This window comes from Amycolatopsis sp. FDAARGOS 1241, from assembly GCF_016889705.1.
GTDB lineage: Bacteria > Actinomycetota > Actinomycetes > Mycobacteriales > Pseudonocardiaceae > Amycolatopsis.
Genome location: NZ_CP069526.1, coordinates 3,053,350 through 3,110,562 on the forward strand (window position 1 = coordinate 3,053,350; position 57,213 = coordinate 3,110,562).

Consider the following 57,213-nt stretch of genomic DNA (forward strand, 5'->3'; position numbering starts at 1 on the left):
GGCAAGTCCACGCTGGTCAACCGCATCCTCGGCCGGCGCGAGGCCGTGGTGCAGGACGTGCCGGGGGTGACGCGCGACCGCGTCTCCTACGACGCGTACTGGGGTGGCCGGCGCTTCACGCTGGTCGACACCGGCGGCTGGGAGCCCGACGCGACGGGCCTGCAGGCCGCCGTTGCCGCGCAGGCCGAGATGGCGATGCAGACGGCCGACGCCGTGCTCCTCGTGATCGACGCGACCGTGGGTGCGACCGCGACCGACGAGGCCGTGGCCCGGGTGCTGCGCCGCTCGAAGAAGCCGGTGCTGCTCGCCGCCAACAAGGTGGACGACGACCGGCTGCTGGCCGACACCGCTTCGCTGTGGTCGCTCGGCCTGGGTGAACCGCGCCCGGTCAGCGCGCTGCACGGCCGCAGCTCGGGTGACCTGCTCGACGCGATCATCGAGGCCCTGCCCTCGGCGCCGCGGGAGAGCGGTACCGTGACCGCCGGCCCGCGGCGGGTGGCGCTCGTCGGCAAGCCCAACGTGGGCAAGTCGAGCCTGCTCAACAAGCTCTCGGGCGAGCAGCGTTCGGTGGTCGACGCGGTCGCCGGCACCACCGTCGACCCGGTCGACTCGCTGGTGGAACTCGACGGCGAGGTCTGGCGGTTCGTGGACACCGCGGGCCTGCGCAAGCGCGTGAACTCCGCCAACGGCGCGGAGTACTACGCCTCGCTGCGCACCAAGACGGCGATCGACGCGGCCGAGGTCGCGATCGTGATGCTCGACGCCGCCGAACCACTGTCCGAACAGGACCTGCGGGTGCTGACGATGGTCGTCGAGGCGGGCCGTGCCTGTGTGCTGGCCTTCAACAAATGGGACCTGGTGGACGAAGACCGCCGCCACGCGATGGTGCGCGAACTCGACCGTGGTCTGGTCCGCGTGCCGTGGGCGGAGAAGGTGAACATCTCCGCCCTCACCGGCCGTTCCGTGCGCAAGCTTGCGCCCGCGCTGCGCACCGCGCTCAAGTCGTGGGACCAGCGCGTGCCCACCGGTCAGCTCAACGGGTGGCTCTCCGACCTCATCGCGGCGACCCCGCCGCCGGTGCGCGGTGGCAAGCAGCCGAAGGTGCTCTTCGCCACGCAGGCCGGCATCCGCCCGCCGACGCTGGTGCTGTTCACGACCGGCTTCCTGGAGGCCGGTTACCGGCGGTTCATCGAGCGCAAGTTCCGCGAGCAGTTCGGCTTCGAAGGCAGCCCCGTGCGGGTGAACGTGCGGGTGCGGGAGAAGAAGGCGAAGCCGAAGGTCGGCGGCAAGGCGGCGCGGGGCCGCTGACTTCGGCTGGCACCGTATTCCGGCCAAGATCACTGGCGCACCAACGGTGCGGTTCGAACAACACCGCGGTTCGAACAACACCGCGGTTCGAACAACACCGCGGTTCGAACAACACCGCGGTTCGAACAACACCGCGGTTCGAACAACACCGCGGTTCGAACAACACCGCGGTTCGAACAACACCGCGGTTCGAACAACACCGCGGTTCGAACAACACCGCGCAGACGCGCCGGGAACGCCGTTTCCCGGCGCGTTTTTCACGTCGGGATCAGGCCGCTGCACACGGTGACGTCCGGCACTCGGCTGTGACCCTTGCGCTATCTGGTGTTCATCTTGGCGTATCGTCGAGGGCCGCAACGGGCGCCTCATTCGGAGAGCCGGCCCGAATGACGCTCGCGGAAGGTGAGTGATGGGCTTGCACGCCCGTGGTACATCCCTGCACGTCCGGTTCCGCAAGCCCACGGTCACGCACCGTGACGAGGTGGTCCGGTGACCCTCACCGCGGACCACGCCGGGAGCACCACCACCGACGACGCCGGCGCCCTAGTGGCGTGCGTCGCCGAGGTGAGCCACGCCCCGTCTCCGACCCCGGTCGCCGACCGCGCCCTCTTCTGGTCCGGCCTCGGCGCGAGCGAGCGCACGCTCCTGCAGGTGCTCGCCGAAACGGCCGAGCGCCACCCCAACGCCGCCGCCGTCGACGACGGCACCACCACCCTGACCTACCGCCGCCTGCTCGAAGAGATCGACGCCTACGCCCGCCGCCTGCGGGCCCACGGGGTCGGCCTCGGCGACCGCGTCGGTGTGCGCATCTCCTCCGGCACGGCCGAGCTGTACGTCGCGATCCTCGCCACCCTGTCCGTCGGCGCCGCCTACGTGCCGGTCGACGCGGACGATCCGAACGAGCGTGCCGAGCTGGTGTTCGGCGAAGCCGGCGTAGCCGCCGTCGCGACCGACGGCACCATCTCCGTCACCGGGGCCCCTGGCGGTCGGGAAGGCAGGCCCGGACCGGCCGACGACGCCTGGATCATCTTCACCTCCGGCTCCACCGGCAAGCCCAAGGGCGTCGCTGTCACGCACGCCTCGGCCGCGGCCTTCGTCGACGCCGAGGCGCAGCTGTTCCTCACCGACGAGCCCGTCGGCCCCGGCGACCGCGTGCTCGCGGGCCTGAGCGTCGCGTTCGACGCCTCCTGCGAGGAGATGTGGCTCGCGTGGCGGCACGGCGCCTGCCTGGTGCCCGCGCCGCGCGCGCTGGTGCGCACCGGCGTCGACCTGGGCCCGTGGCTGATCGCGCAGCGCATCACCGTCGTGTCCACTGTGCCGACGCTCGCCGCGCTGTGGCCGGCCGACGCGCTCGAGGACGTGCGCCTGCTGATCTTCGGCGGCGAGGCGTGCCCGCCGGAGCTGGCCGAGCGCGTGGCCGTCGAAGGTCGCGAGGTGTGGAACACCTACGGCCCCACCGAGGCCACCGTCGTCGCCTGCGCCGCCCAGCTGACGGGGGAGGGGCCGGTGCGCATCGGCCTGCCGCTCGCGGGCTGGCAGCTGGCTGTGGTCAACGAGGCGGGCGAGCCGGTCCCCATGGGCGAGACCGGTGAACTCGTGATCGGCGGCGTCGGCCTGGCGCGCTACCTCGACGCCGAGAAGGACGCGCAGAAGTTCGCACCGCTGCCCGCTCTGGGCTGGCAGCGCGCCTACCGCAGCGGCGACCTGGTCCGCGCCGAAGCCGAGGGCCTGCTGTTCCTCGGCCGGCTCGACGAGCAGGTCAAGCTCGGGGGCCGGCGCATCGAGCTCGGTGAGGTCGACGCCGCGCTGCGGGCGCTGCCCGGTGTACAGGGAGCGGCCGCCGCGATCCGCCGCACCAGGGCGGGCAACCAGGTCCTGGTCGGCTACGTCGTGCCGAGCGCCGGCAGCGAGTTCGCGGCCGACCGCGCCGCGACCCGGCTGCGCGAGCAGCTCCCGGCCGCGCTGGTGCCGTTGCTCGCGGTGATCGACGACCTGCCCACGCGCACGTCGGGCAAGGTCGACCGCGCCGCGCTGCCCTGGCCTCTGTCCACTGTGGACGCAAATGAGGCGGGCCTGTCCGCCACCGAGGCGTGGCTGGCCGAAGGCTGGTCGGAGATCCTCGGCGTGACCGCGGCGGACCCGAAGGCCGACTTCTTCACCCACGGCGGCGGCAGCCTCACGGCCGCGCAGCTCATCGCGCGCATCCGCACGCGCCACCCCGAGGTGTCGGTCACCGACATCTACACGCACCCGAAGCTCGGGGCGCTCGCGTCGATGCTCGACGCGCTCAGCGGCGCGGAGACCGAGCGCCGTGACGTCAAGCCCACGCCGCGGCGCGCGGGTGTGCTCCAGACCCTGCTGATGGTCCCGCTCATGGGCCTCGTCGGCCTGCGCTGGGCGACGCTCGCCGCGGCGCTGTCGAACGTGCTGGCGCTGCTCGGGTTCGCCTGGGCGCCGACGCTGAACTGGGGCTGGGTCGCGCTCGCGTGGCTGGTGCTGTTCAGCCCGGCCGGTCGCATCGCGATCGCGGCCGGCGGCGCGCGCGTGCTGCTCTCGGGGGTGCTGCCCGGCAGCTACCCGCGCGGTGGCAGCGTGCACCTTCGCTTGTGGACTGCGGAGAAGCTCGCCGAGTTCAGCGGCGCCGACAGCATCGCGGGCGCGTCGTGGATGACGACGTATGCGAAGGCGCTCGGCGCCCGCGTGGGCAAGGACGTGGACCTGCACTCGCCGCCGCCAGTCACCGGTTTCCTCAAGCTGGGCCGTGGCGCCGCCGTCGAGCCCGAGGTGGACCTGTCCGGCCACTGGGTCGACGGCGACCTCGTGCACATCGGCAAGATCCGCATCGGCGCGGAAGCCCGCGTCGGTTCGCGCAGCACGCTGTTCCCCGGTGCCCGCATCGGCAAGGGCGCGGAGATCGCCGCCGGGTCGGCCGTGCGTGGCGCCGTGCCGGCCGGGCAGCGCTGGGCGGGCTCGCCCGCCGTCCGCGCGGGCAAAGACGCGAAGGACGCGCTGAAGTGGCCGTCGAGCCGCCCGCCGCGTTCGCGGTTCTGGGCGACCGTCTACGGCGCGACGTCGCTCGTGCTCGGCTTCCTGCCCGGGCTGGCGGCGCTACCGGGCGTGGCGGTGCTGGGCTACGCGATCTGGGGCTCGCCGAACCTGGTCGATGCCGCCAAGAGCGCACTGGCCTTCACCCCGGTCGCGACCGTGGCCTACTTCCTCACCTACGCGCTGCTGGTGCTCGCCGGCGTGCGCTTGCTGGGCGTGCGCCTGGTCGAGGGATACCACCCGGTGCACGGCCGCGTCGCGTGGCAGGTGTGGGCGACCGAACGGCTCATGGGCATGGCCCGCGAAGGCTTGTTCCCCTTGTACGCCAGCCTGTTCACGCCGGTGTGGCTGCGGCTGCTCGGCGCGAAGGTGGGCCGGGGCGTCGAAGCTTCGACCGTGCTCGCACTGCCGAAGATGACCAAGGTCGACAGCGGCGCGTTCCTCGCCGACGACACGATGGTCGCGACCTACGAGCTCGGGCACGGCTGGCTGCACGTCGCACCCGCGCGGATCGGCAAGCAGGCGTTCCTCGGCAACTCCGGCATGACCGCGCCGGGCCGGTCGGTGCCGAAACGCGGTCTCGTGGGCGTGCTGTCCTCGACGCCGGCGAAGGCCAAGAAGGGCTCGTCCTACCTCGGCATGCCGCCGCTGCCCGTGCGCCGCGCGATCGGTGAGGCCGACACGAGCCGCACCTACACGCCGGCGCTGCACCTCAAAGCCGCGCGCGCGTTCGTGGAGCTGTGCCGGATCGTGCCGGTGATGTGCGGGGTCGCCCTCACGGCCGGCGTCGCGTTCGGCCTGCTGGCGATCGCGCGGCAGGCCGGTTTCCTGATCGCCGCGCTGCTGGCCGGGCCGGTGCTGCTGGCCGCCGGGACCGTCGCGGCGCTCACCGCGACCGTGGTGAAGTGGCTGCTGGTCGGGAAGTTCCGCGAGATCGACCACCCGTTGTGGAGCTCGTTCGTGTGGCGCAACGAGCTGGCCGACACGTTCGTCGAGGCGCTCGCCGTGCCGTGGCTGATCGGTTCGATCGGCGGCACGCCGCTGCTCACGAGCTGGCTGCGCACCATGGGCGTGAAGATCGGCCGCGGGGTGTGGCTCGAGACGTACTGGCTGCCCGAGGCGGACCTCGTGCGCCTCGGCGACGGTGCGACGATCAACCGTGGCTGCGTGGTCCAGACCCATCTCTTCCACGACCGGATCATGAGCATGTCCCGTGTGGAACTCGGCGAGGGCGCGACGCTGGGCCCGCACGGCATCGTGCTGCCGGGCGCGAGCATCGGCGCCCGCACGACCGTGGGCCCGGGTTCGCTGGTCACGCGCGGCGACGCGGTGCCCGCCGACACGCGCTGGCTCGGCAACCCGATCTCGGCCTGGCGTCGGTGAGCCCGTAACCGTTGCGGCGGCCGGAGATCCGCGCGATATTTCCGGGAGAAGACGACCACACCGAAAGCGGGGTTCTGCGCGCGTGACCTCCTCGAAGGCTGCCGTGCCGGCACCCGGCGCGGAAACCTCCGGAGACTCGTACCTGCCCGGCCACGGCAACGGTGGCTACCACGTCCGGCACTACGACCTCGACCTCGACTACCGCGTCGCCCCCAACCGGCTGTCCGGTACCGCGGTGCTCACCTGCGTCGCGACGCAGGCGCTGTCGCGGTTCACGCTCGACCTCGGCGAGTTCCGCGTCTCCCGGGTGCTCGTGGACGGCAAGCCGGCGAAGTTCGCGCGGCGGGCGCTGAAGCTGCAGGTGAAGCCGGCCAAGTCCGTGCCCGCGGGCACGGAGTTCCAGGTCGAGGTGCGCTATGTCGGCAACCCACGGCCGGTGCCCAGCCGGTGGGGCGACATCGGCTGGGACGAGCTCACCGACGGCGCACTCGTAGCGAGCCAGCCGATCGGCGCGCCGTCGTGGTTCCCGTGCAACGACCACCCGGCGGACAAGGCGAGCTACCGCGTGGCGGTGAGTACGTCGTCGACCTACCTGGTGGCGGTGACGGGGAATCTCGTGTCGCGCACCCAGTCGGCCAGCACGGCGCAGTGGGTGTTCGAGCGGCCGGAGCCGACGGCGACGTACTTGATGAGCGTGCAGATCGGGCGCTACGACGACGTCGAGCTCGTGGCCGGCGCCGGCGCGGGCTGGTTGTCGCACCCCGAGGCGCGTTCGTTCCGGCTGCGCCTGGGGTTCGGCCGCGGCAATGGTGTCGAGTCCGTGGCGACGACCGTGCCACAGCGGGCGGCGGTGCCGCCGCGGCTGCGCAAGGCGTTCGCGCGGGACTTCGGCCGCCAGGGCCGGATGATGGACGCGCTGCAGCGCTGGTACGGGCCGTACCCGTTCGGCGAGTACGTGGTGGTCGTGACCGACGACGAGCTCGACGACCCCATCGAAGCGCAGGGCATGGCGATCTTCGGTGCCAACCACGTGGACGGCAAGCGCACTTACGAGCGGCTCGTGGTGCACGAACTCGCGCACCAGTGGTTCGGCAACAGCCTCACGGTCGCCGACTGGCGCCACATCTGGCTCAACGAGGGCTTCGCGACCTACACCGAGTGGCTGTGGTCCGAGGAGGCCGGCGGTGAGCCGGCGGCCGCGTTCGCCCGCTGGTGGCACGCGCGGATCAAGACCAAGCCGGCCGATGTGCGGATCAGCGACCCGGGCGTGGGGCGGATGTTCGACGAGCGCGTGTACAAGCGCGGCGCGCTCACGCTGCACGCGTTGCGCGGCGAGATCGGCGACGCGGCCTTCTTCGCGCTGGTGAAGGCCTGGGCCGCGGAGCGCCGGCACGCGACGGTGAGCACGGAGCAGTTCGTGACGGCCGCGGAGGCGTTCGCGGGGCGTTCGCTGCGGGAGTTCTTCACGGGATGGCTGGAGACTCCGGCGCTGCCCCCGCTGTGACCGGTTCCGCCGGAGGCCCGCGGCGGGCACAATGGCGGCCTGACGAAGGGGGCGTCCATGACGTGGCCGGGTCCACCGCGACGAGGTGGGACAACGTGGGTCTGGGTCCTCGCGGCCGTGGTGGTGCTCGTCACGGCCTTCGGGATCACCGCGTTCGTGACGCCGGGGTTCCTCCGGCCCGCCGCCTCCGTGTCGGGTCTCGGACAGCTCGTGCGGGGCGCGCACGGGATCACTCCACCGGCCACGCCGCCGGCCACGAGCGAAGGCCCGCCGGTGTCCATCCCGTCGGCGCGCACACCCGAGCCGCACCGGACGCAGGCGCTGGCGGACCCGTCGGACTGCAGCTACCCGCCCGACCCGGCCGCTGCCGCGGGCAAGACCGCCACTCCGCCGGCCGCCGGGCCGGAGCCCGCGAGCGGCACCGTCGGCGTCGACCTGCGCACCACAGCCGGCGACATCGGGCTGACGCTCGACCGCGCGCTCGCGCCGTGCACGGTGGCGAGCTTCGTGGCGCTGGCGAAGCAGGGCTTCTACACCGGCACCAGCTGCCATCGGCTCGGCACGACCGACCTGCAGATGCTGCAGTGCGGCGACCCGCTGGGCGACGGCACGGGCGGGCCCGGCTACACCGTGCCGGACGAGTTCTTCCCGGAGCTGACCTACGGCCGCGGCCTTGTCGCGCTCGCCAACACCGGCCAGCCCGGCTCCGGCGGCAGCCAGTTCTTCATGATGTTCGGCGACACCCCGATCCCACCGTCGTACACCGTCTTCGGCACCATTTCCGACGCCGGCTTGGCGGTCCTGGACAAGATCGCGCGCGGCGGCGTGGACACCTCGGGCCCAGGCGCCTACGGCGACGGCACCGGCCCGCCGAACATCCCGGTCGACTTCACCGCGGTGTTCGTTCAGAGCTGACCACTCGGCGTCACCGGGTCCGTCACGCATCCGGCGGCTGCGGCGCCGGCGCGCGGCGCGGCAGGCTCGCCGGATGGCAAACCGGCTCCGGCAACGGCAGGTCAACCAGGCGCTCATGGGTATTCCGAGACGCGCGGAGTCCTCGGACCGGGTCACGCTGACGCGGACGTTCGTGGCCGCGGGCTCGTTCTCGGCGATGCTGCACTCCAGCGACCACCAGGTCCTCTACGGCCGCCGCGGCGCGGGCAAGACCCACGCGTTGCTGCACCTGAGCGACCTCGTCGACCGTGCCGGCGACGTCGCGGTGTACCTCGACCTGCGCACGCTCGGCAGCGCGGGCGGCCTGTACTCCGACAGCGGGCTCCCCGCGGCCGTGCAGGGTACCCAGCTGCTCGTCGACACGATCGAAGCGGTGCACGAAGAACTGCTCGCGGTGGCCGTCGAACGCGAGCTGGGCGACCCGGACACTCTGCTGCCTGCGCTCGACGCGCTCGCCGAGGCGGCCACGGCCGTGGAAGTGGTGGGGGAAGTGGAGCGCGAGACGAAGGCGAGCTCCGCCGAAGAGGTGACTCACGGGCTCGAGCTCGGCCTGCCGCCCACGGCGCGGGTGTCGGTGGGGCACAGGCGTTCTGCCACTGGGGAGAGCCGGCTGCGGCGTTCGGGAACGGAGCGTCACCGGGTGGTGTTCGGCCCGCTCGGGCGCGCGCTGCGCGCCGTGACGCGGGCGCTGACGGGCCGGCGGATGTGGCTGCTGCTGGACGAGTGGAGCTCGCTGCCGCGGCAGTTGCAGCCGTTGCTCGCCGACCTGCTGCGCCGTAGCTTCTTGCCCACACCGGGGATCACGGTGAAGATCGCGGCCATCGAACGCCGGTCGCGGTTCCGGGCCGGGCTCGCCGACGGTGATCACCTGGGTATCGAAGTCGGGGCGGACGCGGCGTCGGCCGTGAGCCTCGACGACCTCATGATCCTCGACGACGCCCGCACGCGCGCCCAGGAGTTCTTCGCGCAGCTGTTCTTCAACCACGCCGCCGCGCGGCTGGTGGCGATGCTGCCGTCGCCGCCGGGCGACGCGGCCGCGTTCGTCGCGGAAGCCTTTCGCGGCAGTGCGTTCGGCGAGCTCGTGCGCGCGGCCGAAGGCGTGCCGCGCGACGCGATCAACATCGCGGCGTTGTCGGCCCAGCACGCGCACGACCAGCCCATCGGCGTGCGCGACGTGCGCCTCGCCGCGCGGGACTGGTTCCTGCGTGACAAGCAGAGCGCCATCTCCGGCGACGAAGCCGCGACCGCCTTGCTGCGGAAGCTGGTCGACGAGGTCGTCGGACGGCGCCGCTCCCGCACGTTCCTGCTCGACCGCGCACCCGGTCCGCGCCACGAGCTCATCGCGGACCTCTACGACGCGCGGCTGCTCCACGTCCTGCGCCGCGGCTTGGCCGACCAGCACCGCCCCGGGACGTTGTACGACGGGTTCGCCATCGACTACGGCTGCTACGTGGCCTTGCTGCTGGGCGAGGACTCCCGCCGGCCGCGCGGGTCGTGGCTGACGCTGCCGAAGGGCGTGCCACCGGACGGATTCTGCCTGGCGCGCGAAGCGGTGGATCTGGACCGGCTGTGAAAGAAGTCCGCCCGTGGGGCCGGGAAAGGCCGGCTCCACGGGCGGACACACGGGGAGACCGCTCAGGCGCGGGCAAGCACCGCCTTCAGCGCGGCGAGCAGCTTCACCGTGGCCTCGGGCTCCGGCGCCGCCGTCTTGTGGCGCCAGGCGATGTAGCCGTCGGGGCGGACGAGCAGGGCGCCGGCTTCGTCGATCTCGCTGGTGCGGGTCCAGTCGCCGTAGGAGTCGCGCGCGCCGTCGGCGCCGACGGTCACCACGCGCAGGTCCAGGCCGAGCTCGGCGGCGGCCTTCTCGGCCGCCACGCGCCACGCGGCGCCCGAGAGCCCGGTGACCACGGTGAACTTGCCGTGGCCCACCAGGTCCAAAGTGGACTCCCGGCGGCCGTGGGCGCCGACGAGCCACACGTGCGGGATCTTCGCGCCCGGTGTGGTCGTCGCGTGGTGGAACAGCTCCGCGTCGCGGCCGTCGGGCGCCGGGGCGGCGCCGTCGGGGAGCACGGCGGTGGAGGTGTAGCGCTGGTCGAGCTCGACGCCGTGAGCGTTGAACTCGTAGTTCTTCAGCTCGATCGCCTTCTCCAGCTGCCGCCGCCGGCGCGCGCCGTCCTCGGTGGCGGCCTCGCAGGCGGCCAGACCGGCCGCGATGCCGTCGGAGTCGGTGTCGCCCGCGATCCCGAGGGTTTCGAAGATCGGGCCGAACTGGTCGCGCGAGAGGTTCGCGCGGTCCACGATCTGCTTGCCCACCGGGGCCCGCTCGGCGGAGTACGTCTCCAGCAGCCCCTCGCCGGCTTCGCCGCGCACGACCATCGCGAGCTTCCACGCGAGGTTGAACGAGTCCTGGATGGACGTGTTGGATCCCAGGCCGTTCGACGGCGGGTGCCGGTGTACCGCGTCGCCGGCGCAGAACACGCGGCCGCTCGAGTACTGCGTGGCGTAGGAGTGGTTGACCGTCCACAGTGACGTCGAGGTGATCTCCACCTCGAGCTCGGGATCGCCGATCAGGTCGCGCACGATCCGCGTGGCCTCGGCGACGTCGACCTCCGGCGGATCACCGGCGATGTCGTAGCCCCACACGAGCAGCCACTCGTTCCACGGCCGCACCATGCGCACCAGGCCCATGCCGATGCCGCCCATGTGCGCGCCCGGCCGCATGACCCAGTACAGGACGCTCGGGCGGTGCGCGACGTACTTCGCGAGGTCGGCCTTGAACGTGATGTTCATCGAGCCTGCCTTGCCGGTCTCGCCGGCGATCGGCAGCCCGGCCTGCTCCGCGACGCGGCTGCGGGCCCCGTCGGCACCGATCAGGTACCGCGCCCGCAGCGTGAACTCGTCGCCGCGCACGCGGTCGAAGAAGCGAGCGGTGACGCCGTCGGCGTCCTGGGCGTAGTCGAGGAACTCGGTGTCCAGCCGCAGCTTCGCGCCGCGCTGGGCGGCGTTGGAGACCAGGATCGGCTCGAGGTAGGTCTGCGGCAGGTCGATCATGTGGCAGGGGCTCGCAGCGCCGTACTCGGTCGCCGAGCGGTCCCCGGTGCCCCAGCTGGCGATGCGGCCGATCTCGTTGCCCGCCAGCGAGGTGCAGAGCACCGTGTCGCCCATCAGCTCGGGCGGCGTGCCCTGCGCCAGCGCCTGCTCCTCGACGCCGAGGTCACGCAGGACCTCCATGCCGCGCTGGTTGGTGATGTGGGCCCGCGGCGTGTTGGCCGTCCAGCCGTACTTGGTGGCCAGGACCGTGCGCACACCGTAGGTCGCCAGTGCCAGCGCGGCCGAACCGCCCGCCGGCCCGCTGCCGACCACGATCACGTCGGTATCGAACTCGCTCATGGTGGGATTCCTCGTCAGTGCTCGGGAGCGGGAGAGATGCGGAAGGTGAAGTCGAGCCGGCGCCAGTGGGCGGGCTCGCGGCCGTCGGGCGCGGCGCCGGACTGCTCGGCGAAGTCCACGATCAGGCCGTCCTTGACGCCGAACACCGTATCGGAGTCGAGGTAGTCCCCGCCCTTGACGAACAGCTGCGTCACCAGCGTCCGGTAGCCGGGCTTCGCGATCATGAAATGCACGTGGGGCGCGCGGTAGGGGTGCCGGCCGACCGAGTCGAGCATCTGCCCGACCGGTCCGTCGGCCGGGATCGGGTAGGCCGAGGGCACGATCGTCCAGAACCGCAGCCGGCCTTCGGCGTCGGTGCGGAAGCGGGCCCGCAGCACCGGCCCGTCGACGTCGGGCAGCTGCACGTCGTATAAACCGTCCTCATTGGACTGCCACACGTCGACGACCGCATCGGCCACCGGGGTGCCGTCCGGCTCGGTCACCCGCACGTCGGTCCACAGCGGAGTGCCGGGCAGCCCCTCGGCGAGGTCCGCGCCCTGCGCCGTCTCCGGCGGGCCCTGCACGTAGAACGGGCCGAGCACCGCGGATGGCGTGGTGTCGGGTGTGCGCGAGTTGGTGAGCACGTCGACCACACTAGACACCCCGAGGGTGTCGGACAGCAGGATGAACTCCTGGCGCTTGTCGTCGGTGATGTGCCCGGCGCGCGTCAGGAACTCGATCGCGAACTCCCACTCCTGCTGCGTGAGATCCGTGCGCACCACGTAGGAGTGCAGTGTGCGCACCAGGTCCTGCAGCAGCTCCCGCAGCCGCGGACTGGGTGTCGAGGAGAAGCTGTCCACGACTTCCTGGGTCAGGGCCCGCAGGTCCGGCTTGGTGCCTTCGGCCGGCGCCGGGCGGGTGCCGGCCCAGGCCTGGCGCAACAGGTCTTCAATGCCCTCGCGGGTGATCTCGCGCGGGTTCGGGTACGGCTTGGCCGAGGCGATCTCGGCGGCTTTCGCGATGTCGGCTTCGGCGAAGCCCAGCTCGCCCAGCGAGTGCGGCACCGGAAGGTTCGCGATGAGGTCGTACACACCGGTCGCGGCGTCGGGCGCGCCCAGCGCCTCCGCGATCCGTCGCATGGCCTCGGGGGCACCCGGGGCGTTGTAGGCCATGGCGTAGGGCAGCACGACGGTGTGGGTCTCCGAATGCGGCAGGCCGAAGCTGCCGCCGAGCGTGTGGCACAGCTTGTGGTGCAGCGCCATGCCGACCGAGCCGAGGCAGGTGCCGGCGAGCCACGCGGCACGCAGGGCCTCGCCGCGGGCGTCCACATCGGACGCGTCGGCGGCGATGCGCGGTAGCGCGGAGGCCAGCAGGCGGATCGCCTCGAGCGCGAACTGGTCGACGATCGGGTTGGCGTCGGGCGAGTACAGCGCCTCCACCGCGTGCGCCATCGCGTTGATCCCGCTCGTGAGCGACACCTCGACGGGCAGCTTCAGGGTCAGGTCGACGTCGTACACGACGACCTCGGGCAGCACCTTCGGCGTGGTCTGCGTGGTCTTGCGCCCCTCGGCCGTCTCGCCGATCACGGGCGTCATCTCCGACCCGGCGTAGGTGGTCGGCACGATGATCTGCGGCAGGTCCGTGCGCAGCGCGAGAGCCTTGGCGAGCCCGGTCGTCGAACCGCCGCCGATGGCGAGCACGCAGTCGACGTCGTTCTCGGTCACGACCTTGAGCGCGCGCTCGGTCACGTCCACGGGCGTGTGCATCGCGGCGTCGTCGAACCGGGCGGCCAGCAGCGGGCCGAGCGCGTCGGCGACGCGGCCCACGGGTCCGGCCAGGGGCGGGCTGCCGAGCAGCAGGACGCGGGCGGCGCCGAGCCGGCGCACCTCGTCCGGCAGGGTGGCGACGGTGCCGCTGCCGAACACGACCCGGGCCGGGTTGGCGGTGTAGCTGAACATCGTTGGTCCTTCCACGCGGGTGCCTCGAGTATCCGGACGACGCCGGCCGGTTTCCTGCACGTTCCTGCCGCACCGGCAGCACGAAACGCGCGCGCATGGGTGGCCGGGTCCGCTAACCGTCGCGGCGGATCGCGCCCGGGGTGGTGCCCAGCTGGGTGCGCAGCACGCGCGTGAGGTGCTCCTGGTGGGAGAAGCCGCAGCGGGCCGCGATGTCGGCGATCGGCTCGCTGCTGGTGCGCAGCAGCAGGCCGGCCTGCTCGACGCGCAGGCGCAGCAGGTACTGGTGCGGGGGCAGCCCGGTGCGGGCCTTGAACCGGCGCGCGAACCGGCTCACGCTCAGCCCGGTCGCGGCGGCGAGTTCCGGCAAGCCCAGAGGTTCCGACAGGCGCTCGGTCATCAGCTCGCGGACCTGGTCGAACTGCCGGTCCGACAGCGCCGACGCGGCGGGCGCGGGCTGACCGGCGGTCCGGCCGGCGCGGTGGCGGCGCGCCAGGTGCGTGGCGACCAGCGCGCACAGCTGGTCGGCGTAGGTGCGGGCGCTCGGCTCCCAGTCGCGCACCACCCCGTCCAGGGACAGCAGCAGCTGTTCGAGCAAGGGGTCGACGGTGCCGAGCTCCTCCGCGAGCCGCACCGGCGCGTCGGTCTCCGCGGCCTCCTGCACGGCGGAGTCGGCGACGTACACGTGCAGCGTGTCGAGCTCACCGCCGAGCTCCACGGCGAGGTCAGCGTGCGAGGGCTGCAGGAACAGGCCGCCGGCCGGGACGCGGCGCATTTGCTCGGCCGGGGTGCCGAACCGCCGGCGGACCGTCACGGGCCCGGCGAGGTGCAGGATCAGCTGGTGCGTCGGCGCCGGCGCGAACAGCCCCCGGTGGGGGCGTTCGTGCTGCTTGGACAGGTACACCGACTCCCAGCCGAGGCCGGCGCTGGTGCGCTCGGGCCGGATCCAGGGCAGCGCGAGGATGCCGTTGGTGTCGGCGGCCGAGAGCTCACCCACCACGTCCTCCTCGCCTCGACCGACCGGATGATCCGAGTGTAGGCGTCCCGAACCCCGGCCCGGGACGGGTGACGGCCCGCCGGGCAGGCCGGCGGGCCGTCAGGGCAAGCGGGCGGGCTCGGTCAGAGCGGGTTGAACACGCCCAGGGGAGCCGTGCAGAACGGCCCGCCGACGAACTCGGCCGCGGCCCCGGTGGGAGCCGGCTGGTCGGCCAACCGGTCGGCGTAGACCTCGGCGTTGTCGAAGGACTTGTAACCGAGCGCTTCGGCCTCGGCAAGCGAGTACACACGCCGCGTGTTGTCCGAGACGCCCCAGATCAGGCGGTAGCCCGGCGACGGGGCGCTCAGGCAGGCCTCGAAGAGGCGCGCGCCGTCGTCGGGGGAGAGCCACGTGGTCAGCCCGCGCGGGCCCAGCGGCAGCGGCGTCTCGAAGCACGAGCCGATGCGGACCACGATCACGTCCATGGCGAAGCGCGACGCGTAGAGGCTGCCGAGCGCTTCGATGGCCGCCTTGCTCACGCCGTAGTAGGTGTCCGGGCGCGGGCTCGAGTCGGCGGGCAGGCCGGAGTCGCCGGCGTCGGCGTTGCGGCGGAAGCCGACGGCGTGGTTGCTCGACGCGAGGACCACCCGCTTGATCCCGGCCTCGCGGGCGGCCTCCAGCACCGTGTGGGTGCCGTTGACATTGACCTCCAGCGTGGCCTCCCACGAGTTCTCGCGGCTGTGCCCGCCGAGGTGGATCAGGGCGTCGGCCCCCGCGCAGGCCTCGGCCATGGCGCGGGGGTCGGTGACGGAGCCGGTCACGAGCTCGACGGCTTCGCCCGGTTCCGGTGGGGCCTGCTCGGCCAGGTCGAGCAGCCGCAGCACCCGGCCGGGTTTGCGCAGCCGCGGACGCATCAGGGTGCCGACGATGCCTGCCGATCCGGTGATCAGCACGCGCTGGTCTGCCATGGGGGTCCTCTCGAAACTCAGAAACAGGGGGAAGGGCGGCGATCAGCGGATGCCGGCGCGGCGCAGCTGCTGCCCGAGCTCGGCGGTCGTCTCGGCCAGCAGTTCGCCGACGCGCCGGACGTCGGCGTCGGTCACCTGCGCGACCGGCATCGAGCAGCTCATGGCGTCGGTACCGGGGATGCGGTAGGGGATCACGGCGGCGACGCAGCGCACCCCGAGGGTGCCTTCCTCGATCTCGGCGGCGTAACCGACCTCGCGGGTGCGCGCGAGGTCGGCGTGCAGCGCTTCACGTGTGGTGATCGTGTTCGGCGTCAGGGGCGCGAGCTTCGCCGGCACCAGGTCTTCGATCTCGTCGTGCGTCAGCTCGGCCAGCAGCGCCTTGCCCAGCGCCGTGGCGTGGGCCGGCAGCGTGCGGCCGACGCGCGAGACGAGGTGCGTCGAGTGCTGCGACTCGCGGGTTTCGAGGTACACGACCTCGGTGCCGTTGCGGCGAGCGAAGTGGGCCGTGAAGCCGGTCTTCTCGCGGATGCGCTCCAGCGCCTCGGTGGCGAACGGGACGATCGCGTCGCGGTCGAGGTAGGCGGTACCGCAGATCAGCGCACGCACGCCGAGGCGGTAGCGCGCGGTGTTGGCGTCGGCCTCGAGCCAGCCGGCTTCGAGGAGGGTGCGCAGGAGGCCGTGGAGGCTGGAGCGCGGGAACCCGGTGCGCGCGTGCAGGTCCGAGAGCGAGAGCCACACGTCGTTGGCCGCGAAGGTCTCGATGAGGTCGATGGCGCGCCGCGCCGACTTGACGCCCGCGCTCTCCGCACCGGGCGTGGCGCCGCGCGCCGCGTCCGCGGTGTCCAGCTTCTGCGCCATGTGCGTCCTCCCACCGGGCCGTTGACTTGTGACTCCGGCCATATTAGCGTCCCGAACAGCGTTCTTATGGATGAACATAGTCAGCATAACAGACTCCATTCAAGAATATGAACACCGGGAGTACCTCGAGCGCGGAGGGTGTGCCGGTGGGATCGTCGAACCCGTGGCCGGGCACGCCACCCGGACGCCCCGACGAGGACGGAAAGAGCAGAAACTGATGGCACAGCCCAAGATCGAGCTGGACGGCCTGCTGGCGTTCCCGCTGACGCCGTTCACCGAGGACCTCGAGGTGAACCTCGACGGGTTCGCGGAGAACGTGGAGAGCCACGTGGCCGCCGGTGCGGGGGCGTTGTTCGTGGCTTGCGGCACGGGGGAGTTCAGCTCGCTGTCGCCGGACGAGGTCTCGGCGTTGCTCGCGCGGGCCAAGGAGGTCGTGGGCGGGCGGGTGCCGGTGTGGGTCGGAGCCGGCGGTGGCGCCGCCGCGGCTCGCGCGGGCGTCGCGGCCGCGCAGGCGGGCGGGGCCGACGGAGTGCTGCTGCTGCCGCCGTACCTGGTCACGGGTCCACAGGCGGGGCTGGTCGACTTCGTCCGGCACTCGGTGGGCGACACGTGCGTGCCGGTGATCGTGTACCACCGCAGCACCGGGGTGTTCACGGCGCCGGCCGCGGCGCAGCTGCTCGACATCCCGTCGGTGGTGGGGCTCAAGGACGGGTACGGGGACCCGGAGGTGATGACGCGGATCGTGACCACGATCCGGTCGCTGGGCACCGAGCGGGCGCGGGAGTTCTTGTTCTTCAACGGGTTGCCCACGGCGGAGGTTTCGGCGAAGGCCTACGCGGCGATCGGCGTGGCGCGCTATTCCTCGGCGGTGCACTGCTTCGCACCGGAGATCGCGCACCGCTTCCACCGGGCGCTGGCCGCGGGGGACCACGAGGTGATGGACGCGCTGCTGGCCGGGTTCTACCTGCCGCTGGTGGCGTTGCGGGACGAGACCCCGGGCTTCGCGGTGTCACTGGTCAAGGCCGCAGCCCGGCTGCGCGGCGACAAGGTCGGCACGGTGCGCCCGCCGCTGGTGGAGCCGACCGCCGGGCAGATCGACCGGCTCGGTGGGATCGTGGAGCGCGGGTTGGAGGTCCTGAAGGGGATCGAGGGCCGATGAAGATCCGGGACGTGGTGCTCACGCCGGTCGCGTTCGCGGATCCGCCGCTGCTGAACGTGATGGGCGTGCACGAGCCCTTCGCCCTGCGCAGCGTCGTGCAGCTGATCTGCGACGACGGGGTGGTCGGGCTCGGCGAATCCTACGGCGACGCGGCGTTCCTGGGCGAGGTGCGCAAGGTCGTGCCGGAACTGGCCGGGCACGACGTGTTCGACCTGCCCGGCCTCAAGCGCCTGATCGCCCGCTCGCTGGCCGGCACGGTGCTGACCGACGAACACGGCTTGATCGGCGGGTTTTCCATCCGCAAGACCATCGCCAGCGTGTATTCACTGTTCGAGGTCGCCTGCCTCGACGCCCAAGGTCACTACCTCAACCGTCCGGTCGTCGACCTGCTCGGCGGGCGGGCCCGCGACGCCGTGGACTTCTCCGCGTACCTGTTCTACAAGTACGGCCGCCACGTCGATGCGTCCACTGAGGACAGCTGGGGCGAGGTCGCCACTCCGGACGCGTTGGTGGGCGAGGCCAAGCGGATGATCGAGCGGTACGGGTTCGGTTCGATCAAGCTCAAGGGCGGGGTGTTCACCCCCGACGAGGAGATCGAGGGCATCCGGGCGTTGGCCGAGGCGTTCCCGGGCCATCCGTTGCGGATCGACCCGAACGCCGCCTGGACGCCTGACACGGGCATCCGCGTCGCGCGTGAACTCGACGGCGTCCTGGAATACCTGGAAGACCCCACGCCCGGGATCGACGGAATGGCGAAGGTCGCGGCCGAGGCGAGCATGCCGTTGGCGACCAACATGTGCGTGGTCAACTTCGGTGACGTCGAACCCGCCTTCCGGGCCCGCGCGATCGGCGTGCTGTTGTCGGACCACCACTTCTGGGGCGGGATGCGCGACACCCAAGCCCTCTCGGTCACGTGTGAGACCTTCGGCGTCGGGTTGTCGATGCACTCCAACAGCCACCTCGGCATCAGCCTTGCCGCCATGGTCCACGTCGCCGCCGCCACCCCGCACCTCACCTACGCCTGCGACACCCATTGGCCGTGGAAGACCACCGACGTCATCGCGCCAGCGGCGCTCGAGTTCGTCGACGGCGCCGTCGCCGTCCCGGACGAACCGGGTCTGGGTATCGAACTCGACCCGGACGCGCTCGCCCGCGCGCACGAAGACTTCCTCCGCTGCGGACTCACGAAACGGGACGACGTGACCTACATGCGCCGCTACACCCCCGGCTTCGAACCCAACACGGCGAGGTGGTGACGCCGTGAAGGTCACCGGATACGCCTACCCCTGGGACGTCCTCGGCGATCCGGGCTTCCTCTCTCGGGTGCGGGATCTCGAGGCCGACGAGGTCGCCGTCGCGCTGGCTTACCACAGCACGCGCGCGGCAACGCCGTACTCGGCCCAGCGCACGTCCGTGATCGCGCGCACCGCGGCGAGCTACCGCCCCTTGCGCGAGGAAGCGTGGCGCGGCCGCGAACTTCGGCCGGCGGCGCCGGATTGGGTCGCGCAGCCCGACAGCGGCGGCGACGCCGTGCGCCTGCTCAACGCCACCGGCGTGCCCGCCGCCGCCTGGCTCGTGCTCACGCACAACTCACAGCTGGGCACCGAGTTCCCGCAGTACAGCGTGCGCAACTGCTTCGGCGAGTCCTACCCGTGGGCGCTGTGCCCGGCGCAGCCGGCCGTGCGCGAATACGCGGCGACGTTGACCGCCGAGGCCGTCGCGGGGCTGGAGCTCTCCTCGGTGATCCTCGAAGCGTGCGGCCCGCTCGGCGCCGTGCACCAGCACCAGCACGAGAAGACCGACGGCGTCTGGGCGCCCGCGGTCGCGCGGCTGCTGTCGATCTGCTGCTGCGAAGCCTGCGCCGAAGACTGGGCCGGCTTCGAGCCGGCTGAGGTGCGCGAGACGCTGCGCACCGAGGTGCGGCGGTTGCTCGACACGGCCGACCTCGGCGTGACCGGCGACCGGCTGCCCGCGAAGCTCAAGGACGTCGTCCTGGCCACGCGGCAGCGCGCCACCGACGAGCTGCGCGCCGCGGTGCTCGCCGAGCTCGAACCGGGCACCCGGATCGTGCTGCACGGCGCGCTCGACCCGTGGGTGACCGGCGCGCTGCCGGGCCTCACGCCGACCGCGGCCCACGACGCGGCTTCGGTCGTGCTGCAGAACTGGGCCCCGGGCCAGGGCAGCGTCGACGCCGTGGCCGCGGCCCGCCGGGTGCTGCCCGGCGACGTCGCGATCGGCAGCTACGTCACCGCGGTCGCCGCGAGCCCCGTGCCAGACATCGAGGCCTACGTGACCGAGCTCGGCAAGGCCGGGGCCGCCGAGCTGCACCTTTACCATCTGGGCCTGGCAGGCCCCGGCCGGTGGCCGGACCTGCACGCCGCCACGGCGGCGGCGCACTCCGTGCGGTGACGCACGGACCCGCTGGGCCCTGAACCCGATCCACCCGAGGAGACACGTCCCACCATGAGCCGAGAAACCTCCGCCGAAGAGCTCGAGCGCACCCTCGCCGCCGCGGCCGCGGCCGCCCGCCCGTTCGCGGCGGCCACGCCAGCCGAACGCGCCGGCTGGCTGGAAGCCGTCGCCGACGCCCTCGACGCCGACGCCGAGGAGCTCGTCGCCCTCGCCCACACCGAAACCCACCTGCCCGCCGCGCCGCGGCTCAAGGGCGAGCTCGCCCGCACCACGTTCCAGCTGCGCCTGTTCGGCCAGGTCTTGCGCGACGGCGCGTTCCTCGGCGCCACCGTCGACCACGCCGACGCCGAGTGGCCCATGGGCCCGCGCCCCGACATCCGCCGCGTGCTCGTGCCGATCGGGCCGGCGCTGGTGTTCGCGGCCAGCAACTTCCCGTTCGCGTTCAGCGTCGCGGGCGGCGACACCGCGTCGGCGCTGGCCGCCGGATGCCCGGTGATCCTCAAGGCGCACCCGGGCCACGAAGAGCTCTCGACGCGCACCGGCGACCTCGTCGTGCGCGCGCTGGCCGCCGCGGGCGCGCCCGACGGTGCGTTCGCCGTGATCCACGGGTTCGAGCAGGGCGTGACCGCGCTCAAGAACCCGCGCATCCAGGCCGCCTCGTTCACCGGTTCCGTGCCGGGCGGGCGCGCGCTGTTCGACATCGCCGTCTCCCGGCCCACGCCGATCCCGTTCTACGGCGAGCTCGGCAGCGTGAACCCCGTCGTCGTCACGCCGGGTGCGGTCGCCAAGCGCGGCGAGGAGGTCGCGAAGGCGTACGCGGGTTCGTTCTCGCTGGGCGCGGGCCAGTTCTGCACCAAGCCGGGCTTGCTGTTCCTGCCGGAGGGCCACGGCCTCGACGACGCGCTGCGCGAGGCCGTCTCGGGTGTCGCCAAGCAGCCGATGCTCAACGAGCGCATCGCTCAGGGCTTCGCGCACAAGCTCTCGGAGCTGCGCCAGGCGCCGGGGGTGACCACGGTCGTCGACGGCACGCACCAGGGTGAGGCGTTCGCGCCGAGCCTGCTCGCCACCACGGCCAAGGAGTTCCTGGCCGGCGGCGAAGCGGTGCGCGAAGAGCACTTCGGGCCCGCGTCGCTGATCGTCACCTACACCGACGCCGACGAACTGGCCGGCGTGCTCGACACGCTGGAGCCGGGTCTCACCGCGACCGTGCAGGGCGAAGAGGACGAAGCCGACTACGTGCGCCCGCTGCTGCCGTCGCTGACGCGCATCGCGGGCCGGCTGCTGTGGAACGACTGGCCCACCGGCGTCACCGTCAGCTGGGCGCAGCAGCACGGCGGCCCGTACCCGGCCACCACCGCCCCCACGACCACGTCGGTCGGCACCGCGGCCATCGAGCGGTTCCTGCGCCCGGTGGCGTGGCAAGGCTTCCCCGACGCCCTGCTGCCCGAGCCGCTGCAGGAAGCCAACCCGTGGCAGCTGCCCCGGCGCACAGACGGGGAGCGCTGAGTTTTCCCTCAACCCAACCGATAACTGAATTCCTGGTCCCCGAAAATCCCGCAAGCCAAGGATGTCTTGATTCCTGGGAGGGTTCGTCATGCCCGTAAACCGGAGAACTGCCCTGCGCGGCGGCGCCGTCGCGGCCGCCTCGGTCGCCCTGACCGCCGCCGCGCGCCCGGCCTTCGCGGCGGGCGCGGCGCCCACCGCACCCACCGCAAGCGCCGATCCGCTCAAAGCGATCGTCACGGGCTACCGTGAGCTGCAGACCGGGATCAACCGGCCCTCCCCCGAGCGCGCGGCCGCGCTGAAGAACCTCGGCCGCGTCGCGAAGGCGTACAACGACACGATGACCGTCACCGGCGGTCCACTGTGGAGTGACCTGCCGCTGGGCCCGGGCAGCGACTACACGACGTCGATGTACGCGCGGTTGCGCGCCATCGCCGTCGACTGGGGCACACCGGGCGGCACGCTGTCGGGCGACCCGCAGGTGCTCGACCGGATCAAGCAGGCCCTCGAGCTGATCTACGCGAGGCAGTACAACCCGCAGGTCGGCGAGATCGGCAACTGGTACACCTATGAGATCGGTGTGCCGTACTACGTCCTGCACACGCTCGTCACGGTTGCCGACGAGCTGACGCCCGACGAGCTCGCGCGTTATGTCAGCCCGATCAAGCGCTTCGTGGGCAACCCCAACGTGCGGGCCAGCAGCCCGAGCACCGTCGAGACCGGCGCCAACCGCGCTGACAAGGCGTTGATCTCCATCGTCTCCGGCGCGCTCGTCGGCGACACCGAATGGATCCGGACGGGTATCGACGCGCTCACCGACGTCGCGGGCGGCGGCGCGGCGAGCCTCGTGGCCAAGCTGGACAAGTCGGGCAGCGACGGCTTTCATGTCGACGGCTCGTTCATCCAGCACGACACCATCCCGTACCCCGGGCACTACGGCATCGTGCTGCTGACCGCGCTGTCCGGCGCGATCCACGTGACCGAGGGCACCGAGTACGCGCTGCCCGAGGACCTCAAGCAGAAGATCTACGCGCTCGTGCCCGACACGTTCGCGCCGTGGGTCTACGCCGGCGCGCTGATGGAGCCGGTGCGCGGGCGCATGCTGTCGCGCCAGGGGGAGACGGGGCACGACATCGGCCACCAGCTCACCGTCGCGACCCTGGTGCTCGCGCGCTCGGCCACGGGCGCGGCCAAGGACCAGCTGTCGGGGCTCGCGGCGAAGTGGATCTCCGAAGGCACCTACGCGCCGTTCCTGGAGATCCCGGACCCCGAACGGTTCGCGCCCGGACCGGATCTCGTCGCGACGCCGGGCATCGAGTTCGCGCAGGAGATGCTCGCGACGCACGTGCGACCGACGCCGATCACGGCCACGCACCGGATCTTCGCGCAGCAGGACCGGATGCTGCACGTGACCGAGGGCTGGTCGAGCGCGCTCGCCGTGGGGTCGACGCGGATCTCGCGCTACGAGTCGATCAACGGCATGAACCAGCACGGCTGGTACGTCGGCGACGGCGTGTTGTACGTGTTCCTGCCGAACGCCAAGGGGCACTACTCGGACGCATACTGGCCGACGGTCGACCCGCTGCTGCTGCCCGGCGCGACCACGAAGACCGGCCCGACGGGCGCGCTGCAGTCCACGCCGATGTCGACCAAGGCCCACGTCGGCGGCGTCCGCTGGGACGCGCGCCACGGCGCGTGGGCGATGGACTTCGTCTCCCTCGACGGCACGCTCACCGCCAAGAAGTCGTGGTTCTTCACCCCGGCGGGCATCGTCTGCCTCGGCGCCGGGATCACCGACGCGTCGGGCCGGCAGGTGCGTACCACGATCGAGAACCGCAACCTGGGGGAAAACGGCGGCGGTGTCCTGCTCGCCGACGCGCGGGTCATCTCCTCGCAGCCGGGCAAGACCACGGCGCTGCGCAACCCGCGGTGGCTGCACCTCGACGACGTCGGTGGCTACGTGCTGCTCGACAACGCGAACGTCACCGCTCTGCGTGAGGACCGCACCGGCGTGTGGCGCGACATCGACACGGGCGCGAACACCAAGGGCACGACCGACCCGTACACGCGGCGTTATCAGAAGCTTGTGATCGAGCACGGGGTGAAGCCGACGGACGCGAAGTACGCGTACGCGGTGTTGCCCGCGGCGTCGATGGTCGGGACCGTCGCTTCGGTGCTCGCTTGGCGCGTCCGGGCGAACACATCCACCGTTCAGGCGATTCGGCTGTGGGACAACACACTCCTCGCAAACTTCTACAAGGCGGATACTGTCGATGAGGTGACTGTCTCAGGACCGGCTTCCGTGGCTCTGGGGCGCAGCGGCTCGGGCTGGCAGCTCGCCGTCTCGGATCCGACACAGCTGCAGGACAGCGTGCGGGTGACGGTGCGGCGCCAGACCGTGGAGGTGCCGCTGAAGGGCACCTTCGGCGCGACGCAGGTGGTGCACCTGCCGCGCTGAGTCCCGGCTCCCCCGCCGGACCGGTGATTCCCGACCCGGCCCGGCGGGGCCCCACTTGCCGGTACGATCGAGGGCACGCTCGAGCCGGGGAGAGTGATCACCATCGCCACGCACGTCGACGTTCTCGTGGTAGGTGCGGGGTTGTCCGGGATCGGGGCGGCGTGCCGCCTGCAGGTGCGGACCCCCGGCAAGACATACGCGATCCTCGAGGCCCGCGACAGCATCGGCGGCACGTGGGACCTCTTCCGATACCCGGGCGTGCGCTCCGACTCGGACATGTTCACGCTCGGTTACCCGTTCCGGCCGTGGAGGGACCCGAAGGCCATCGCCGATGGACCGTCGATCCTCACCTACATCCGCTCCACGGCGACGGCCTACGACGTCGAGAAACACATCCGGCTCGGCCACCGCGTGGTGCGTGCCGCGTGGTCCTCGGCCGACGCGCGCTGGACGGTGGAGGCCGAGCACGACGGTTCGGTCGTCAGGTACACGTGCTCGTTCCTGTACCTGTGCAGCGGCTACTACAGCTACGAGAGTGGCCACGTCGTCGACTTCCCGGGCCGCAACGAGTTCGCCGGCACGATCGTGCACCCGCAGCAGTGGCCTGATTCGCTGGACTACGCGGGCAAACGTGTGGTCGTGATCGGCAGCGGCGCCACGGCCGTGACGCTCGTGCCCGCCATGGCGGAGACCGCGGCGTCCGTGACGATGCTGCAGCGCTCACCGACGTACGTGGTCGCCCGCCCGGGCGCCGACGCGCTGGCCGACCGGCTGCGGGCCGTGCTGCCCGAGCACTTGGCGCACCGCCTGGTGCGCGGCAAGAACGTGGTCATGGGCACCGTGTTCTTCCAGCTCATGCGGCGGTTGCCCGAACGTGCGGCCGCGGTGCTGCGCGAGGGCGTTGCGAAGCAGCTGCCCCCGTCCATCCCGGTCGACCCGCACTTCGTGCCCGAGTACAAGCCGTGGGACCAGCGCCTCTGCCTGGTCCCCGACGCCGACCTGTTCCGCGCCCTGCGCGGCGGCAAGGCCGACGTGGTGACCGACCGCATCGCCCGCTTCACCCCGACGGGCATCCGGCTCGAATCGGGGCGCGACCTGCCCGCCGACGTCGTCGTCACGGCCACCGGCCTGCGCATGGTCGCGTTCGGCCAGATCGCCCTGACCGTCGACGGCCGCGCCATCGACCCGGGCGCCCAGCTCGTCTACAAGGGCATGATGTTCGGCGGTATCCCCAACCTGGCCTGGTGCGTCGGCTACACCAACAACTCCTGGACCCTGCGCGCTGACCTGGCCTCGCAGTACGTGTGCCGCCTGCTGGCGCACCTGGACCGCCACGGCTACACCACCTGCACCCCCGACCCCACCCGCGCCCCGGCCGGCCCCCTGCGCCCCGTCGTCGACCTCATGTCCGGCTACATCAAACGCGCCACGCCGAACCTGCCGAAACAAGCGGCTCGCCGCCCGTGGCTCATGCGCCAGAACTACCTGCTCGACCTGGCCGACATGCGCTTCAACCGCCTCGACGACGGCGTGATGGCCTTCCGCAAGGCCGACGAACACATCCCCGTGCCGGCCTGACACCACCACCGCAAGGCGGCCCCCGCCCGCCACCTCCAACAGCGACAGCCCCGCAGGCACGTTATCTGTCACTTACGCACGATTTCTGTCCCCGGCTTCCCTGTCGCGCGGCCGCCTGCGCAAGCTGCAGCGGCTCGGACCTGCGCATGCGCGAGGTCAACCTCACCGAAGCAGACCTCACCCCGAGATCGGGACCGCCCCGAAGATCCGGCAGGATTCGGGGCATGCTCTTGCCCAGAAGACTCATCGCCGTCGCCTTCGTGGCGGCGGCTGCCGCGGGGTGTTCGGCCCCCGCGGCGAAGGAACCTGTTGCCACGCCGAGCACGGTGAGTGCGGCGGCCACGACGAAGGCGACAACGAAGACCAGCGCACCGCCGTCGACGGTGTCGACGTTCGTGCCGGCGGTGTCGCCGGCGAAGCTGAGTGCGGCGTGTCCGTTCATGGACATCGCGGAGTACAAGCGGGCGTTCCTCGTGAACTCGGAGTTGAGCACGAGCGAAGAACCGCCGGACAACAGCAACGGCATCACCTGGTACACGTGCGACTACCTCTTCGCCAGCAGCCACCAGACGAAGTCCGGCAATCTGCTCGTCTTCGCTTCGCCGGGGGAGAAGTCTGTGAAGGCTTCGCTCAAGATCTCCGCCGAGTCCTGCTTGGACAAGCCGACGTACCTCAGTGAAAACGCGTTCTACTGCACCGAAAACGACGACCAGTTCAAGAACACCCGCCTGGTGGTCACCAGGATCAGCCGCGGTCAGATGCGGACCGCGATGGTGACCGCCGGGCCGCCGCCCGATTTCGCGCACCCGGACGCCTACGCCGCCCTCGAGAAAACCCTCTTGGACCGGCTGTGAGGGATCAGGACCTGCGGTGGTCCGGCGCGGTCGCCTTTGTGGTGGCGGGTGCCACGCCCCCACCCCGCTGCCCGTAGCCCCCGCCGAACACCTCGCGCGGGCGGGGCCGGGTGACAACTGACGTGCCTCATCACGGCGGGCACCAGCCCGCGCTCATGCGGCATCCGAACAGCAAGCTTCCACCCGGCCGCCGACCCCGCGTCAACGCACGCTTTCCCGCCTTGACACGGGGTCAGCGGCCGTCGTCACACTCGAGCTTCGGGGTCAATACACCCCGCAACACGGCCTCGCGCAGAACCGCATCACAGCCGCTCGCACCCACAACACGGACCCGCTTCAGCACCAAAGACCAACCCCACACACCAGAAGCGCCGCCCATCTCCCAGAGACGGACGGCGCCACAAGCCTCTACTCAGATCAACCCTGCCGAGCCTTGATCCGCGGGTTGTTCCGGTTGATCACGAAAATCTTCCCGTGCCTGCGAACCACCTGCGCACCAGGCTGACGGGCCAGGGACCGAACCGAAGCGCGTACCTTCATCGCTCACCCCATCCTCTCCGAAGCCCTCGCCGGAGCTTCTGTCCTCTTCAACAGCATGACCGGTCGGTTTAATCCCCGAGGGCGGTCGAGGCCCAGCGGCCCAGGTCGTCGCGGCGCAGCGCCGCGGCCATGAGGTCCGGGAAGAGGTCGGGGGTGCAGGCGAAGGCCGGCACGCCGAGCTCGGCCAGGGCGGCCGCGTTGTCGTGGTCGTAGAAGGGTGCGCCCGAGTCGGACAGGGCGAGCAGGGTGACGACCTGCACACCCGAGCCGACCAGTTCGCCGACGCGGCGCAGCAGCTCCTCGCGCACGCCGCCCTCGTACAGGTCGCTGATGAGCACCAGCAGCGTCTGCTCGGGGCGCTCGACGAGCTGCTGGCAGTAGGTCAGCGCGCGGTTGATGTCCGTGCCGCCGCCGAGCTGGGTGCCGAAGAGGAGGTCGACGGGGTCGTCGAGGTGCTCGGTGAGGTCGACGACGGCCGTGTCGAACGCGACGAACTTCGTGCTCAGCGCCCGCATCGACGCCAGCACGGCGCCGAACAGACCGGAGTACACCACCGACTCGGCCATCGACCCGGACTGGTCGACGGCGAGGATCACCTCGCGCTGCACGCTGTGCTGCCGCCGCCCGAAGCCGACGAGCTTCTCGGGCACGATGGTCTTCAGCTCGGGGGAGTAGTGCTTCAGGTTCGCGTGCACGGTGCGGCCCCAGTCGATGTCCGCGGCGCGCGGGCGTTGCGCGCGTGCCGCGCGGTCGAGCGCCCCGCGCACCGCCGCACGCGTCGGCTCGGCCAGCCGCGCCTCGAGCTCGGCGACGACCGTGCGCACCACCGAACGTGCGGTTTCCTTCGTCTCCTCGGGCAGCACACCGTTCAGCGACAGCAGAGTGCCGACGAGGTGCACGTCCGGTTCGACGGCGCTCAGCAGCTCCGGTTCCATCAGCATGCGTGTGAGTCCCAGCCGGTCGACGGCGTCGCGCTGCATCACCTGGACCACGGACCCGGGGAAGTACCGGCGGATGTCGCCCAGCCACCGGGCCACCCGCGGCGCCGACGCGCCCAGGCCGCCGCCGCGCCGGTCGCCGCTGCGGGGCTCTTCGCGCTGGTCGTACAGCGCCGCCAGCACGCCGTCCACGGAACCGTCCTCTTCGGACAGTGGGAACCCGGTGCCCTCCGCGCCGCTGCCACCGCCGAGCACGAGCCGCCAGCGGCGGAGCCGGTCGGGGTCGTTCGCCTGCGTCATGACGGGGCTCCGATCAGGGTCGCGAGGACGGGCAGCGCGCTCTCCGCGCGGGTTTCGTCCACCTCGGCGGCGGGCCGGCGGTCCACCGGCGCCTTGCCGGACAACGTGGCCGCGCGTTCCCCGATGGCGCGCTTCTCCGGGCCGGCGAAGGCGCCGAAGGTGCGCCGCAGCAGGGGCAGCACTTCGGTGAACACGTCGGGCGGGATCGTGCCGAGCCAGGTGTCGACCACGCGCAGCATGCGTTCGTCGTGCACGAGCAGGAGCGCCCCGCCCGCGAAGAAGCCTTCCACGTAGGCCGCGCCGCTCACCGGCGGAATACCCGGGGTGAGTGCGCGGCCGAGGCGCAGCTCGACCTCCGCGCTGTCGAACCGGTCGGCGTCGTGCAGCAGCCGCGCGACGCGCCCGGCCAGCAGCGGCGGCAGCGAATCGAGCCCGGACAGCCTCTCCAGCGCGACCAGCCAGCGCTCCCGCGCCGCGTCGCCGAGCAGCGTGGTGGCTTCGTGGACGTCGCCGACCAGCTCGCAGAACTTCGCGGCTGCTTCTTCGTCGATGCCGTGGGTCGCCGGCGGCAGGCCGGCGCACACCCGCATGAGCATGCGGTCCGCGACCTCGCGCAGCCGGTCGGTGTCCGTGCCGCGGACGTCGCCGTAGCGCGTCGCGCGCGCCAGCGGCGGCAACGCGGCCATCAGTTCGGCGACGTCGGTCACGGCCGCCCTCGCGTCGAGCGCCCCGAGCACGTCGGGCAAGGCGTCGCCGAGGTCACCCAGCAGGCACCCTTCGACCGCCGTGGTGATGTCGGCCATCGGGGGATCGCTCGCCATCACTTCCCGCACCCGCGCGGCCGCGGCCGACGGCACGGTGGTGCCGTGCACACCGGCGGCGATCAGGTCGACTTCGTACTCCGGCTCCCAGCTCAGCGTCCACGTCTCGCGGAACGTGCCCTTGCTGCGCACGGCCGAGTCCTCCGGCAGCCCCCAGGGGATGTCGAGCATCAGGAGCCGGTGCAGCAGCCGCGACCGCTCGAGCCCGCCGGCGGTGCGCAGGTCGAGATCGAGCTCGCGCGTGGCCGGCTCGCGTTTGAGCCGCAGCCGCCGCGCGGTCGCGACCAGGTCGGCCGCCAGTGGCGCCTGCGGGACGCTCTCGGGCACCTCACCGAGAAGCTCGCCCACGACGAGCCGGCGCGTGACGAGGTCCGCCTGCACGTCGTCGCCCGCGCACAGCACCGCGCGCGTCGTCGCGTCGACCTCCGCCAGCCCGGCCGAGGACCGCCCGCGCAGCGCCGCCAGCGTTTCGGCGAGCCGCACGGCTTCGATCACGTGCGCGGTCGAAACCGGCAGGTCCTCCTCGCGCAGCACGCCCGCGACGGCGGTGAGCCAGCGCGTGGTGACGTCGTCGGCCGTGGTGAACAGGTGGTGGTACCAGCCGGGGGAGCGCACGCCCGCGCCGTAGCCGCTGGCCGTGGCGAGCCGGCCGTGGGTCCACGGCACCCACGTGCACACCACCTTGCGCTTCGGGAGTCCTTTGAGGACGGTCTGGTCGCGGCTCGCCGGCGGCAGCGGGTCGGCCAGCGCGGGCACGTGCCACGCCCCGCACACGACGGCGATGCGTTCGAAGCCGTCCTTGCGGGTCTTGCGCAGCACGCCGCGCATGTAGGCCTCGCGGCGCTGCTCGTGCGGATCCGTCGGCTGTTCGCCCTCGCGCAACGCGGTCATCGCGTCGGCGATCACTTCGAACGGCGATTCGGCGCCGCGCCGCGATTCGATGACGTCGTCCCACCAGCGTTCCGGGTCGTCGTACCCGCCGGCGGCGGCGAGCTCCGCGAGCGGATCGGCGCGCGGCACGCGAGCCTCGCCGCCGGCCGCGAACTGGTGTGCGGCCGGCAGGTCGCAAAAGCGCACCGGCACGCCCTCCTCCGTGGCCCACCGCAGTGCTTGCCACTCGGGGCTGAACACCGCGAAGGGCCAGAACGCCGCGCGGGACACGTCGTCGGCCGCGTACGCGAGCAGCGCGACCGGTGGCCGCAGATCCTTGTCGGCGGCGAAGTCCACAAGGTTGTCGGCTTCCGGCGGGCCCTCGATGAGCACCACATCGGGCTGCAGCTCGGCGAGCCGCCTGACCACCGCCCGCGCCGAACCCGGCCCGTGGTGCCGGATCCCGAGCAGGTGGGTGGTGGTCATCCGCTGATCTCCTGCCCCGCGCGGTAGAAGTCGGCCCAGCCGTCGCGTTCGCGCACCACGGTCTCGAGGTACTCGATCCAGATCGCGCGGTCGGCGACCGGGTCCTTCACGACAGCCCCGTGGATGCCCGCCGCGACGTCCTGCGCGCGCAGCACCCCGTCGCCGAAGTGCGCGGCCAGCGCGAGCCCACCGGTGAGCACGCTGATCGCCTCGGCCGTCGAGAGCGTGCCCGACGGCGTCTTCACGGCCGTGCGCCCGTCCTCGGTCCGGCCCGCGCGCAGCTCGCGGAACACCGTGACCACGCGGCGGATCTCGTTGAGCTCCACGGCTTCCGCGGGCAGCGCCAGCGACGCACCCAGCTGGGCGACGCGGCGGCTGACGATCTCCACCTCGGCGTCGGCGGTGTCCGGCAGCGGCAGCACGACGGTGTTGAACCGGCGGCGCAACGCGCTCGACAGCTCGTTCACCCCCTTGTCGCGGTTGTTCGCCGTGGCGACGAGCGTGAACCCGGGCCGCGCCTGCACCTCCGTGCCGAGCTCGGGGATCGGCAGGGTCTTCTCCGACAGGATCGTGATCAGCGAGTCCTGCACGTCGGCCGGGATGCGCGTGAGCTCCTCGAGCCGGGCGACCTTGCCGTCGCGCATCGCGCGCAGGATCGGGCTCTCCACGAGCGCGCGGTCGCTCGGACCTTCGGCGATCAGGCGCGCGTAGTTCCAGCCGTAGCGGATCTGTTCCTCGGCCGTGCCCGCCGTGCCCTGCACGAGCAGGGTCGAGTCGCCGCTGACGGCCGCCGAGAGGTGCTCGGAGACCCACGTCTTCGCAGTGCCCGGCACGCCGAGCAGCAGCAGCGCGCGGTCGGTGGCGAGCGTGGCGACGGCGACCTCGATGAGCCGGCGCGGGCCCACGTACTTCGGGGTGATCTCGGTGCCGTCGGGCAGCGTGCCGCCCAGCAGGTACGTGACCACCGCCCACGGCGACAGGTGCCACGAAGGCGGCTTCGCCCGGTCGTCGGCCGCGGCGAGCGCGGCGAGTTCGGCGGCGTACTCCTGCTCGGCGTGGGGCCGGAGGACTGCGGGCGTCATGAGAGCTCCTCGTGCATTTCGCGGCGGAAGGTCAGGGTTTCGGCGACACCCCGCCGCCACGGGGCGGCCTCGCCGGGGTGCGGGATCGCGGTCAGGCGGTGGCGCAGGCACGCGGGTGGCACGGCTTTGGCGATGAGCGCGGCGGCGTGGGCCACCAGCCGGTGGTCCTGCTGCGCGGCGACCCAGTCGAGCAGCACGCGGCCCAGCTCTTCGGGCCACGGCTGCGGCAGGTCGAGGATCAGGCGCGTGAGCGCCTCGATCTTGAGGCCCCGCGCCAGTTTCGCGACGGTGGCGGCCTGCTTCGCCGGTGGCAGCACCCCGATCAGAGCGGCCGTGCCCCGGCTGCCGGGTTCGGCTTCGACGAGCGCCTGCGCCCACGCTTCGTCGCGCTGCCGGATCGCCGCCGTGGCCCAGCTCTCCCGGATGACCGCCAGCGGCGCGCCCTCCACGAGCAGGCCCACGAGATCGGCCGGTGTGCCGAACTCCGCCCAGAACGCCAGGGGAGTCGCGGCGACGATCGCCCGCAGCCGCGCCGTGTCCTGGCCCGGCCCGTGGGGCACGCGGACGCCGTCGCGCACCAGCGTTTCGTCGGCTCCGGGCGGGGTGAAGACCAGGACGCCCGCTCGCCGCGACCGCTGCCGCACGGTGACGCACTGGCGCAGGCGCGCCGCCATCCGCTCGCCGAACCCGGTGCCCGGCAACGCGCCCAGCAGCCGCACGGCCGTGTCCCGCACGGCGGCCGCGCGATCGCCGAGCGCCGCGTCGAGGAACCGCTCGTCGTCCGGGGTCAGGTGCCCGCCCAACAGCGTGAGGAACGTCGCCCGCAGGTCCGCCGGCTCGCTGCGCCACGTGGCCGTCAGCGCCTCCCGCGCGGCCGCCGGCTCCTTCGCCAGCGCGCGCTCGAGCCATGCCTGCCGCTGCGCCGGCGTGCCGTACTGCCACGCGTCGTCCCCGGCGTCGTCCGCCACCGCGACGAGGAACGCCCAGTCGGAGTTGCGCTCGCCCAGCCACGCACCGACCGGCCCCGCCAGCTCCGCCAGCGGTGCGCGCAGCGCCACCCGCGCCCGCGCGGCGTCGGCCAGCACCGGGATCTGCTCGGGCGCCACGCGGAAACCTCTGCGCGCCGCAGTCTGCAGCCACTCCTCCAGCAGTTCCGGGCGGTTGGTGTGCACCAGCCGCGCCAGCCGTTCCCGCGCCAGTGGCGGCACGAACGGTCGTGCGTCCGGTTTCGCCGGCTCTTCCCGGCGGATGCCGGTCAGCGGTTGCCGACCCGCGCGCCGGTAGTTGGTGAGCAGCGCCGCCGTGGTGAGCACGGCGTCGGCCTGGTCTCCGGGTCCACGCGCCACGGCGCGCACCGCGTCCGGGAGCCCGGACGGATCGAGGGCGCGGCGCCGGGTGCCGAGCAGCGCGGTGCCGACGAGGTCTTCCCATGCCTTCATCGGACGACCGCCGTCCGGAGTTCTTCGCGCGATGGCCGGGGGAGCACAGTCACAGGCGCACCACACCGTTCTGGTGCCAGCACGTGAGTGGACGCAAGCCGGCGGACGTGAGCTCCGCGGCGAGTGTCACGGGGTGGTCGGCGGCGAGGGCGAGCAGCGGCCAGGGATCGGCCGAGGGCAGCAGGGGCAGCGCGGCACCGTCCACATCGGACAGGGCCCAGCCGTCGGGGTGACGGGCCGGGGTGAGGTCGGACAGGAGCACCGGCCAGCGGTCCAGCCACGGGTCCGCGGCGAGCGCGGCGGCGTGCGCGGCCAAGGCGCCCGCGACGGTGTCGCCGCGCGGAGCCGGGGTGGGCACGGCTTCGGTGCGGTCGGCTACGAGCGCCCGCAACGGCAGCGCCCCCGGGTAGAAGGCGAGTTCACCCGGCACGACGTAACCGGGCGGCAGTGAGCTGTCGAGCGGCCGCCCGGGCGGGGCGAACGACAGGACGAGCGCCACGCGGCCGGAGTTGCGCCCGCGCAGCCACGTGCGGCGGCTGCGCAACGCGTCCTGCTCCTCGTCGACGGCACCGGCCACGAGCCACTGGTCGGCCACGCGCTCGCCCGACTCCAGCACCTGCGCCGTGCCCGCCGGGAAGCCCACGCGCGAGCGCACCGTGTCGGCCAGCCCAGCCGGCAGCTCGTCCAGCCGCGCCGCCGCCCCGGCGAGCACGTAGAGCAGCGCCAGTTCGGCCAGCAGCTCACCCGGCCAGTCGCGGCCACGGCCGATCAGCCCGGACGCGCGCCGCAGGCCGCTCGCCAGCCCCGGTGCCTGCGCGTCGACCATTCGCGCGGCGACCGCGCGCAGTTCGTCTCCACCGCCGCGTTCGAAGCCGGCGAACCCGGCGCCGACGCGGTCGGTGAGCCAGCCGCGCAGCTCGGCCGCTCCTGCCGTGACGCGCGCGAGCCGTTCCTGCGCGCGCTTCGCCGCGGCTTCGAGGTCCTTCGGCCCGTCGGTCTTCCGCTCGGTGCGCGCCACCCGCGCGGAGCGCTCGTCGAGCCAGGCCCGCACGTGGTCGGGTTCGTCCGCGGCGTCGGGTACCTGCCCCGCCGACCACAGCAGCAACAGGCCCAGTGCGTGCTTGCACGGGAACTTCCTGCTGGGACACGAGCACCGGAAAGCGGGCCCGGCCAGCTCCACCGCCGTCTGGTACGGCTTCGCGCCACTGCCCTGGCACGCACCCCACACCGCGCGCGCCGACGCGCCGGTGCGCGACCACTTCGCCGGCGTCGCGAGCCCGCGCCCAGCCTTGGCCGACGCCGGGTCCGGCGCCAGTCCGGCGACCCGCCCGGGGTCCCAGCGCGCTGCCACCTGTTCGGCCACGTTTTCCTTGCCGCTTCCGGTTTTCCGACCCCTGGCGGGGCTGACCGGAAAAGCATCTCATCCGCCACCGACAGTTTCCGCCCGCACCGGCGCCCCGCTGAAAAACGCACAAAAACGCCGGGCCGCAGGGGAGCGGCCCGGCGTTTTCAGCGTGCGGGAGCAAGCGCGTCAGGACTTGATCGCACCGCGCCAGCGAACGGTCGGGCGCAGGCGCTCGTCGTTCACGCGGTGCTTGTTCGAGCCGACGATGTCGAACAGCGACTCGATGAGCGTGTCCGACAGCAGGTGCGGCTGCAGACCCAGCTCCACGAGGCCGGTGTGCTTCACGTTGTAGTAGTGCTCGGCCTGCTCCACCCGCGGGTTGTCCAGGTTCTCGATCTGGACCGGGCCGGGGAAGGTGTTCGCCACGATCTCGGCGATCTTCGCCACCGAGTAGCTCTCGGTCATCTGGTTGAACACGCGGAACTCGCCGCGGTCGGCCGGGTTCTCCACGGCGAGCCGGATGCACTCCACGGTGTCGCGGATGTCGAGCAGGCCGCGCGTCTGCCCGCCCTTGCCGTACACGGTCAGCGGCTGGCCCAGCACCGCCTGGATGACGAAGCGGTTGAGCACGGTGCCGAACACCGCGTCGTAGTCGAACCGGGTCGCCAGGCGCGGGTCGAGCGCGGTCTGCGGGGTCTGCTGGCCGTACACGACACCCTGGTTGAGGTCGGTGGCCCGCAGGTCCCAGATCCGGCACGCGAACTCGATGTTGTGGGAGTCGTGCACCTTCGAGAGGTGGTAGAAGGAGCCCGGCTTCTTCGGGTAGAGCACGCGGTCCTTGCGGCCGTTGTGCTCGACCTCGAGCCAGCCCTCTTCGATGTCGATGTTGGGCGTGCCGTACTCGCCCATGGTGCCGAGCTTCACCAGGTGGATGTCCGGGTTGATCTCGGCGATCGCGTAGAGCACGTTCAGGTTGCCGACGACGTTGTTCTGCTGGGTGTAGACAGCGTGCTCGCGGTCGATCATCGAGTAGGGAGCGGACCGCTGCTCGGCGAAGTGCACGATCGTGTCGGGCGCGAAGTCGCGCACGGCCGAGTAGGTGAACTCGGCGTCGCACAGGTCACCCTCGAACACGGTGAGCTTCTTGCCCGAAACCTCCTCCCACGCCGCGACCCGGGTGGGCAGGTCTTCGATGGGGACGAGACTTTCGGCTTGGAGTTCTTCGTCGTACTTCCGACGGGCGTAGTTGTCCAGAACAGCCACTTCGTGGCCTTTGTCCGACAAGTGCAACGCCGTGGGCCAGCCGAGGTAGCCGTCACCGCCGAGAACCAGCACTCGCATTGAGGAGCCTTTCCGTATCGTTTACGCGACAAGCACGCTGATTCCTCTTTGTACATGACGCCTTGAACACGTCCGAACCTATCGACCAGGTGCTGATGATCACCTGGCAGACAGCTGTGAATCTTCTGTGCGTCGGGGGGCCGGACGGCAGGCCGATCGGCCCGGGGGGAAACTGGGGGTCATGACGACGGTAACCAACCCGGTGAAACCTCGCACGACAGAGGAATCACCCCGGCCCCGGCGTCGCCTCCTCGGCAGGTTCTTCCGCGCGGCCACCAGTTCGGTCGCGGCGACCCTGCTCAGCCAGGCGGCGTTGCTGACGGTGCTCGCGCTCGGCGGCGCGCCGTGGCTGGCCAGTGCGTTCGCGTTCGCCGCGGGCGCGGTGCTGAACTTCTTCCTCACCCGCCGCTGGGTCTGGGGCCGGCGCGGCCGCCCCGAGGTGGGCCGGGAACTGCTGCCCTACGTCGTCGTCATCTCGCTCGGTGGGCTCGCGTCCGTGGGCCTGACCACGCTGACCGGCCACCTGCTCGCGCCGCTGGCCCTGCCGCACGTCTGGTGGGTCGTGCTGATCGACGGAGCGTACGTGTTCAGTTACGCGCTGGTGTTCCTGGTGAAGTTCACGATGCTCGACCGCTTCGTGTTCGCCCGCGGCGCAGCACGTATCCCCGCCACCACGTCCCGGTCATGACCCGGGCGTAGTTCGCGCCGTAGACGACGCTGCCGCCCTTCTTGCTCTTGCCGGCCTTGCGCAACCGCATGCTCATCGGCCGCTCGAGCACCCGGGCGCCGCGCGCCGTGACCCCCAGCAGCAGTTCCGATGACTGGTACTGCGGTTCGTTGAGCGGGACCGCGCAGGCGAGTTCCGAGCGCATCGACCGGAAACCGAACGACGTGTCGGTGATCTTGCGCCACGTGAGCACCGAAGCCAGGCACGCGAACACGCGCACGCCGAGCCAGCGCACGCGGCTGTCGGCCTCTTCGTGGCCCAGCCGGCGCGAACCCGTGACGAAGTCGGCGGTGCCGTCGAGCAGAGGTGCGACCAGTTCGGCCATTTCGCTGTTGTCGTACTGGCCGTCGCCGTCGGTGGTGACGACGTAGCGCGCGCCGTGCCGGGCCGCGAGGTGGTAACCGAGGCGCAAAGCCGCGCCCTGGCCCCGGTTCGTCGGCGCGACGCACACGTACGCGCCGTGCTTCTCGGCGATCGCCGCCGTGTCGTCGGTGCCGCCGTCGACGACCACGAGCACGTCGACCGGCAGGCCGAGGCATTCGTCGGGCATCTTCTCGAGCACCTGGCCGATCCCGCCCGCTTCGTTGTAAGCCGCGATCACCACGGTCAGCTCGGACAGCTCGGCGCCCGGGTGCCGGTCGTCGAAGTCCTTGACGGCGCCGTGGTCCGTCGCGTCCGGGTACGCGGCGAGGCGCCGCCGGCTGGCCGCGGTGAGCGTGGTGAAGCCGAGCGCACCGGCGACCGGCAGCAGCACGAGCGCGGGGAGCTGGTAGCGCCACGAGAATTCGAACACCGCCGATGCGAAGAGTAGGAACAGCCCGGTGCCGGCGGCGAAAAGCGCACCGCTGCGCGCCTTGTCGCGCGGTTTCTTGCGTCGCAGCGCGGTGAGCAGCCCCAGCAGCGCGAAGAAGCCCAGTACGGCGCCCGGCACGAACCCGCCGCGGATCTGGTAGTCGCGCAGGAACGTGGCGATCGGCTCGGTCACGCTCGGGTTCACGCCGTCGTACTGCTGCGTGATCATCGCGATGTCGGGCGGTTCGTTCCACTCCGGGTACGTCTGCTGGAACTGCCAGCGGTCGATCGGCACGTCGTTGATCGCCGTGGCGCGGGTGAACTGGAAGCTCTTGGAGAAGTCGCCCAGGATGGCCTTCGCGACATCCCACCACTGCACCTTCAGCACGGCCATCGAAAACTCGCGCGCGAGCGCGGTCCGGTCGGCGCCGGGCGGCAGCGGGCCCGGCCACGCCGGGTCGAGGTCGGCGTGCGTGTAGTTGTCCACGAGCCGAAGCGGCTGCGGTTCGGCGGGGCAGAACACCTGCAGTTCGGGCGAGAGGTGCAGGTTCGCACAGTCCGCGACGGCCGCGGTGCGCCCGTAGAGCATGCTGCCCGACGGGCCCGTCAGCCCCCACTTCCCGGTCTGCGCCTTGACTTCCGCCGCGTAGGGCACGATGACCACGAGCATCGCGAGCACGCCGATGCCGGCGTTGCGCCAGCCCCGCCACGTGCGCCACGCGCTGTCCGCGCTGAGCACGTACAGCAGGAACGGCACCGCGAGCGCGACCCCGATCAGCCGCACCAGCACGGCGAAGCCGACCACGAACCCCGCGAGCGCGATCCGCCGCCAGTTCGGCGCGCCCTTCGCCAGCAGGATCCACAGCAGCCCGAGCAGCAGCGCCTCGAACAGCACCTCGGACATGATGTTCTGCTCGATCTGCAGCTGGTACGCGTCGAGCAGGATCGGCGCCGTCGCCAGCGCCGAGACCCACCGGCGCGCGCCGAGGCGCCGGGCGAGAGCGTAGATCCCCACCGCGATGGCCAGCCCGCCGACGTGCTGCACGGCCGCCACCCACGAAAGCCCGCCCACGGCCAGCAGCGGCCGCAGGATCAGGTCGTAGCCGATGGGGTTGAGCTGGTCGGCGCGCAGCGCGTGCAGGTTGTCGAGGTAGCGGTACGAGTCGATGTACAGCAGGGCCGGCCGGTAGGCCACCCAGGTGAGGACCCGCAGCACGGTGCCCGCGACGAGCAGCACGAGCAGGAAGGCGTGGCGGCGGAGGAACGAGCTCACGGGGTCGCTTTCAGGTCCAGATCCGAGAAGTACTTCCAGGCCGTGGCGAGGCCGTCGGCGAGTGAGATCGCCGGGGTGAAGCCGATCGTCGCGGCACTAGCCGACACGTCGACGACGACCGCGGGCATCTCGCCCTGCGGAGCGGGCACGTGCTCCACCGGCAGTTCGGCGCCCGTCACCTCGCGCACGGTCTGGACCATCTCCAGCACGGACACCGAGTGGCCCGCACCGACGATCGCCCGCCCGCTGTAACCGCTTTCGAGCGCCAGCGCGATCGCGCGCACCACGTCGTCCACGTGCACGAGGTCGCGGCGCTGCTCTCCCGTGCCGTACACGCGCACGCCTTCGCCCGCCATCGCGGCGCGCATCATGCGCGGCACGAAGCTGTCCTTGTGCGACATGCCCGGGCCGTAGACGTTGGTGAACCGCAGGGCGCACGTGGTCATGCCGTAGGCGCCGGAGTAACCCGACAGCAGCATCTCGCACGCGGCTTTCGTGGCGCCGTAGGGCGTGAGCGGCCGGGTGGGCAGGTCCAGGGTGATGGTGGCCGTGCCGACGTCGCCGATCACGGCGTTGGTCGAGGCCAGCACGAAGGTCTGCACCTCGCGCTGCCGCGCGAGCTCCAGCAACCCGTGCGTCACCGCGACGTTCTCCTGGTAGGTGTCTTCCGGCAGTTCGACCGACTTCAGCACCGAGGTGAGCGCTGCGAGGTGGACGATGGCGCCCGTACCCGGAGTGACGGCGGCTTCGCGCACCGCGGCGTCGCGCAGGTCGCCCGTGACCACGCGCACGCCCTGGTCTTCGGTCGCATACGGCACCTGGTCCACGACGGTGACGGGGTAGCCGCGCTCACGCAGCTCGCGGACGGCCGCGCGGCCGATGAAGCCGCTTCCACCGGTGACGACGACAGGTGTCCTTTCAGGACCGTTCTCCAGCACCATGGCGCACAACCTACCTCCGCAGCCTGTGAGCACGGACAGCGGACGAGGGCCGCTGCTGCGGCGCGCGGGTGATCGGTCCCGGGATGTCCGGTAGGTCCGCCCGCTCGCAGCGCCCGCGTATGACCACTCCCAGTGACCACACACGGGCGCCCGTCCCGTTTTCGCGACGTCCCTCGGCGCGGAGTGTATCGTTCACGGGACGGAAGGTGTCAAGTTTTCGTGACAGATATGCTCGGGGCTGTCACGAGTGGAGAACGGTTGGGGGCCCTGATGACCGGGACGCCGGACACACCGGAGACGGCGCACACGACTGACGCGGCGGACGGGGCCGGGGAGACCGGCTTCGCCGAGCGGCTGGTGCACCTGATCGCCACCGTGCACCCGCCGGACCGCAAGCCCTACTCCTACCGCGAGATCGCGCAGGGCGTGGCAGACCTGACCGGCGTGAGCATGTCGGCCACCCACGTGCAGCAGCTCGCCGTCGGCGCCCGGCGCGACCCGAAGCGTTCGCACATCCAGGCGCTGGCGCGCTTCTTCGGCGTGCCTGTCACCTACTTCTTCGACGACGACGTGGCCGAGCGCGTCGACGGGCAGATCGCGGACGTCGTCGCGTGGCGCGACACCGAAGCCCGCAACCTCGCCGAACGCGCGATGCGGCTCTCGGAGCGCGACCGGGAAACCGTTTCGGCGCTGGTGGACCAGCTGGAAAGCTACGACGCCGGGCGCGAGCGCTCCCGCCGCGGGCGCAAACCCGAATAGCTATGCTGATCTTCGCCGGGGCACCGCGGTGCACCCGGCTGGTCCAGCCGCCGAGCGCACCGGGAGGGGTCATCGACCCGAGCCTGCGAGCGGGGGCCCGCATCCGAATGCGCGACGTGCTGCGCGACGTGCCGCCGCGGTGCCCGTGGTCGATGAACGCGTGGATCGACCGGCTGGAGCGCCGCCGCCGCCGGGACATCGACCTGATGGCCGTGGACTACGCACCGGGCCGGCCCTCGGGCGCCTGGCAGCGGCGCGAGGACTACGAGCTCATCGCGTACACGGCGGGCACCTCGCCGATGCACCAGGGCCACATCATCGCGCACGAGCTCGGGCACCTGCTGTGCGAGCACCGCGGGGTGTGCCTGGTGTCGGATGCGGGGCGGCGGCGCTGGCGCCCGACCTCAGCGCGCACACGCTGTCGCACCTGCTCACGCGTGTGACGACGGACGCGGACGAATACAAGGCCGAGCTCATGGCCGTGCTGCTGATGAGCGCCGCGACGGCCGGGGCCGAACCGATGAAACCCGGTGCGTCCGGCCGCTCGGCCGAGCGCGCGCGGCGGCTCGCGACGCCGCTCGGGTAGCCGCCGGATGATCGACGCGCTGTTCTTCGGGGTCGGGCTCGTCGCCGTGGCCGCCGGGGCCTGGCGGGCCGTGCGGGCCCGGCGCACCGGCGCGGGCGCGGGGCTCGCGACGAGCCTGCTCGCACTCGGCGTCGCGCTGTTCCTGCTGGCCGACTGCGCGCAGGCGGTGGAAAGCCGGCTCTACCCCAGCCTCGGGCGGCTGCTGTCGAACCTCGCGACGATGGTGGCCGCGTACGGCATCGAGGCGACGGTCGCGGAGATCGCCGGCCGTCGGCGGCGCAGCCGGCTCGCCGCCCTGGCGGTGGCGCTCGTCGTGCTCGTGGTGGCGTTCTTCTCGACGCGCGGGCTGCCGACGGGCATCGGCCTGTTCGACGAGCTGTACCGGACCAATCCGGCGCTCGTCGCATACATCGTCGTGTACACGCTGTACCTGGGCTTCGCGGTGGTGGACATCGCGATCGTGTCGGCGGGGGCGTTGCGCGCGGGGACCGGTGCGCTGCGAGCCGGGCTCGGAATCGTGCTCGTGGCCTGCGTGTTCGCGATCGCTTACCTGGCGGGGAAAGTCGCGGACCTCGTCGCCGACGTCACCGCCGAGCGCCCGGTGGCCCGGGTCTGCCATGGCGCGTTCTCGACGGTGGACTGCGCGCTGAGCGTCGGGTTCCCGGTGATGTCGGTGCTGCTCACCGTCGTCGGGCTGACCCTGCCCGCGCTGCCGGCGGCCGGCCGCGCGGGCAGGGTCAGCCCGGACCCGCCGCGAGCTGCGGCCGTTGCGCGAGCACCTCGTCGTGCGGTTCCCCGACGTCGTCCGCCTCGGGCGCGCCGGCGAAACCGGGCGGGAACGGCTGCTGACGGTGATGAGCGAGATCAACGACGGCTTGCTGCTCGCCGGCATCCCGCCCTCGGCGTCCCCGGCCGCGGCGGCGGAGGTGCTCGCGGGGGCCGTGCCGGCGGAGGACGTCGCGGACGCCCCGGCCGGCACCGCGTTCGCCGCCGACGTGGTGCGGCTGCGGGCTATCGCGCGGGCGGTGCGAGGGGCGCGGTCAGGCGGAGCTGCCAGCCCCGCTCGGTGAGCACGATCAGGTGCAGCGCCTCGGCGCGGCCGATCAGGGGGAGCAGGGTCCGGCCGCGCTCTGCCACCTCGGCGTTCTCCGCCTCCGACCCACCCAGCGCGAGGGAGACGTGGGCGGGCGGGTGCGGCCCGAACCGCCCGCCGTAGGGCCGGACGTCCGGCCAGCGATCGCACGCCGCGTCGGCCAGGGGTTGCAGCGCGGGCGCCGAGACGGCGACGAACCCGCCGGTGACGACCAGGTCCGTGAGCGGCACGTCGGTGACCTCGTGCCGCGTGGCCAGTTCGGCCACCGCCGCGTCGACGTCCTCGTCGAGCAGCTCGTCCGGCAGGAACGGGTACAACGCCGTCACGTGCGGCGGCAAGCCCGGCCGCACCAGGCCCGGGTTCACCGCCGCGGCCACCTCCAGCAACCCCGCCGCGGCGGGGAGTTCGACCACGAGCGCACTGGTTCCGATCACGGGCACGAACGTGATCTTCCCGCATCCGTCGATCCCCGCGCTCCCGGCCCGGTTGCTTCACCCGCCGGAATCGAGGCTGATCTCTGTTTCGGGCTCACTCGAATGGGAACCCTAAGTCTTCCCCAAGTTTTCCGCCGTATTCCCGGCCCGGATCTACACTCGGTGGATGAAGATCGTCCTATGGACCGCATTGTGCGGATTGTGTGCCGTCGCCGGCCACGTGCTCCTGGGCGTCGTGGCGGCTTTCCTGCTCCTGGCCTGTGTTCCGGTGCGCCGGGAGGCCGGCCGGGGTGCGGCGGAAAGGGAATTGATCACCACCCGCGGCTGATATTCGCCGTGGTGTCGCCGAAATGAAATTCAGCGGTAATAACCGTCGACGGGGAGCCTTGCTTCGCCGAACAGAGCCGGACCCTGCAGGGTGAAACCGGCGGCCGCGGCGGGGGGTTTGAGGCCGTTCAGCTGTTCGGTCGACAAGGCGTAGACCACCGTCCCCAGTCCTGAACGTTCGATTGCGCCCGTGCACATCCCGCACGGCTGGCAGCTCGTGTACATCGTCGTCACCGCGGCCTGCTCGGGGGTCAGCTCGCGCGCCGCCCAGCGCGCGAGCTTGAGCTCCGGGTGCGCGGTGATGTCGCGGTCGGTGATCGTCGTGTTCCACTCCTCCAGCAGCACCCGCCCGTCGGCGGCGGCCAGCAGCGAGCCGAACGGCGGGTTGCCGCTCGCGCGCCCCGTGGCGGCCAGTTCGATGGCACGGCGGAGCAGAGCCTCGATCATCGTGGTCCCCTTTCGCGGGAATGCTGTGTCCAGGCGTCCGCGACGGCCGCGAGCGCCCTCCAGGCCGCCGACGGCCGCCGGGTCTCCTCAGGGTCTCCCGAGAACGGATCGAGCACCACGTCTTCGGCGCCCAGCGAGCGCAACTCCGCCAGATCGCCCGCGACCTGCTCGACGGTGCCCTCGCCCATGCGGCGGTCGGCGGGTGGTTCGCCGGTGATCCGCAGCAGGATCCGCGGCGCGAACGCGGGCGCCGGTTTGCCCGCGGCCCCGGCGTGCTCCCGCAGCTTCGGCAGCGTCTCGCGCAGCCACGCCGGCCGGAACCGCAGCGGGTGCCACGCGTCGCCGAAGTTCACGGCCCGGCGCAGCGCTGCGTCGCTCGTGCCGCCGACCCACACGGGCACCCCGCCGGCGCGGTAGTCGCCCTCCTCGGCCCACGCCGTGCGGATGACGCCCAGGTACTCGTCCGTGAGCGCGCCCCGGCGCTCGAACGGCACACCCAGTGCGGCGAACTCCTCGCGCGCCCAGCCGACCCCGACGCCGAGCACGAACCGCCCGCCGCTGAGGTCTGCGAGGTTCGCCGCCATCCGCGCGGTCACCAGCGGGTGCCGGTAGGGGACGATCAGCACGGTCGTGCCCAGTCGCGCGCGGCTCGTCGCACCCGCCAGCCACGCCAGCGTGGTGAACGGCTCGTAGAACGGGGCCGGGTACTGCCGGGCGACGTCGTTGGTGACCACGAGGTGGTCCGACACCATGAGCAGGTCGTAGCCGAGGCCCTCGCTCGTCTGCGCCCACGCCCGCACCACACCGGGGTCGGTGCCCGGGCCGAAGTTGGGGATGTTCACGCCGAGTCGCACGGCGCCAACGCTATCCGTGCGGAGCCGGTACCCGGAAGGGACTACTCCCGGCGTATCGGCCGCTTCGCCGTGGATCCGCCGGTAAATTGCCGATATGGCCGAAACTCTCGACGACACCGACTGGGCGATCCTCGCCGAGCTCCAGACGGACGGCCGGCTGCCGCTCACCGAGCTCGGCAAACGCGTCAGCCTCAGCGCTTCGGCGACCACCGAACGCGTGCGCCGCCTCGAAGCGCTCGGGGTGATCACCGGGTACCGGGCCGAGGTGGACCTGGGCAAGGCCGGGTACGCCGTGCTCGCCGTCGTGCGCCTGAAGTTCCCCGGCAACCGCCACGAGCCGCTGCGCGCGCTGCTGGCTGAGCAGACCGAACTGCTCGAATGCCTGCGCACCACCGGCGACGACTGCTACACGCTCAAAGTCGCCGCCACGTCCATGGCGCACTTGGAACAGCTGATGGGCGAGCTGGCGCAGTTCGGCAGCACGACCACGAACGTCGTCTACAGCCAGACGCTGCCGTACCGGGGACCGCGCAAACCCGCCTGAGCAGGGGCGTCGAATCCCGCTGGGCTCGTTCGACGCGTCTTCGGAAGCGACGAAGCGACCGAAGGAGCCGACATGGGCCGGGCAATCGAAGTGACTTGGGACGGCGTGCTGGCCGGCAGCCCGGAGCAGGTGTGGGACGCGTTCACGAACCGCACCCGCAGCTGGCTCTGGCAGAGCACGTACGAACCGCGCCGCGGTGGCGCCGAGCGAGGGCTGACTGCGAACGGCGGGACCGTGCTCGAGTGGGACCCCGCGCGGCGGTTCGTGACGCGCGCCGAGGGTGGCCGCGGGTGGTTCAACCAGCTCGACTACGACTTGGAGCCCGTGCGCACCGGCACGCGGCTGCACTACACGCACCGCACGGTGCTCGGCGATGACCACGAAGTGCAGCTCGACTCGTGCCTGCACCACACCAAGTTCTACTACCACTCGCTCACCGAATACGTCCGCTGTTTCGCCGGCCGTGACGCGACGTACGTCTCGGCGCAGGCGCCCGGGTATTCCACCGAGGGCGGCTTCGACGCGGTGTGTCACGCGCTCGGCGCCGGGAACGCCGCCGTCGGTGAGCAGGTGGTCGCGAACGGACCGGTGACGCTGGCCGGGGTCGTCGACTACCGCACCGACCGGTTCCTCGGCATCCGCACGGACAGCGCCCTCTTCCGCGTCTACGGCCGAGATGCCTGGGGCTGGCCGGTCGCCGCCGCGGTGCACGACTTCGCAGCCGGCGCCGGCGGCACCGAAGAGGACTGGACCACCTGGCTGGCCGGGGTTTTCGGCTCCGGCGAAGGAGCCTGAGCCGACGGACGAGCGTCCGATCCGGCCGCCGAGTGTTCATCCGCGCGTCGTTGCCGGGCGTGCGCGGCCTCGCCTAGCGTCGGGCCGACTTCGGACCTATGCGGAGGTACGCATGCCCACTGGGGATCTCAGCCGGCGTAACTTGTTGCGCGTGAGCGGTGCCGTGGCGGCGGGGGCGGCGATGGGCATGCTGCCCGGCGTCGCGTTCGCGGCTCCCGCGCCCGGCACGTCGCGGCAGACCAAGACGGTCACGGGCACCTTCAAGCCCGACGTGCCGGACTGGTACTACCTGCCGGTCGATGTGCCGCGCGGGGTCAAGCAGATCGACGTGGTGTACTCCTACGACAGACCGGCCGTGCCGGCCGGGACGCGCGGGAACGCCTGCGACATCGGCATGTTCGGGCCGGAGGGCCACGACCTCGGCAACTCGCGCGGCTTCCGCGGCTGGTCCGGCGGATTCCGCGACCGCTTCTCGATCAGCGCGTCGGAGGCCACGCCCGGCTACGTCGCCGGCCCCATCAAGCAGGGCCGCTGGCACGTGATCCTCGGCCCCTACACCGTGGCGCCACAGGGCATGAACTACCGCGTCGACATCACGCTCACGTTCGGCCCGGACGACGCACCGTTCAAGCCGAACCCGGCGCCGGAAACCGCGCCGGCTCGCCAGCGCGGCCAGTCGTGGTACCGCGGCGACTGCCATCTGCACACCGTCCACTCCGACGGCCGGCGCACGCCGGACCAGCTCGTCGCCGACGCACGCGCGGCCGGTCTCGACTTCATCGTCTCCACCGACCACAACACCAAGAGCTCGCAGCTCATCTGGGGTGACTACGCCACCGACGACCTGCTGATCCTCAACGGCGAAGAGGTCACCACGCGCTCGGGCCACTGGCCGGCGATCGGCCTGCCCGCAGGTACCTGGATCGACTGGCGCTACCGCGCGTCCGACGCGGCGGACTTCCGGCACTTCACCGACCAGGTGCACCGCGCCGGCGGCCTGGTCACCGCGGCCCACCCGTTCGCCAACTGCTTCGGCTGCACCTACGAGTTCGCGTACGAGATCGCGGACCTCGTCGAGGTGTGGAACGGCCCGTGGACGGCCGACGACGAGGCCAGCGTCACGCACTGGGACGGCCTGCTGCGCGGCGGCCGCTGGATCCCGGCGATCGGCGACTCCGACGCGCACAACCCGGACCAGGTCGTGGCCCTGCCGCACACCGTGGTGCAGGCGAAGAGCCTGGGTCGCGCCGACCTGCTGGCGGGCCTCAAGGCCGGCCGCAGCTGGCTGGCCGAGTCGAAGGACGTGAACCTCGAGTTCGGCGTGTCCGGCGGCGGGCGCAGCGCCGGCATCGGCGAGCGGCTCACCGCGGGTACCGGCACGCCGGTCACGGTCAGCGCGACGGTCAGCGGCGCGCCGGGCACCACGGTCACGTTCCTCGACCAGCTCGGCCCGGAGCACACCGAGACGGTGCCCGCGAGCGGCACCGCGACCGCGACGTGGACCACCTACCCGCGTTACAGCCGGTGGGTGCGCGTCGAGGTGCGCCGTCCGTCGGGTGGCCCCAACACCACCACGCCGAACGCCATGGTGGCGATGTCGAACCCGATCTTCCTGGGCGCCGCCGACGGCAAGTGACGCCGGCCGTCCTCCCTCACCCACACGCTCACCAAACCTGCCCTCCGGGCAGAATTGTCCGGAGAGCTGAGCGAAGGGTGGGGGGAGGACGGGTGCGCGGGTGCGGCGTGAAGGCGGCGATCCTGGCCGTCGTCGTGGTGCTCGCGGTCGTGGTCGTCGTGGTGGTCGTGCTGTCGAACAGCGGCAAGATCGCCACGCCCGGCTGCACGGTCACGGTGCCGCAGCAGGGTGACCAGTCGGAGCCCACGCAGTTCACGCTGCAGCCCGACCAGATGAGCAACGCCGCGACGATCGCCGCGGTCGCGTCGAAGGAGGGCCTGCCGGCGCACGCCGTGACCGTCGCCCTCGCGACGGCGCTGCAGGAGTCCAAACTGCGCAACCTCAGCGGTGGTGACCGCGACTCCGTGGGGCTGTTCCAGCAACGCCCCAGCCAGGGCTGGGGCACACCGGCGCAGCTGCAGGATCCCGTCTACGCGTCGACGGCGTTCTACGAAAAGCTCGTGAAGCTCGACGGCTGGGAGGCGATGCCCATCACGGAGGCGGCACAGTCCGTGCAGCGCTCCGCCGCCCCCGACGCCTACGCGCAGTGGGAACCCCAGGCCCGCGCCGCGGCGGCCGCGCTGACCGGGCAGTACCCGGCCGCACTGACCTGCCGCAACATCACCGTCGGCCCGGCCACCGCGGACCTCGTGAAGACCGCCACGGCCGAACTGGGCACCGCCCGCCTCAGCGGCGCCCACCCGGCCGCCCAGGGCTGGGCCATCAGCACCTGGCTGGTCGCCCGCGCCCGCACGGTGGGCGTCGACAAGGTCAGCTTCGCCGGCCAGAGCTGGACCGCGGAGTCCGGCGCCTGGGCCGTCGATCCGAACGCCGGACAGAACCTCTCGCTGCACCAAGTGCCCGCCACGCCGCCGACCTCCCAGTAGCGTCCACTTCGGACAGTGTCTGCTCCGGACGGTCAGCGCGCGAAGGCGTCCACGCCCGTCAGCTCCGCGGACACCCGCTACGACCGCGCCGCAGCCCCCGTGACGTCGTTGCCCTCCGCGACGTCACAGTCTTCGCAGGAGAGCCCACCGAGGCCGGCCAGCTGCGGTGAGATCGCGGCCCACGCCTGCGTCGCCGCGCCTTGCTCCGGGGGTCTCGAACTCCATGTGCATCGTGCCGTGCTCGTCCATCCACCGGCGCTCGACCATCTCCGCCCGCGCCAAGTGACGCTGCAACGGCGTCATGATCGGCCCTGACACCGTGGGGCTGCAGCAATGCGTCCAGGTGAACAGCGAACAGGACGTTGGCGTGTTCGCCGTGTCTCCGGCGATGCCCCGAGTCTCCGGGCCGATGGACGGCACGTCGGCAAGGTGACCCGATGAAAGGTGTGGCGACACCGGCGCAGGTCACCGACCGGCTGGCTGCGTGGCGTCCTCGGAGTACAGCGCTCGGGAGCGTCGAGGCGAGGAGCGGGGGGCAATGGTTGTGATCGCTTCCGGTGGTTCTCGAGGCCCTGCGCGGGGGCTGGGCAATGAGGTGGTGGATCACCAGGATGCCGAGCCCGGCGAGCCGCACGTGCGGTACGCGTCGTCGGCGGACATCCCGGGGCGCCGCGTGCGGCGGAAGCCTCCTTTTGTGCCGGGCCGTCCGATCTTGCAGAATGTTGATCATGGGGCGCGGCAGGAACCGCCGGCGCTCGCGGGTCGTCAGACCACGGCGCGAGACGGTGCGGCAGGAAGGCGGAACCGGAGATAACCTACCCACCAGCCCGGGCAGGGCGGCCGGCCCGACCCCTACGGCCAGGGCTGGCAGCAACCCGGCCCGGGCGGGCAGCCGGGTGGGTCCCCCACTCTCAGCAGCCAGGTCAGCAGCCCGGGCAGGCTCCGGACACGCGGCAGTACGCACAGCCGTATCCGGGAACCGAGCGTCTGGTCATCCCGTCCGGCAAGATCATGTCGTCCTCGGTGAGCCCGGACGGCACCCACGTCGCCGCCTCGCTCACCGACGGCGGGCAGGTGCTCGCCATCGTGAATCTGAAGAACTACAAGGTGCAGCAATACGTCGGCACCAACGACCAGTCGGACCTGCGGGTCAGCGGCGGCGACGTGGGTCAGGAAGGCCCGACGTACTCGCCCGACGGCGCACAGCTGTGGCTGGGCCGGATCGACGGTTACACGAAGTTCACCGTGAACACGGACGGCAGCCTCGCGAGCCCGACGAACATCAGCATTCCCGCGCAGGGCTCGAAGCACGCGCTGTCCGCCACGCCGGTGTTCTCGGCCGACGGCAAGACCGCGTACGCCGCCGTCAACGGCCAGAACCGCGTGGTGGCCATCGACGCGGCCACCGGGGCCATCCAGCGCAGCTGGGCCGTGGGCACCGCGCCGCGGGGCATGGTCCAGGTCGGGACCAAGCTCTACGTCAGCAACGAGGGCGGTCGCCCGGCCAAGCCCATGCCCGGCACTCTGCTCGCCCAGGTCAGCACGGTCACCACGAGCGCTGAGAACCCGCCGAACGAAGTCGCTGTGAACCTCAAGGACCACGATCCGTCGACCAAGTGGCTGGCGCAGCACCCGACCGGCTCGGTGACCTATCGGCTGGCCAAGCCCGCGGCGGTGGTGCAGTACTCGCTCACCTCCGCGAACGACTCGCCGGGCCGCGACCCCAAGGACTTCACCCTGCAGGGCTCGAACGACGGCAGCACCTGGACCGATGTGGACAAGCGCACGGGGGAGCGCTTCGACTCGCGGTACGTCACCAAGAGCTACACCTTCACCAACACCACCGCGTACAGCTACTACCGGCTGAACGTCACCGCGAACTGGGGCGACCCGCTCCTGCAGCTCAGCGGCTGGGACATCAGCGACTCGACCGCCCCAGCCGAGCCCACGCAGAACTCCTACGGCACCGCGGTGCCGGCCGATCCGAACGCAGGCAGCACCACCGGCACCGTCAGCGTCATCGACCTGGCGAAGCCGGACGCGGACGCGGCGAGCATCGACGTCGGCCTGCACCCGACCGCGGTGTACGCGAAGCACGGGGCGGTGTTCGTCACCAACACGAACAGCAACACCGTGTCCGTGATCGACACCGCCGGCGACAAGGTCGTGCAGACCATCGCGACGCAGCCGTGGCCGGATGCCTCCGTCGGCTACGATCCGAACGCGGTGACGCTCACCGACGACGGTCACCTGCTGGTGACGCTCGGCCGGGCCAACGCCGTGGCCGTCTACAAGTACACCTCCGCGCGGGAGCCGGTCTCCTACGTCGGCCTGCTCCCGACCGACTACTACCCCGCAGAGATCGCCACCTCCGGCGACGACGTGGTCGTCTCCAACACCCGTGGTATCGACGCCTTGCGCAACACCAGCAGGCACAACAGCCACGACACGACATCGAGCCTGACGCGGTTCACCCTGCCCAGCGACAGCGCCATCCACGGTTACACCGCCAAGGTGTTCGCCCAGAACGGCTGGATCGGCAACTCGGTCAAGCAGAGCAACGGGAACCCGAACGTGGCGCCGGTGCCGGTTCCGGTGAAGATCGGTGACCCGTCGACGATCAAGTACGTGTACCTGATCGTCAAGGAGAACCGGACCTACGACCAGGTCTACGGCGACATCCCCGCGGGCAACGGCGACCCGACACTGACCGCCTACGGCGCGAACGTGACGCCGAACCAGCACGCGCTGGCCGCGCAGTTCGGGCTCTACGACAACTTCTACGACCCGGCCACGAACTCGGCCGAGGGGCACAGCTGGCTGATGCAGGCCGACGACCCGGAGTACACCGAGTCGACCGCCGGGGAGTACCAGCGCAGCTACGACAGCTACAACGATGTGCTGGGCCACCAGGCCTCCGGGTACATCTGGACCGCCGCCGAGGCGGCCGGCAAGACGGCCCGAGACTTCGGCGAGTACCAGATGCAGTCCAACAACAAGCCGGCCGCGGCGACCTGGCAGAACCTGTACTGCGACAGCAAAAACATGGCGGCCGACCCCACAGCAACCACCGCGTACCCGATGTACTCGAACGTGGACATCCCCTCGCTCAACGACATCTCGGTCCACGCCTTCCCCGGCGGCGACCTGGCCATCCCGGACAACTACCGGTACCAGATCTGGAAGCAGGACTTCGAGAAGAACGGTCCGGCAAACCTGAACATGATGTGGCTGCCCGACGACCACACCGGCGGCCCGGTCACCGGGCCCGCCCAAGTCGCGGACAACGACCTGGCAGTCGGCAAGCTGATCGACACCGTCTCGCACAGCAAGTACTGGAATCAGTCCGCGATCTTCGTGGTCGAGGACGACTCCCAGGCCGGCATCGACCACGTCGACGGGCACCGGGCCCCGGTCCAGATCATCAGCCCCTGGGCCCAGCACAGCGTGGTGGACAGCCACTACTACACCCAGGCCACCATGATCCGCACCATCGAGCAGATCCTCGGCATCCACCCCCTCAACCAGATGGACGCCGCGGCCAGCCCGATGAGCTCGGCGTTCACCACTACGCCCGACTACACGCCGTTCACCGTCGTGCCCAACCGCACGTCGCTGACCCTGGGTCTGTCCACCCCGCCCTCGTGCGGCGCCGACACCCCCGCGGCGCAGAACCCGACCGCAGCACCCGCGCCGACCACAGCGGCGGTCCCCGCCGGGGCGCGGAACGTAGCCGCGCAATGGCAGACGTGGAAGGCGTCGCAGCCGTTCGTCGGGGACAACTCCAAGGTCGACAGCGCACCGCCGGAGCAGATGAGCCGCTTCAGCTGGTACGAAGCAACCGGATGGACCAAGCCCTACCCCGGCGACACCAAGCTCTACGCCCCAGCCCAGGTCCCCGGCGCCTACCTCCCCGGCCTCGACGGCGACGGCTGACCCGCAGACAGCGCACACCACCAGGACGGCCCGCCGGATCCCCCGACCCCGGCGGGCCGTCCGCTTTTGGCGTCCGGCGCGAACGTAGTAGGCCTCGGGCGGCCCCCAAAACCAAGTACGTACTCACCGTCGACCAGTCCGAGCACGAGGCGATCGCCTCCGGCCTACGCCGGTGTTTTCGGGCTGCAGGACCAGGTCCCAGTGCGGGCACGACCGGGAGATCGGCCAGGCCGAGCTCCCGCTCCGCTTGGCCCAGCAGCACCGTCGCGGCGGCTGCCGATGGCCATGATCTCGGTTTCGACGTAGTCGCCGACGTTGGCGATGGCGTCGATGACCACGGTGATCTCGATGCTGTCGGGGTGACGGGACGTGGTGCGGGTTTTGCGGACTCGGCACAACCAGACCATGCCGAGTACGTCGAGCATTGCGTTCGTGGCCTGGGCCTGCTCGGCGCCGGAGAGGACCGAGTGCTCGGTTACCGCGCTCGCTAGCTGGCGGCGTCGGGCGGCGTCGCGAAGGTCTCGACGTAGTCGACTGCGGCGTATAGGGCGTTTCGCAGCGGCGTGATGTCCCGGGCGATCTGGGCGAGGAGCATGCCGCCCTGATACGCGGCGAGGAGTGCCTGCGCGAGCCGGGTGGGATCGGCCGCAGCGTCGAGGCGGCCGAGTCGCTGCATCCGCTCGAGTCCATCGCGGAAGATGTCGCTCCACTGCTCGAACGTGGCGGCGAGTTGCTGGTGAACGTCGAGGTCGGTCTTGACGATCTCGCTCGCGAGCGATCCGAGGCTGCAGCCGTCCTGGAATGGACGGCCGTGGGCGACGTAGAAGTCCGCCCACTCCCGAAACGCGTCGATGGTGTCGAAGCCGTCGAACTTGTCGCTGCGGTGGAAGGCGAGGACACCGTCTGCCTGCCAGTCGATGACGGCGAGGACGAGGCTCTCCTTGTTCGGGAAGTAGTGGTTGAGCTGGGAGCCGCTCACCCCCGCGACGCGGCGAAGCTGCTCGTTGTTCGTCGCGTGGACGCCTTGGGTGTAGATGAGATCGGCCGCGTGCTCGAGGATGCGGGCGCGCGTCGCCTGCCCCTTGCCGGTGAGCTTGTGGGTCTGCCGAGGTCCCGGGTCCGTCTTCATGGCCTCCACCCTACCAAAAATTGGGCTTGACAGCCCATTCTCCGATGGTGTTCACTTCCGGAAGTGGGCTGAACAGCCCAGAATGACACCGTCCGGAGGATCACCACCATGTCTCGTCTCGCCACGCCCGAGCTCACAGACATCGATGCCAAGACGCAGGGCACGCTTGACGCCATCGCCAAGCAGTTCGGATTCGCTCCGGGCATGTTCACCACGCTCGCCGCCAACCCGACCGTCCTCGAGATTGTGATGGGGCTGCAGGGCAGCATCGCGAAGCTCCTCGATGCGAAGACTCGCCACACGATCGCGCTGGCCACGTCCCACTCCAACGACTGCGACTACTGCTCGGCGCTGCACGGATACATTTCGGCGAACCTCGGGGGCATGTCCACCGAGGAGATCGAGCTGGCCCGTAAGGGCGGCTCCACCGATCCCAAGCGTGCCGCCGTCGCTCGCTTCTCCCAGCAGGTGATCGAGACCCGCGGTCAGGTGGGCGACGAGGACATCGCCGCGGTCCGCGAGGCCGGGTACACCGACCCCGAGATCCAGGCGATCGTCACCGTCGTGGTCGTCACGCTGCTCACGAACTACCTCAACAACGTCAACGACACCACCGTCGACATCCCGGTGCCGGGCGCGGGACCAGCGAGGTCGTGACCGAGTCAACCGTCACGCAGGGTCACCCCGATGACAGCACGTTCACCACGCACTGACTGACCCCAACGAGCCGAAACCCGCACTTTTACCCGATCTCTGCGTCAATGAAACGAAGGCCGAGCATGGACCTCGAGAATCTGATCACCAAGCACCTCACCCGCTACTTCGACCCGAACAAGAAGATCCCGGAGGAGACCTTCGAGCTTCTGCTGCGCTACCTGCGCACCTCGCCGACGACGATCAACATCCAGCCGATCCACTTCTTTGTGCTGGAGACACAGGCCGGCAAGGACAAGCTCGCGGACGCTCTCGTCGGCCGCTTCGAGGACAACCAGGAGAAGGTCCGCAACGCCTCGCACGCGATCGTGTTCACGACCCGCAAGACGATTCCCGGCGAGCACTTGGAGGAGATCTTCGCGAAGGAGCGCGCAGACGGTCGCTTCGCGGACCCGGAGATCCAGGCGGGATGGGAGGCTGGAGCGGCCGGCTTCGTGAAGATCCAGTCGGAGAACTATGGCGGCGACGTGCTGCACTGGCTGGAGAAGAACACCTATCTCGTGGTCGGCGCGACCATGATGGCCGCCGCTTCTCTCGGAGTCGACGCCACCCCGTTCGAAGGATTCGACCGTGCAGCGATCGACGAAGCGTTCGGCCTCACCGATACCGACTTCACCACGACGCTGCTTATGGCGCTCGGATATCCGGACGAAACGCGCGTTTCCCGCCAGCCGGTCTCGCGCTTCGAAGCCGAGAAGATCTTCACCCGCATGTGACGAACCGAGCGGGTGCGCGATCGGGCGCCGGCTCGGTTCGGGATCACGCCGTCGTCGCCGGCCGCTGGCCGGCGACGACGGCGTGATCGCAACGAGGTCGCCGCGGTCGCCCTGCGCACAACGCCGGCGCGCCGGTCTCGCAGCGGCCATGGAGTCCAGCCTGCGCCACAGGATGACGGCAGGAAAGGCCGATCTGTTCAGTCCGGGCCGGGACGGTCTGTCCAGCGGAGTTTGGTGGTGACGCGGGCGGCGAGGTGGTCGACGTCGGGGGTGCGGCGCCATTCCAGTTCCCCGGGGCCGCCGCAGTCGGGGCAGGGCTGGTCGTAGGTCTCGATCGCGGCCTTGCAGCCCGGACACAGCACGCCACCCTCGCCGGGTTCGGACTTCTGGCAGCGGAAGCACTTCTTCGACGCCTGCTCGTCCTCGGTCATGCCCGCTCCCCTATTTCCGCTGTCAACAGCCAGACAGCACACAACTCCTGGTGTGAACCACCCAGAGACCCCAAACCCGGATACGCCGCAGGTCGGTCACCGCGCAAAGGGGAATGGTCGGCCCGAGGCTGCGAAGGCCTTCTTGGCCCCACCAACCCTCGATAGGCGAGCGCGCCGGCAGTTGGCGGCGACCTGCTGGATCGAGGGCTTCCGGGGTGTGGGGGAGGCTAACATTTCACCCGCACCCAGGGGGAGGACACCGATGCAGCTGCGACTGATCCCGGACGGCGCGCCCGACGCGCTGGTCTCGTTGTACGACTGGCTCTCACACGAGGACGACCTGCGCGGTCGTGTCAGCTTGGCCCGGCCCGTGCCGGCGCCGGGCGAGATGGGCGGGATCGCCGACGCCATCGTGGTGGCGCTCGGCAGCGGCGGGGCCATCGCAACACTCGCCACAGCGTTGCCGATCTGGCTGGGCAAGTCCCGACGGGCCACCGTACAGATCGAGGTGGCCGCGGACGAGCACGGCCGGAAAGTCGTGGTGCGCGCGGAAAACGTCAAGGACGTCGAGGTGCTACTGCGCCAGGTTCTCGACCAGACGACCCGGCATGATCGAGGGCCCGCAGCTACCGGAACCGGACGGGACCCAGGTCATCCTGATCGGCACGGCGGCCTACAACGATTCCCGATTGCACGACCTGCCTGCGGTGGAGAACAACCTCACCGCGCTGCTGTCCGTGCTGACCGATCCCGCCATCGGCGGCCGGCTACCGGGGAACTGCACGACGATTAGTGACTCCAACGACCCCGGTCGGCTGGGCGTCACGCTTGCCGAATCGGCGGCAGCCGCCCACGACACGCTGGTCGTGTACTACGCCGGGCACGGCCTGCTCGACGAGCGTGGCGAGCTGTACTTGGGACTGCGGGGCACGAACCCGGATCACCCCATGTTCACGTCACTGCCCTTCGAGTGGGTGCGCCGGGCGATCCTCGCGAGTCCTGCGCGGAACCGGGTGCTGCTCCTTGATTGCTGCTTCTCCGGCCGCGCTATCGAAGCCATGGCAGACCCCGGCTCGGCCGGCGCATCCCAGATCGAGATCTCAGGGACATACACGCTGACGTCGGCGCCAGCGAACCGCACGTCGGTCGCCCCGGTCGGGGCAGAGCACACTGCATTCACCGGTGAGCTACTCGCGCTGCTGCGCCGCGGCATCCCCGGTGGCGGCGAAGTCGTCACCCTCAGCGAGATCTACCGCATTCTGTTGCAGGCGCATGCCGCGGCGGGCCTGCCAAAGCCCCAACAGCGCAACACCGAAACCGCCGAGAAACTGGCGCTGGCAAGGAACGTGGCGCTCGTGCCGGAACCTACCTCCCAGGTGAAGCTGCTGCATCGACGACACTTGCCACGCGCGGACCTGCAGCCGAACCCGCGTTGGGTGCCCATCGGCTACGCGGCGGATGAGCCCGTCCCCGTGTACGCCGACTTCTACACTGACCAGCACTTCGTGGTCCTTGGGGATGCCGGTGTGGGCAAGACCAACGTGCTGCGTGGCATCGCAGGCGGGCTGACTGAGCGGTACTCACCCAAGGAGCTGGTGTTCGCGCTGGTCGACTTCCATCGAACTCTGCTGGGCTTCCTGCCCGAGCAGTACTTGCTCGGGTATGGAGTGCACTCGACACAGCTGAGCGCAATCGTGTCCGAGATGATCTCAGCGATGCGCAAGCGCGAGGGCGGCCAATGGGGCGGGCCGGAGTTGTTTGTCGTGGTGGACGATTACGACTCCATCCGGGGCCCGGACAATCCGCTCCTGCCGTTCCTCGAGCTGCTCCCTCGGGCTCATGAGATCGCTCTGCACCTGGTCGTGGCCGCCGAACCGACGGACTCGGCCTCCGACCCGCTGCTGACGGCGCTGGAGACAACCGGGACCGCGGCGCTGCTGATGAGCGGGCAAGGCAAGTGGCGCTCCGCGCGACTGTCGACCCAGCCCATGGGCCACGGCACCTTCCTGCGTGATGCCCGAACCCGCGAGGTACGGACCGCATGGATCCCGTACGAGCAGGCGACTCCGACCGTGGAACCCGTTCTTGAACCCTCTAGGCGGACGCCGCGTAGTGGGCTATCACGATCTCTGTAAGGGAACCTTAGGCAGAGAGGCAGGGAACGCCGGAGCATCCCGACGGCAGGCTCGCCGCCCCTTGTGAGGATCACTGCGCCCGGCTCGTGGGAAGCCTGCCCAGCCCTACGGCGCTGGGCAGGCTTACGGTGACGGGGCGCGTCCACCGGGTGGCTTGGCCTCGCCGTCGCCGTCGGCTCCTTGCGAGAGATCTGGCGGATGGGGATGCCGTGGGCTTCGGCGGCGATGGCGCAGAGGTGCCGCGCCGCGTGCGGGTGGACGGTGTCGGCGATCGCGCGTACGGCGGCTGCGTGGGCGCGGGTCGTTGTCGGGCGTCGGGGTCGTCGTCACACCCGGTTGAGCGAGGTCCATCGGCGACCTCGCTGACCTGCGGCGCAGGAGCGAAGTACCAGTTGAAGGTCGGTGTGACGTACACACTGGTCGTTTGATTTGTGGGTCCGAACGTGTTTTTATGTGTACAGAGATTGCAGATACAAGTGTACGCATGTGCGGTTGCATCTGTAGATTCGTGGATGAGGAGTGATGACAGTGTCAACGACGCTGGCGGGCACGAGCGACCGTGACGTACTGAT

General features: G+C 71.3%; 49 protein-coding genes (2 of these 49 cut by a window edge). 28 read left to right on the forward strand and 21 right to left on the reverse strand.

Annotated elements, in window-relative coordinates; translation table 11 throughout:
* The 5 genes from der to I6J71_RS15090 all read left to right on the forward strand — a co-directional run.
* Window positions 1-1,308, forward strand: partial view of a ribosome biogenesis GTPase Der gene (gene der / locus I6J71_RS15070; RefSeq protein WP_204095282.1) — the 3' portion only. 165 nt of this gene lie to the left of the window's left edge; 1,308 of the gene's 1,473 nt are visible here — the last part of the coding sequence; the start codon falls outside the window, past its left edge; it ends in the stop codon at window positions 1,306-1,308.
* 489 nt (window positions 1,309-1,797) lie between these two features.
* Window positions 1,798-5,736, forward strand: coding sequence for a Pls/PosA family non-ribosomal peptide synthetase (locus tag I6J71_RS15075; protein ID WP_370542143.1), 3,939 nt, complete (start codon window positions 1,798-1,800; stop codon window positions 5,734-5,736).
* A gap of 82 nt (window positions 5,737-5,818) precedes the next feature.
* A complete protein-coding gene (locus I6J71_RS15080) occupies window positions 5,819-7,240 on the forward strand; it encodes a M1 family metallopeptidase (RefSeq protein ID WP_204095283.1) in 1,422 nt (473 codons plus the stop codon).
* Between the two features lie 57 nt (window positions 7,241-7,297).
* A complete protein-coding gene (locus I6J71_RS15085; protein ID WP_204095284.1) occupies window positions 7,298-8,155 on the forward strand; it encodes a peptidylprolyl isomerase in 858 nt (285 codons plus the stop codon).
* Window positions 8,156-8,228: 73 nt separating this feature from the next.
* Window positions 8,229-9,767: a hypothetical protein gene (locus tag I6J71_RS15090; protein ID WP_204095285.1), complete on the forward strand. Its 1,539-nt coding sequence runs from the start codon at window positions 8,229-8,231 to the stop codon at window positions 9,765-9,767.
* 62 nt (window positions 9,768-9,829) lie between these two features.
* Here I6J71_RS15090 and I6J71_RS15095 read toward each other — a convergent pair whose 3' ends face one another.
* From I6J71_RS15095 to I6J71_RS15115, 5 genes are all read right to left on the reverse strand, one after another.
* Window positions 9,830-11,584 (reverse strand): FAD-dependent monooxygenase, encoded by a 1,755-nt coding sequence (locus I6J71_RS15095; RefSeq protein ID WP_204095286.1) that lies wholly within the window; start codon window positions 11,582-11,584, stop codon window positions 9,830-9,832.
* 14 nt (window positions 11,585-11,598) lie between these two features.
* Window positions 11,599-13,521, reverse strand: a complete 1,923-nt coding sequence (locus tag I6J71_RS15100) for a maleylacetate reductase and hydroxyquinol 1,2-dioxygenase domain-containing protein (protein ID WP_204095287.1) — start codon at window positions 13,519-13,521, stop codon at window positions 11,599-11,601.
* 112 nt (window positions 13,522-13,633) lie between these two features.
* On the reverse strand, window positions 13,634-14,515 hold the full coding sequence (locus I6J71_RS15105) for a helix-turn-helix domain-containing protein (protein ID WP_204095288.1): 882 nt from the start codon (window positions 14,513-14,515) through the stop codon (window positions 13,634-13,636).
* Between the two features lie 122 nt (window positions 14,516-14,637).
* The gene (locus I6J71_RS15110) at window positions 14,638-15,462 is read right to left on the reverse strand and encodes an NAD(P)-dependent oxidoreductase (RefSeq protein WP_204095289.1); all 825 of its coding nucleotides are present in this window, start codon (window positions 15,460-15,462) and stop codon (window positions 14,638-14,640) included.
* 42 nt (window positions 15,463-15,504) lie between these two features.
* A complete protein-coding gene (locus tag I6J71_RS15115; RefSeq protein ID WP_204095290.1) occupies window positions 15,505-16,320 on the reverse strand; it encodes an IclR family transcriptional regulator in 816 nt (271 codons plus the stop codon).
* Window positions 16,321-16,537: 217 nt separating this feature from the next.
* On the opposite strand from I6J71_RS15115, the gene I6J71_RS15120 reads away from it, so the two are divergent.
* From I6J71_RS15120 to I6J71_RS15145, 6 genes are all read left to right on the forward strand, one after another.
* Window positions 16,538-17,479, forward strand: a complete 942-nt coding sequence (locus tag I6J71_RS15120) for a 5-dehydro-4-deoxyglucarate dehydratase (protein ID WP_204095291.1) — start codon at window positions 16,538-16,540, stop codon at window positions 17,477-17,479.
* Window positions 17,476-18,735, forward strand: coding sequence for a glucarate dehydratase family protein (locus tag I6J71_RS15125; protein ID WP_204095292.1), 1,260 nt, complete (start codon window positions 17,476-17,478; stop codon window positions 18,733-18,735). The genes I6J71_RS15120 and I6J71_RS15125 overlap by 4 nt, the downstream gene beginning before the upstream one ends.
* Window positions 18,736-18,739: 4 nt before the next feature.
* Complete coding sequence (locus I6J71_RS15130; protein ID WP_204095293.1) at window positions 18,740-19,888, forward strand: hypothetical protein; 1,149 nt, start codon at window positions 18,740-18,742, stop codon at window positions 19,886-19,888.
* A 54-nt stretch (window positions 19,889-19,942) separates the two neighbouring features.
* The gene (locus I6J71_RS15135; RefSeq protein WP_204095294.1) at window positions 19,943-21,397 is read left to right on the forward strand and encodes an aldehyde dehydrogenase (NADP(+)); all 1,455 of its coding nucleotides are present in this window, start codon (window positions 19,943-19,945) and stop codon (window positions 21,395-21,397) included.
* Window positions 21,398-21,485: 88 nt separating this feature from the next.
* Window positions 21,486-23,852: a polysaccharide lyase 8 family protein gene (locus I6J71_RS15140; RefSeq protein ID WP_204095295.1), complete on the forward strand. Its 2,367-nt coding sequence runs from the start codon at window positions 21,486-21,488 to the stop codon at window positions 23,850-23,852.
* 102 nt (window positions 23,853-23,954) lie between these two features.
* Window positions 23,955-25,430: an NAD(P)/FAD-dependent oxidoreductase gene (locus I6J71_RS15145; protein ID WP_204097064.1), complete on the forward strand. Its 1,476-nt coding sequence runs from the start codon at window positions 23,955-23,957 to the stop codon at window positions 25,428-25,430.
* 61 nt (window positions 25,431-25,491) lie between these two features.
* On the opposite strand, the gene I6J71_RS15150 is transcribed toward I6J71_RS15145, so the two are convergent.
* Window positions 25,492-25,872, reverse strand: coding sequence for a hypothetical protein (locus I6J71_RS15150; protein ID WP_204095296.1), 381 nt, complete (start codon window positions 25,870-25,872; stop codon window positions 25,492-25,494).
* On the opposite strand from I6J71_RS15150, the gene I6J71_RS15155 reads away from it, so the two are divergent.
* On the forward strand, window positions 25,871-26,284 hold the full coding sequence (locus tag I6J71_RS15155) for a hypothetical protein (protein WP_204095297.1): 414 nt from the start codon (window positions 25,871-25,873) through the stop codon (window positions 26,282-26,284). The genes I6J71_RS15150 and I6J71_RS15155 overlap by 2 nt on opposite strands.
* A 417-nt stretch (window positions 26,285-26,701) precedes the next feature.
* Here I6J71_RS15155 and ykgO read toward each other — a convergent pair whose 3' ends face one another.
* The 7 genes from ykgO to I6J71_RS15190 form a co-directional block, all read right to left on the reverse strand.
* The gene (gene ykgO / locus I6J71_RS15160; RefSeq protein ID WP_204095298.1) at window positions 26,702-26,824 is read right to left on the reverse strand and encodes a type B 50S ribosomal protein L36; all 123 of its coding nucleotides are present in this window, start codon (window positions 26,822-26,824) and stop codon (window positions 26,702-26,704) included.
* A gap of 68 nt (window positions 26,825-26,892) precedes the next feature.
* Complete coding sequence (locus I6J71_RS15165) at window positions 26,893-28,062, reverse strand: VWA domain-containing protein (RefSeq protein ID WP_204095299.1); 1,170 nt, start codon at window positions 28,060-28,062, stop codon at window positions 26,893-26,895.
* Entirely contained in the window at window positions 28,059-30,239 is a 2,181-nt protein-coding gene (locus I6J71_RS15170) for a DUF5682 family protein (protein ID WP_204095300.1), read from the reverse strand. The genes I6J71_RS15165 and I6J71_RS15170 overlap by 4 nt, the downstream gene beginning before the upstream one ends.
* Entirely contained in the window at window positions 30,236-31,321 is a 1,086-nt protein-coding gene (locus I6J71_RS15175; RefSeq protein WP_204095301.1) for an AAA family ATPase, read from the reverse strand. Before I6J71_RS15175 ends, I6J71_RS15170 begins: the two co-directional genes overlap by 4 nt.
* The gene (locus I6J71_RS15180; protein WP_204095302.1) at window positions 31,318-32,760 is read right to left on the reverse strand and encodes a DUF5691 domain-containing protein; all 1,443 of its coding nucleotides are present in this window, start codon (window positions 32,758-32,760) and stop codon (window positions 31,318-31,320) included. Before I6J71_RS15180 ends, I6J71_RS15175 begins: the two co-directional genes overlap by 4 nt.
* Window positions 32,761-32,809: 49 nt before the next feature.
* Window positions 32,810-34,123, reverse strand: coding sequence for an SWIM zinc finger family protein (locus I6J71_RS15185; RefSeq protein WP_204095303.1), 1,314 nt, complete (start codon window positions 34,121-34,123; stop codon window positions 32,810-32,812).
* A gap of 168 nt (window positions 34,124-34,291) precedes the next feature.
* Window positions 34,292-35,446: an NAD-dependent epimerase/dehydratase family protein gene (locus tag I6J71_RS15190; RefSeq protein ID WP_204095304.1), complete on the reverse strand. Its 1,155-nt coding sequence runs from the start codon at window positions 35,444-35,446 to the stop codon at window positions 34,292-34,294.
* 181 nt (window positions 35,447-35,627) lie between these two features.
* Between I6J71_RS15190 and I6J71_RS15195 the strand changes: the two genes are divergently transcribed.
* Window positions 35,628-36,134: a GtrA family protein gene (locus I6J71_RS15195; protein ID WP_204095305.1), complete on the forward strand. Its 507-nt coding sequence runs from the start codon at window positions 35,628-35,630 to the stop codon at window positions 36,132-36,134.
* Here I6J71_RS15195 and I6J71_RS15200 read toward each other — a convergent pair.
* Window positions 36,064-38,238 (reverse strand): glycosyltransferase family 2 protein, encoded by a 2,175-nt coding sequence (locus I6J71_RS15200; RefSeq protein ID WP_204095306.1) that lies wholly within the window; start codon window positions 38,236-38,238, stop codon window positions 36,064-36,066. The two genes, I6J71_RS15195 and I6J71_RS15200, sit on opposite strands and share 71 nt — an antisense overlap.
* Window positions 38,235-39,179, reverse strand: coding sequence for an NAD(P)-dependent oxidoreductase (locus I6J71_RS15205; RefSeq protein WP_204095307.1), 945 nt, complete (start codon window positions 39,177-39,179; stop codon window positions 38,235-38,237). Before I6J71_RS15205 ends, I6J71_RS15200 begins: the two co-directional genes overlap by 4 nt.
* Window positions 39,180-39,449: 270 nt before the next feature.
* Between I6J71_RS15205 and I6J71_RS15210 the strand changes: the two genes are divergently transcribed.
* From I6J71_RS15210 to I6J71_RS48170, 3 genes are read left to right on the forward strand one after another with little or no spacing between them, the layout of a single operon-like run.
* A complete protein-coding gene (locus I6J71_RS15210) occupies window positions 39,450-39,938 on the forward strand; it encodes a helix-turn-helix transcriptional regulator (RefSeq protein WP_239154828.1) in 489 nt (162 codons plus the stop codon).
* A gap of 2 nt (window positions 39,939-39,940) precedes the next feature.
* Complete coding sequence (locus tag I6J71_RS15215; protein ID WP_239154830.1) at window positions 39,941-40,381, forward strand: ImmA/IrrE family metallo-endopeptidase; 441 nt, start codon at window positions 39,941-39,943, stop codon at window positions 40,379-40,381.
* Window positions 40,378-40,524, forward strand: coding sequence for a hypothetical protein (locus I6J71_RS48170; RefSeq protein ID WP_239154832.1), 147 nt, complete (start codon window positions 40,378-40,380; stop codon window positions 40,522-40,524). Before I6J71_RS15215 ends, I6J71_RS48170 begins: the two co-directional genes overlap by 4 nt.
* Window positions 40,525-40,704: 180 nt before the next feature.
* Here the strand turns inward: I6J71_RS48170 and I6J71_RS48175 are convergent, their stop codons facing one another.
* Entirely contained in the window at window positions 40,705-40,977 is a 273-nt protein-coding gene (locus I6J71_RS48175) for a hypothetical protein (RefSeq protein ID WP_239154834.1), read from the reverse strand.
* Window positions 40,978-41,291: 314 nt separating this feature from the next.
* Between I6J71_RS48175 and I6J71_RS48180 the strand changes: the two genes are divergently transcribed.
* Window positions 41,292-41,594, forward strand: a complete 303-nt coding sequence (locus I6J71_RS48180) for a hypothetical protein (RefSeq protein WP_239154836.1) — start codon at window positions 41,292-41,294, stop codon at window positions 41,592-41,594.
* Here the strand turns inward: I6J71_RS48180 and I6J71_RS15225 are convergent.
* Window positions 41,536-42,051, reverse strand: coding sequence for a 2'-5' RNA ligase family protein (locus I6J71_RS15225; RefSeq protein ID WP_239154838.1), 516 nt, complete (start codon window positions 42,049-42,051; stop codon window positions 41,536-41,538). The two genes, I6J71_RS48180 and I6J71_RS15225, sit on opposite strands and share 59 nt — an antisense overlap.
* A gap of 166 nt (window positions 42,052-42,217) precedes the next feature.
* On the opposite strand from I6J71_RS15225, the gene I6J71_RS15230 reads away from it, so the two are divergent.
* Window positions 42,218-42,379 carry a hypothetical protein gene (locus I6J71_RS15230; protein ID WP_204095309.1) on the forward strand — a complete coding sequence of 54 codons (162 nt, stop codon included), beginning with the start codon at window positions 42,218-42,220 and terminating at the stop codon, window positions 42,377-42,379.
* Window positions 42,380-42,408: 29 nt separating this feature from the next.
* Here the strand turns inward: I6J71_RS15230 and I6J71_RS15235 are convergent, their stop codons facing one another.
* Together I6J71_RS15235 and I6J71_RS15240 are read right to left on the reverse strand one after the other, a co-directional pair.
* Entirely contained in the window at window positions 42,409-42,825 is a 417-nt protein-coding gene (locus I6J71_RS15235; RefSeq protein ID WP_204095310.1) for a nucleoside deaminase, read from the reverse strand.
* The gene (locus I6J71_RS15240; RefSeq protein ID WP_204095311.1) at window positions 42,822-43,679 is read right to left on the reverse strand and encodes an LLM class flavin-dependent oxidoreductase; all 858 of its coding nucleotides are present in this window, start codon (window positions 43,677-43,679) and stop codon (window positions 42,822-42,824) included. Before I6J71_RS15240 ends, I6J71_RS15235 begins: the two co-directional genes overlap by 4 nt.
* Window positions 43,680-43,773: 94 nt before the next feature.
* On the opposite strand from I6J71_RS15240, the gene I6J71_RS15245 reads away from it, so the two are divergent.
* The 5 genes from I6J71_RS15245 to I6J71_RS15265 all read left to right on the forward strand — a co-directional run bounded on the left by I6J71_RS15245 (window position 43,774) and on the right by I6J71_RS15265 (window position 51,516).
* Window positions 43,774-44,223 (forward strand): Lrp/AsnC family transcriptional regulator, encoded by a 450-nt coding sequence (locus I6J71_RS15245; protein ID WP_204095312.1) that lies wholly within the window; start codon window positions 43,774-43,776, stop codon window positions 44,221-44,223.
* Window positions 44,224-44,295: 72 nt separating this feature from the next.
* Complete coding sequence (locus tag I6J71_RS15250; RefSeq protein ID WP_204095313.1) at window positions 44,296-45,018, forward strand: SRPBCC domain-containing protein; 723 nt, start codon at window positions 44,296-44,298, stop codon at window positions 45,016-45,018.
* Window positions 45,019-45,130: 112 nt separating this feature from the next.
* Complete coding sequence (locus I6J71_RS15255; protein WP_204095314.1) at window positions 45,131-46,654, forward strand: CehA/McbA family metallohydrolase; 1,524 nt, start codon at window positions 45,131-45,133, stop codon at window positions 46,652-46,654.
* 107 nt (window positions 46,655-46,761) lie between these two features.
* The gene (locus I6J71_RS15260) at window positions 46,762-47,580 is read left to right on the forward strand and encodes a hypothetical protein (RefSeq protein ID WP_204095315.1); all 819 of its coding nucleotides are present in this window, start codon (window positions 46,762-46,764) and stop codon (window positions 47,578-47,580) included.
* A gap of 1,011 nt (window positions 47,581-48,591) precedes the next feature.
* Window positions 48,592-51,516 carry a discoidin domain-containing protein gene (locus I6J71_RS15265; RefSeq protein ID WP_239154842.1) on the forward strand — a complete coding sequence of 975 codons (2,925 nt, stop codon included), beginning with the start codon at window positions 48,592-48,594 and terminating at the stop codon, window positions 51,514-51,516.
* Between the two features lie 487 nt (window positions 51,517-52,003).
* Here I6J71_RS15265 and I6J71_RS15270 read toward each other — a convergent pair whose 3' ends face one another.
* Window positions 52,004-52,645, reverse strand: a complete 642-nt coding sequence (locus I6J71_RS15270; protein WP_204095316.1) for a TetR/AcrR family transcriptional regulator — start codon at window positions 52,643-52,645, stop codon at window positions 52,004-52,006.
* 108 nt (window positions 52,646-52,753) lie between these two features.
* On the opposite strand from I6J71_RS15270, the gene I6J71_RS15275 reads away from it, so the two are divergent.
* Window positions 52,754-53,302: a carboxymuconolactone decarboxylase family protein gene (locus I6J71_RS15275; RefSeq protein ID WP_204095317.1), complete on the forward strand. Its 549-nt coding sequence runs from the start codon at window positions 52,754-52,756 to the stop codon at window positions 53,300-53,302.
* A 122-nt stretch (window positions 53,303-53,424) separates the two neighbouring features.
* Window positions 53,425-54,075 (forward strand): nitroreductase family protein, encoded by a 651-nt coding sequence (locus I6J71_RS15280; protein ID WP_204095318.1) that lies wholly within the window; start codon window positions 53,425-53,427, stop codon window positions 54,073-54,075.
* Window positions 54,076-54,272: 197 nt separating this feature from the next.
* On the opposite strand, the gene I6J71_RS15285 is transcribed toward I6J71_RS15280, so the two are convergent.
* Window positions 54,273-54,506: a hypothetical protein gene (locus I6J71_RS15285; protein ID WP_204095319.1), complete on the reverse strand. Its 234-nt coding sequence runs from the start codon at window positions 54,504-54,506 to the stop codon at window positions 54,273-54,275.
* Between the two features lie 262 nt (window positions 54,507-54,768).
* On the opposite strand from I6J71_RS15285, the gene I6J71_RS15290 reads away from it, so the two are divergent.
* From I6J71_RS15290 to I6J71_RS15300, 3 genes are all read left to right on the forward strand, one after another.
* A complete protein-coding gene (locus I6J71_RS15290) occupies window positions 54,769-55,299 on the forward strand; it encodes a hypothetical protein (protein ID WP_204095320.1) in 531 nt (176 codons plus the stop codon).
* Window positions 55,214-56,641 (forward strand): caspase family protein, encoded by a 1,428-nt coding sequence (locus I6J71_RS15295; protein WP_204095321.1) that lies wholly within the window; start codon window positions 55,214-55,216, stop codon window positions 56,639-56,641. The genes I6J71_RS15290 and I6J71_RS15295 overlap by 86 nt, the downstream gene beginning before the upstream one ends.
* A 522-nt stretch (window positions 56,642-57,163) precedes the next feature.
* A protein-coding gene (locus tag I6J71_RS15300; protein WP_204095322.1) for a helix-turn-helix domain-containing protein crosses the window boundary here: on the forward strand, window positions 57,164-57,213 show its 5' portion. Its footprint extends 385 nt past the window's final position; 50 of the gene's 435 nt are visible here — the first part of the coding sequence; its start codon is at window positions 57,164-57,166; its stop codon lies beyond the right edge, outside the window.

Excerpts from the sequence above, each read along its gene's own strand:
- I6J71_RS15085 (WP_204095284.1), top strand. The coding sequence starts at position 7,298 with ATGACGTGGCCGGGTCCACCGCGACGAGGTGGGACAACGTGGGTCTGG.
- I6J71_RS15090 (WP_204095285.1), top strand. The coding sequence starts at position 8,229 with ATGGCAAACCGGCTCCGGCAACGGCAGGTCAACCAGGCGCTCATGGGT.
- I6J71_RS15095 (WP_204095286.1), bottom strand. The coding sequence starts at position 11,584 with ATGAGCGAGTTCGATACCGACGTGATCGTGGTCGGCAGCGGGCCGGCG.
- I6J71_RS15100 (WP_204095287.1), bottom strand. The coding sequence starts at position 13,521 with ATGTTCAGCTACACCGCCAACCCGGCCCGGGTCGTGTTCGGCAGCGGC.
- I6J71_RS15110 (WP_204095289.1), bottom strand. The coding sequence starts at position 15,462 with ATGGCAGACCAGCGCGTGCTGATCACCGGATCGGCAGGCATCGTCGGC.
- I6J71_RS15115 (WP_204095290.1), bottom strand. The coding sequence starts at position 16,320 with ATGGCGCAGAAGCTGGACACCGCGGACGCGGCGCGCGGCGCCACGCCC.
- I6J71_RS15120 (WP_204095291.1), top strand. The coding sequence starts at position 16,538 with ATGGCACAGCCCAAGATCGAGCTGGACGGCCTGCTGGCGTTCCCGCTG.
- I6J71_RS15125 (WP_204095292.1), top strand. The coding sequence starts at position 17,476 with ATGAAGATCCGGGACGTGGTGCTCACGCCGGTCGCGTTCGCGGATCCG.
- I6J71_RS15135 (WP_204095294.1), top strand. The coding sequence starts at position 19,943 with ATGAGCCGAGAAACCTCCGCCGAAGAGCTCGAGCGCACCCTCGCCGCC.
- I6J71_RS15140 (WP_204095295.1), top strand. The coding sequence starts at position 21,486 with ATGCCCGTAAACCGGAGAACTGCCCTGCGCGGCGGCGCCGTCGCGGCC.
- I6J71_RS15155 (WP_204095297.1), top strand. The coding sequence starts at position 25,871 with ATGGACATCGCGGAGTACAAGCGGGCGTTCCTCGTGAACTCGGAGTTG.
- I6J71_RS15150 (WP_204095296.1), bottom strand. The coding sequence starts at position 25,872 with ATGAACGGACACGCCGCACTCAGCTTCGCCGGCGACACCGCCGGCACG.
- ykgO (WP_204095298.1), bottom strand. The coding sequence starts at position 26,824 with ATGAAGGTACGCGCTTCGGTTCGGTCCCTGGCCCGTCAGCCTGGTGCG.
- I6J71_RS15165 (WP_204095299.1), bottom strand. The coding sequence starts at position 28,062 with ATGACGCAGGCGAACGACCCCGACCGGCTCCGCCGCTGGCGGCTCGTG.
- I6J71_RS15170 (WP_204095300.1), bottom strand. The coding sequence starts at position 30,239 with ATGACCACCACCCACCTGCTCGGGATCCGGCACCACGGGCCGGGTTCG.
- I6J71_RS15175 (WP_204095301.1), bottom strand. The coding sequence starts at position 31,321 with ATGACGCCCGCAGTCCTCCGGCCCCACGCCGAGCAGGAGTACGCCGCC.
- I6J71_RS15180 (WP_204095302.1), bottom strand. The coding sequence starts at position 32,760 with ATGAAGGCATGGGAAGACCTCGTCGGCACCGCGCTGCTCGGCACCCGG.
- I6J71_RS15190 (WP_204095304.1), bottom strand. The coding sequence starts at position 35,446 with ATGCGAGTGCTGGTTCTCGGCGGTGACGGCTACCTCGGCTGGCCCACG.
- I6J71_RS15195 (WP_204095305.1), top strand. The coding sequence starts at position 35,628 with ATGACGACGGTAACCAACCCGGTGAAACCTCGCACGACAGAGGAATCA.
- I6J71_RS15205 (WP_204095307.1), bottom strand. The coding sequence starts at position 39,179 with ATGGTGCTGGAGAACGGTCCTGAAAGGACACCTGTCGTCGTCACCGGT.
- I6J71_RS15210 (WP_239154828.1), top strand. The coding sequence starts at position 39,450 with ATGACCGGGACGCCGGACACACCGGAGACGGCGCACACGACTGACGCG.
- I6J71_RS15215 (WP_239154830.1), top strand. The coding sequence starts at position 39,941 with ATGCTGATCTTCGCCGGGGCACCGCGGTGCACCCGGCTGGTCCAGCCG.
- I6J71_RS48175 (WP_239154834.1), bottom strand. The coding sequence starts at position 40,977 with ATGTCCACCACCGCGAAGCCCAGGTACAGCGTGTACACGACGATGTAT.
- I6J71_RS15230 (WP_204095309.1), top strand. The coding sequence starts at position 42,218 with ATGAAGATCGTCCTATGGACCGCATTGTGCGGATTGTGTGCCGTCGCC.
- I6J71_RS15235 (WP_204095310.1), bottom strand. The coding sequence starts at position 42,825 with ATGATCGAGGCTCTGCTCCGCCGTGCCATCGAACTGGCCGCCACGGGG.
- I6J71_RS15245 (WP_204095312.1), top strand. The coding sequence starts at position 43,774 with ATGGCCGAAACTCTCGACGACACCGACTGGGCGATCCTCGCCGAGCTC.
- I6J71_RS15250 (WP_204095313.1), top strand. The coding sequence starts at position 44,296 with ATGGGCCGGGCAATCGAAGTGACTTGGGACGGCGTGCTGGCCGGCAGC.
- I6J71_RS15255 (WP_204095314.1), top strand. The coding sequence starts at position 45,131 with ATGCCCACTGGGGATCTCAGCCGGCGTAACTTGTTGCGCGTGAGCGGT.
- I6J71_RS15265 (WP_239154842.1), top strand. The coding sequence starts at position 48,592 with ATGTCGTCCTCGGTGAGCCCGGACGGCACCCACGTCGCCGCCTCGCTC.
- I6J71_RS15270 (WP_204095316.1), bottom strand. The coding sequence starts at position 52,645 with ATGAAGACGGACCCGGGACCTCGGCAGACCCACAAGCTCACCGGCAAG.
- I6J71_RS15275 (WP_204095317.1), top strand. The coding sequence starts at position 52,754 with ATGTCTCGTCTCGCCACGCCCGAGCTCACAGACATCGATGCCAAGACG.
- I6J71_RS15280 (WP_204095318.1), top strand. The coding sequence starts at position 53,425 with ATGGACCTCGAGAATCTGATCACCAAGCACCTCACCCGCTACTTCGAC.
- I6J71_RS15285 (WP_204095319.1), bottom strand. The coding sequence starts at position 54,506 with ATGACCGAGGACGAGCAGGCGTCGAAGAAGTGCTTCCGCTGCCAGAAG.
- I6J71_RS15290 (WP_204095320.1), top strand. The coding sequence starts at position 54,769 with ATGCAGCTGCGACTGATCCCGGACGGCGCGCCCGACGCGCTGGTCTCG.